57 protein-coding genes, 1 tRNA gene, 2 rRNA genes and 1 pseudogene (1 of these 61 running past the window's edge) are annotated in these 47,413 nt (G+C 45.3%); 24 read left to right on the top strand and 37 right to left on the bottom strand.

All coding sequences use genetic code 11. The features are described from left to right. From TI10_RS22540 to TI10_RS22525, 4 genes are all read left to right on the top strand, one after another. A 23S ribosomal RNA gene (locus TI10_RS22540) occupies nucleotides 1-2,363 on the top strand; the annotation flags it as partial. A 135-nt stretch (nucleotides 2,364-2,498) separates the two neighbouring features. Beyond that, nucleotides 2,499-2,614 (top strand): 5S ribosomal RNA (gene rrf, locus TI10_RS22535). A 199-nt stretch (nucleotides 2,615-2,813) separates the two neighbouring features. After that, a tRNA-Asp gene (locus tag TI10_RS22530) sits at nucleotides 2,814-2,890 on the top strand. 138 nt (nucleotides 2,891-3,028) lie between these two features. Further along, complete coding sequence (locus TI10_RS22525; RefSeq protein WP_049585640.1) at nucleotides 3,029-3,811, top strand: endonuclease/exonuclease/phosphatase family protein; 783 nt, start codon at nucleotides 3,029-3,031, stop codon at nucleotides 3,809-3,811. Between the two features lie 148 nt (nucleotides 3,812-3,959). Here TI10_RS22525 and TI10_RS22520 read toward each other — a convergent pair whose 3' ends face one another. Beyond that, nucleotides 3,960-5,345, bottom strand: coding sequence for an amino acid permease (locus tag TI10_RS22520; RefSeq protein ID WP_049585638.1), 1,386 nt, complete (start codon nucleotides 5,343-5,345; stop codon nucleotides 3,960-3,962). 171 nt (nucleotides 5,346-5,516) lie between these two features. Here TI10_RS22520 and queE point away from each other — a divergent pair, with 171 nt between their 5' ends. Beyond that, a complete protein-coding gene (queE, locus tag TI10_RS22515) occupies nucleotides 5,517-6,188 on the top strand; it encodes a 7-carboxy-7-deazaguanine synthase QueE (protein WP_049585636.1) in 672 nt (223 codons plus the stop codon). A 44-nt stretch (nucleotides 6,189-6,232) separates the two neighbouring features. Here queE and queD read toward each other — a convergent pair whose 3' ends face one another. After that, complete coding sequence (queD, locus tag TI10_RS22510) at nucleotides 6,233-6,595, bottom strand: 6-carboxytetrahydropterin synthase QueD (protein WP_049585634.1); 363 nt, start codon at nucleotides 6,593-6,595, stop codon at nucleotides 6,233-6,235. A 267-nt stretch (nucleotides 6,596-6,862) separates the two neighbouring features. Here queD and cysJ point away from each other — a divergent pair, with 267 nt between their 5' ends. The 4 genes from cysJ (at nucleotide 6,863) to TI10_RS22490 (ending at nucleotide 11,910) form a co-directional block, all read left to right on the top strand. Next, nucleotides 6,863-8,665 (top strand): NADPH-dependent assimilatory sulfite reductase flavoprotein subunit, encoded by a 1,803-nt coding sequence (cysJ, locus tag TI10_RS22505; RefSeq protein WP_049585632.1) that lies wholly within the window; start codon nucleotides 6,863-6,865, stop codon nucleotides 8,663-8,665. Further along, nucleotides 8,665-10,395, top strand: a complete 1,731-nt coding sequence (cysI, locus tag TI10_RS22500; RefSeq protein WP_049585630.1) for an assimilatory sulfite reductase (NADPH) hemoprotein subunit — start codon at nucleotides 8,665-8,667, stop codon at nucleotides 10,393-10,395. The genes cysJ and cysI overlap by 1 nt, the downstream gene beginning before the upstream one ends. Next, a complete protein-coding gene (locus TI10_RS22495; protein ID WP_049585627.1) occupies nucleotides 10,392-11,126 on the top strand; it encodes a phosphoadenylyl-sulfate reductase in 735 nt (244 codons plus the stop codon). Before cysI ends, TI10_RS22495 begins: the two co-directional genes overlap by 4 nt. 382 nt (nucleotides 11,127-11,508) lie before the next feature. Further along, complete coding sequence (locus tag TI10_RS22490) at nucleotides 11,509-11,910, top strand: hypothetical protein (protein WP_049585625.1); 402 nt, start codon at nucleotides 11,509-11,511, stop codon at nucleotides 11,908-11,910. A gap of 60 nt (nucleotides 11,911-11,970) precedes the next feature. On the opposite strand, the gene TI10_RS22485 is transcribed toward TI10_RS22490, so the two are convergent. Together TI10_RS22485 and TI10_RS22480 are read right to left on the bottom strand one after the other, a co-directional pair. Next, the gene (locus TI10_RS22485; RefSeq protein ID WP_049585623.1) at nucleotides 11,971-12,222 is read right to left on the bottom strand and encodes an ogr/Delta-like zinc finger family protein; all 252 of its coding nucleotides are present in this window, start codon (nucleotides 12,220-12,222) and stop codon (nucleotides 11,971-11,973) included. 40 nt (nucleotides 12,223-12,262) lie between these two features. Next, on the bottom strand, nucleotides 12,263-13,405 hold the full coding sequence (locus TI10_RS22480) for a phage late control D family protein (RefSeq protein ID WP_049585621.1): 1,143 nt from the start codon (nucleotides 13,403-13,405) through the stop codon (nucleotides 12,263-12,265). A 144-nt stretch (nucleotides 13,406-13,549) separates the two neighbouring features. Between TI10_RS22480 and TI10_RS22475 the strand changes: the two genes are divergently transcribed. The 6 genes from TI10_RS22475 to TI10_RS22455 all read left to right on the top strand — a co-directional run bounded on the left by TI10_RS22475 (nucleotide 13,550) and on the right by TI10_RS22455 (nucleotide 19,388). Then, on the top strand, nucleotides 13,550-14,743 hold the full coding sequence (locus TI10_RS22475; protein ID WP_387555442.1) for a phage tail sheath subtilisin-like domain-containing protein: 1,194 nt from the start codon (nucleotides 13,550-13,552) through the stop codon (nucleotides 14,741-14,743). 26 nt (nucleotides 14,744-14,769) lie between these two features. Further along, complete coding sequence (locus tag TI10_RS22470) at nucleotides 14,770-15,282, top strand: phage major tail tube protein (protein ID WP_049585618.1); 513 nt, start codon at nucleotides 14,770-14,772, stop codon at nucleotides 15,280-15,282. Nucleotides 15,283-15,339: 57 nt separating this feature from the next. Continuing rightward, nucleotides 15,340-15,645 (top strand): phage tail assembly protein, encoded by a 306-nt coding sequence (locus tag TI10_RS22465; RefSeq protein WP_049585615.1) that lies wholly within the window; start codon nucleotides 15,340-15,342, stop codon nucleotides 15,643-15,645. 83 nt (nucleotides 15,646-15,728) lie between these two features. After that, on the top strand, nucleotides 15,729-15,794 hold the full coding sequence (locus TI10_RS26530) for a GpE family phage tail protein (RefSeq protein ID WP_336431749.1): 66 nt from the start codon (nucleotides 15,729-15,731) through the stop codon (nucleotides 15,792-15,794). Beyond that, nucleotides 15,791-18,949, top strand: coding sequence for a phage tail tape measure protein (locus tag TI10_RS22460; protein ID WP_049585613.1), 3,159 nt, complete (start codon nucleotides 15,791-15,793; stop codon nucleotides 18,947-18,949). The genes TI10_RS26530 and TI10_RS22460 overlap by 4 nt, the downstream gene beginning before the upstream one ends. A 4-nt stretch (nucleotides 18,950-18,953) precedes the next feature. Further along, nucleotides 18,954-19,388: a phage tail protein gene (locus tag TI10_RS22455; protein WP_049585611.1), complete on the top strand. Its 435-nt coding sequence runs from the start codon at nucleotides 18,954-18,956 to the stop codon at nucleotides 19,386-19,388. Here TI10_RS22455 and TI10_RS22450 read toward each other — a convergent pair. From TI10_RS22450 to TI10_RS22370, 17 genes are all read right to left on the bottom strand, one after another. Further along, the gene (locus tag TI10_RS22450; protein WP_049585610.1) at nucleotides 19,368-19,568 is read right to left on the bottom strand and encodes a hypothetical protein; all 201 of its coding nucleotides are present in this window, start codon (nucleotides 19,566-19,568) and stop codon (nucleotides 19,368-19,370) included. The genes TI10_RS22455 and TI10_RS22450 overlap by 21 nt on opposite strands. A gap of 55 nt (nucleotides 19,569-19,623) precedes the next feature. After that, nucleotides 19,624-20,250: a tail fiber assembly protein gene (locus tag TI10_RS22445; RefSeq protein ID WP_049585608.1), complete on the bottom strand. Its 627-nt coding sequence runs from the start codon at nucleotides 20,248-20,250 to the stop codon at nucleotides 19,624-19,626. Continuing rightward, nucleotides 20,250-21,899, bottom strand: a complete 1,650-nt coding sequence (locus TI10_RS22440) for a phage tail-collar fiber domain-containing protein (protein ID WP_049585606.1) — start codon at nucleotides 21,897-21,899, stop codon at nucleotides 20,250-20,252. Before TI10_RS22440 ends, TI10_RS22445 begins: the two co-directional genes overlap by 1 nt. Further along, the gene (locus tag TI10_RS22435; protein ID WP_049585604.1) at nucleotides 21,896-22,504 is read right to left on the bottom strand and encodes a phage tail protein I; all 609 of its coding nucleotides are present in this window, start codon (nucleotides 22,502-22,504) and stop codon (nucleotides 21,896-21,898) included. Before TI10_RS22435 ends, TI10_RS22440 begins: the two co-directional genes overlap by 4 nt. Continuing rightward, a complete protein-coding gene (locus TI10_RS22430; protein WP_049585602.1) occupies nucleotides 22,497-23,405 on the bottom strand; it encodes a baseplate assembly protein in 909 nt (302 codons plus the stop codon). Before TI10_RS22430 ends, TI10_RS22435 begins: the two co-directional genes overlap by 8 nt. A 4-nt stretch (nucleotides 23,406-23,409) precedes the next feature. Further along, nucleotides 23,410-23,748, bottom strand: coding sequence for a GPW/gp25 family protein (locus TI10_RS22425; protein ID WP_049585599.1), 339 nt, complete (start codon nucleotides 23,746-23,748; stop codon nucleotides 23,410-23,412). Next, nucleotides 23,748-24,377, bottom strand: a complete 630-nt coding sequence (locus TI10_RS22420) for a phage baseplate assembly protein V (RefSeq protein WP_049585598.1) — start codon at nucleotides 24,375-24,377, stop codon at nucleotides 23,748-23,750. Before TI10_RS22420 ends, TI10_RS22425 begins: the two co-directional genes overlap by 1 nt. Then, nucleotides 24,374-25,015, bottom strand: coding sequence for a phage virion morphogenesis protein (locus TI10_RS22415; protein ID WP_049585597.1), 642 nt, complete (start codon nucleotides 25,013-25,015; stop codon nucleotides 24,374-24,376). Before TI10_RS22415 ends, TI10_RS22420 begins: the two co-directional genes overlap by 4 nt. Beyond that, entirely contained in the window at nucleotides 25,012-25,473 is a 462-nt protein-coding gene (locus TI10_RS22410) for a phage tail protein (protein WP_049585596.1), read from the bottom strand. Before TI10_RS22410 ends, TI10_RS22415 begins: the two co-directional genes overlap by 4 nt. Before the next feature lie 10 nt (nucleotides 25,474-25,483). After that, nucleotides 25,484-25,933 carry a lysis protein gene (locus tag TI10_RS24690; RefSeq protein WP_049585594.1) on the bottom strand — a complete coding sequence of 150 codons (450 nt, stop codon included), beginning with the start codon at nucleotides 25,931-25,933 and terminating at the stop codon, nucleotides 25,484-25,486. Between the two features lie 9 nt (nucleotides 25,934-25,942). Beyond that, on the bottom strand, nucleotides 25,943-26,344 hold the full coding sequence (locus tag TI10_RS22400; protein ID WP_049585663.1) for a structural protein: 402 nt from the start codon (nucleotides 26,342-26,344) through the stop codon (nucleotides 25,943-25,945). Further along, nucleotides 26,322-26,663 (bottom strand): phage holin, lambda family, encoded by a 342-nt coding sequence (locus TI10_RS22395; protein WP_049585592.1) that lies wholly within the window; start codon nucleotides 26,661-26,663, stop codon nucleotides 26,322-26,324. The genes TI10_RS22400 and TI10_RS22395 overlap by 23 nt, the downstream gene beginning before the upstream one ends. A 64-nt stretch (nucleotides 26,664-26,727) precedes the next feature. Beyond that, on the bottom strand, nucleotides 26,728-26,928 hold the full coding sequence (locus tag TI10_RS22390) for a tail protein X (RefSeq protein ID WP_049585591.1): 201 nt from the start codon (nucleotides 26,926-26,928) through the stop codon (nucleotides 26,728-26,730). Then, the gene (locus TI10_RS22385; protein ID WP_053093497.1) at nucleotides 26,928-27,437 is read right to left on the bottom strand and encodes a head completion/stabilization protein; all 510 of its coding nucleotides are present in this window, start codon (nucleotides 27,435-27,437) and stop codon (nucleotides 26,928-26,930) included. The genes TI10_RS22390 and TI10_RS22385 overlap by 1 nt, the downstream gene beginning before the upstream one ends. Nucleotides 27,438-27,531: 94 nt before the next feature. After that, nucleotides 27,532-28,413, bottom strand: coding sequence for a phage terminase small subunit (gene gpM, locus TI10_RS22380; protein ID WP_074524908.1), 882 nt, complete (start codon nucleotides 28,411-28,413; stop codon nucleotides 27,532-27,534). Nucleotides 28,414-28,443: 30 nt separating this feature from the next. Beyond that, entirely contained in the window at nucleotides 28,444-29,493 is a 1,050-nt protein-coding gene (locus TI10_RS22375; RefSeq protein ID WP_049585589.1) for a phage major capsid protein, P2 family, read from the bottom strand. Nucleotides 29,494-29,523: 30 nt separating this feature from the next. Next, the gene (locus TI10_RS22370; protein WP_049585587.1) at nucleotides 29,524-30,372 is read right to left on the bottom strand and encodes a GPO family capsid scaffolding protein; all 849 of its coding nucleotides are present in this window, start codon (nucleotides 30,370-30,372) and stop codon (nucleotides 29,524-29,526) included. Between the two features lie 149 nt (nucleotides 30,373-30,521). On the opposite strand from TI10_RS22370, the gene TI10_RS22365 reads away from it, so the two are divergent. The 3 genes from TI10_RS22365 to TI10_RS22355 are packed head-to-tail and all read left to right on the top strand — an operon-like array spanning nucleotide 30,522 to nucleotide 34,099. Next, a complete protein-coding gene (locus TI10_RS22365; protein WP_049585658.1) occupies nucleotides 30,522-32,243 on the top strand; it encodes a terminase large subunit domain-containing protein in 1,722 nt (573 codons plus the stop codon). Nucleotides 32,244-32,247: 4 nt separating this feature from the next. Next, complete coding sequence (locus tag TI10_RS22360) at nucleotides 32,248-33,036, top strand: phage terminase large subunit family protein (RefSeq protein ID WP_422615689.1); 789 nt, start codon at nucleotides 32,248-32,250, stop codon at nucleotides 33,034-33,036. Nucleotides 33,037-33,040: 4 nt separating this feature from the next. Further along, entirely contained in the window at nucleotides 33,041-34,099 is a 1,059-nt protein-coding gene (locus TI10_RS22355; RefSeq protein ID WP_049585585.1) for a phage portal protein, read from the top strand. A gap of 382 nt (nucleotides 34,100-34,481) precedes the next feature. Here the strand turns inward: TI10_RS22355 and TI10_RS22345 are convergent, their stop codons facing one another. The 16 genes and pseudogenes from TI10_RS22345 to TI10_RS22270 form a co-directional block, all read right to left on the bottom strand. Further along, entirely contained in the window at nucleotides 34,482-35,300 is an 819-nt protein-coding gene (locus tag TI10_RS22345; protein WP_049585582.1) for a hypothetical protein, read from the bottom strand. After that, nucleotides 35,297-35,485, bottom strand: a complete 189-nt coding sequence (locus tag TI10_RS22340; protein ID WP_049585580.1) for a hypothetical protein — start codon at nucleotides 35,483-35,485, stop codon at nucleotides 35,297-35,299. Before TI10_RS22340 ends, TI10_RS22345 begins: the two co-directional genes overlap by 4 nt. A 182-nt stretch (nucleotides 35,486-35,667) precedes the next feature. Further along, nucleotides 35,668-35,937 carry a MazG-like family protein gene (locus TI10_RS22335; RefSeq protein ID WP_049585578.1) on the bottom strand — a complete coding sequence of 90 codons (270 nt, stop codon included), beginning with the start codon at nucleotides 35,935-35,937 and terminating at the stop codon, nucleotides 35,668-35,670. Next, nucleotides 35,937-36,233 carry a hypothetical protein gene (locus TI10_RS22330; protein ID WP_049585576.1) on the bottom strand — a complete coding sequence of 99 codons (297 nt, stop codon included), beginning with the start codon at nucleotides 36,231-36,233 and terminating at the stop codon, nucleotides 35,937-35,939. The genes TI10_RS22335 and TI10_RS22330 overlap by 1 nt, the downstream gene beginning before the upstream one ends. Then, complete coding sequence (locus TI10_RS22325) at nucleotides 36,230-38,296, bottom strand: replication endonuclease (protein WP_049585655.1); 2,067 nt, start codon at nucleotides 38,294-38,296, stop codon at nucleotides 36,230-36,232. The genes TI10_RS22330 and TI10_RS22325 overlap by 4 nt, the downstream gene beginning before the upstream one ends. A 56-nt stretch (nucleotides 38,297-38,352) precedes the next feature. Continuing rightward, nucleotides 38,353-38,479: pseudogene (locus tag TI10_RS26825) on the bottom strand (phosphoadenosine phosphosulfate reductase family protein); the annotation flags it as partial. A 58-nt stretch (nucleotides 38,480-38,537) separates the two neighbouring features. Then, nucleotides 38,538-39,350: a DNA adenine methylase gene (locus TI10_RS22320; protein WP_049585573.1), complete on the bottom strand. Its 813-nt coding sequence runs from the start codon at nucleotides 39,348-39,350 to the stop codon at nucleotides 38,538-38,540. Further along, on the bottom strand, nucleotides 39,350-39,652 hold the full coding sequence (locus TI10_RS22315; protein WP_049585572.1) for a hypothetical protein: 303 nt from the start codon (nucleotides 39,650-39,652) through the stop codon (nucleotides 39,350-39,352). Before TI10_RS22315 ends, TI10_RS22320 begins: the two co-directional genes overlap by 1 nt. A 1-nt stretch (nucleotide 39,653) precedes the next feature. Further along, complete coding sequence (locus tag TI10_RS22310; RefSeq protein WP_049585571.1) at nucleotides 39,654-39,875, bottom strand: TraR/DksA family transcriptional regulator; 222 nt, start codon at nucleotides 39,873-39,875, stop codon at nucleotides 39,654-39,656. Continuing rightward, a complete protein-coding gene (locus tag TI10_RS22305) occupies nucleotides 39,868-40,113 on the bottom strand; it encodes a DUF2732 family protein (protein WP_049585569.1) in 246 nt (81 codons plus the stop codon). Before TI10_RS22305 ends, TI10_RS22310 begins: the two co-directional genes overlap by 8 nt. Nucleotides 40,114-40,176: 63 nt before the next feature. After that, nucleotides 40,177-40,521: a DUF5347 family protein gene (locus TI10_RS22300; protein WP_049585567.1), complete on the bottom strand. Its 345-nt coding sequence runs from the start codon at nucleotides 40,519-40,521 to the stop codon at nucleotides 40,177-40,179. Between the two features lie 173 nt (nucleotides 40,522-40,694). After that, nucleotides 40,695-41,111: a hypothetical protein gene (locus tag TI10_RS22295; RefSeq protein WP_049585565.1), complete on the bottom strand. Its 417-nt coding sequence runs from the start codon at nucleotides 41,109-41,111 to the stop codon at nucleotides 40,695-40,697. Beyond that, a complete protein-coding gene (locus TI10_RS22290; protein WP_049585563.1) occupies nucleotides 41,098-41,340 on the bottom strand; it encodes a hypothetical protein in 243 nt (80 codons plus the stop codon). The genes TI10_RS22295 and TI10_RS22290 overlap by 14 nt, the downstream gene beginning before the upstream one ends. A 485-nt stretch (nucleotides 41,341-41,825) precedes the next feature. Next, nucleotides 41,826-42,020, bottom strand: a complete 195-nt coding sequence (locus TI10_RS22280; protein ID WP_049585558.1) for a hypothetical protein — start codon at nucleotides 42,018-42,020, stop codon at nucleotides 41,826-41,828. After that, nucleotides 42,017-42,223, bottom strand: coding sequence for a hypothetical protein (locus TI10_RS22275; RefSeq protein WP_049585557.1), 207 nt, complete (start codon nucleotides 42,221-42,223; stop codon nucleotides 42,017-42,019). Before TI10_RS22275 ends, TI10_RS22280 begins: the two co-directional genes overlap by 4 nt. A gap of 17 nt (nucleotides 42,224-42,240) precedes the next feature. Beyond that, nucleotides 42,241-42,474 carry a hypothetical protein gene (locus TI10_RS22270; protein WP_155416501.1) on the bottom strand — a complete coding sequence of 78 codons (234 nt, stop codon included), beginning with the start codon at nucleotides 42,472-42,474 and terminating at the stop codon, nucleotides 42,241-42,243. Between the two features lie 126 nt (nucleotides 42,475-42,600). Here TI10_RS22270 and TI10_RS22265 point away from each other — a divergent pair, with 126 nt between their 5' ends. The 6 genes from TI10_RS22265 to cysN all read left to right on the top strand — a co-directional run. Continuing rightward, a complete protein-coding gene (locus TI10_RS22265) occupies nucleotides 42,601-42,912 on the top strand; it encodes a helix-turn-helix domain-containing protein (protein ID WP_336431748.1) in 312 nt (103 codons plus the stop codon). A 117-nt stretch (nucleotides 42,913-43,029) separates the two neighbouring features. Further along, nucleotides 43,030-43,338, top strand: a complete 309-nt coding sequence (locus TI10_RS22260) for a helix-turn-helix domain-containing protein (protein ID WP_244161696.1) — start codon at nucleotides 43,030-43,032, stop codon at nucleotides 43,336-43,338. Nucleotides 43,339-43,622: 284 nt separating this feature from the next. Beyond that, complete coding sequence (locus tag TI10_RS22255) at nucleotides 43,623-44,603, top strand: phage integrase (protein ID WP_049585553.1); 981 nt, start codon at nucleotides 43,623-43,625, stop codon at nucleotides 44,601-44,603. A 235-nt stretch (nucleotides 44,604-44,838) separates the two neighbouring features. Then, the gene (gene cysG, locus TI10_RS22250) at nucleotides 44,839-46,251 is read left to right on the top strand and encodes a siroheme synthase CysG (RefSeq protein ID WP_049585551.1); all 1,413 of its coding nucleotides are present in this window, start codon (nucleotides 44,839-44,841) and stop codon (nucleotides 46,249-46,251) included. A 9-nt stretch (nucleotides 46,252-46,260) separates the two neighbouring features. After that, nucleotides 46,261-47,169: a sulfate adenylyltransferase subunit CysD gene (cysD, locus tag TI10_RS22245; protein ID WP_049585549.1), complete on the top strand. Its 909-nt coding sequence runs from the start codon at nucleotides 46,261-46,263 to the stop codon at nucleotides 47,167-47,169. Nucleotides 47,170-47,180: 11 nt separating this feature from the next. Then, nucleotides 47,181-47,413: the 5' end (the start) of a sulfate adenylyltransferase subunit CysN gene (gene cysN, locus TI10_RS22240; RefSeq protein WP_049585547.1), read on the top strand. The gene runs 1,210 nt beyond the window's last position; the window shows 233 of its 1,443 coding nt (coding positions 1-233); its start codon is at nucleotides 47,181-47,183; its stop codon lies beyond the right edge, outside the window.

The raw sequence follows: 47,413 nt of genomic DNA, 5'->3' as shown, positions 1-47,413 counted from the left end.
GGCGGGTGCTAACGTCCGTCGTGAAGAGGGAAACAACCCAGACCGCCAGCTAAGGTCCCGAAGTCATGGTTAAGTGGGAAACGATGTGGGAAGGCCCAGACAGCCAGGATGTTGGCTTAGAAGCAGCCATCATTGAAAGAAAGCGTAATAGCTCACTGGTCGAGTCGGCCTGCGCGGAAGATGTAACGGGGCTAAACCATGCGCCGAAGCTGCGGCATTCAGAGGACAGATTTCAGAAGACAGAGGACGGAATGATGTCATATGGATTCGAGCAATTGGACGTGTTTAAGAAAGCTTATCGAATTTCGTTAGAAATTCATCAGGTGAGTTTGACATTTCCTCAGTACGAACAATATGGATTAGCGGACCAGGTCGGGCGGGCAAGTAAGGGCATTTGCGCCAACCTTGCCGAGGGCTTTGGTAAGCAGCATTATTCCAAACCCGAGTTCAGGCGTTTCATTAGTATAGCCTTAGGCAGTGCCGATGAGATGCGTGTATGGTTAAGATATTGTCTGGATTTGGGCTATATCAATCGGGTTCAGTGGCAGGAATGGCGCGATGGCTATGAAGAGATAGCGAAAATGCTGACTGGACTGGGGCGGCGTCTGTAAGCTGTATTCTGACGTCTGTTCTCTGAATGGGTAGGGGAGCGTTCTGTAAGCCGTTGAAGGCGGCGCCGTGAGGCCTGCTGGAGGTATCAGAAGTGCGAATGCTGACATAAGTAACGATAAAGCGGGTGAAAAACCCGCTCGCCGGAAGACCAAGGGTTCCTGTCCAACGTTAATCGGGGCAGGGTGAGTCGACCCCTAAGGCGAGGCCGAACGGCGTAGCTGATGGGAAACAGGTTAATATTCCTGTACTGAATGTGACTGCGAAGGGGGGACGGAGAAGGCTAGGCCATCCGGGCGACGGTCGTCCCGGTTTAAGCGTGTAGGTGGGAGGAGCAGGCAAATCCGCTCTTCTTTTAACACTGAGGCGTGATGACGAGCCGCTACGGCGGTGAAGTGGTTGATGCCCGGCTTCCAGGAAAAGCCTCTAAGCATCAGGTGACATTGAATCGTACCCCAAACCGACACAGGTGGTCAGGTAGAGAATACTCAGGCGCTTGAGAGAACTCGGGTGAAGGAACTAGGCAAAATGGTGCCGTAACTTCGGGAGAAGGCACGCTGGCGTTAGGTGAAGGGGTTTGCCCCCGGAGCCGAAGCCAGTCGCAGAGACCAGCTGGCTGCAACTGTTTATTAAAAACACAGCACTGTGCCAACACGTAAGTGGACGTATACGGTGTGACGCCTGCCCGGTGCTGGAAGGTTAATTGATGGGGTTAGCCGTTAAGGCGACGCTCTTGATCGAAGCCCCAGTAAACGGCGGCCGTAACTATAACGGTCCTAAGGTAGCGAAATTCCTTGTCGGGTAAGTTCCGACCTGCACGAATGGCGTAATGATGGCCAGGCTGTCTCCACCCGAGACTCAGTGAAATTGAACTCGCTGTGAAGATGCAGTGTCCCCGCGGCAAGACGGAAAGACCCCGTGAACCTTTACTATAGCTTGACACTGAACATGGAGCCTTGATGTGTAGGATAGGTGGGAGGCTTGGAAGTGCGGACGCCAGTCTGCATGGAGCCATCCTTGAAATACCACCCTTGAATGCTCGATGTTCTCACTCAGGCCCGTCATCCGGGCTGAGGACAGTGTCTGGCGGGTAGTTTGACTGGGGCGGTCTCCTCCCAAAGCGTAACGGAGGAGCACGAAGGTTGGCTAATCACGGTCGGACATCGTGAGGTTAGTGCAAAGGCATAAGCCAGCTTAACTGCGAGAGTGACGGCTCGAGCAGGTACGAAAGTAGGTCTTAGTGATCCGGTGGTTCTGGATGGAAGGGCCATCGCTCAACGGATAAAAGGTACTCCGGGGATAACAGGCTGATACCGCCCAAGAGTTCATATCGACGGCGGTGTTTGGCACCTCGATGTCGGCTCATCACATCCTGGGGCTGAAGTAGGTCCCAAGGGTATGGCTGTTCGCCATTTAAAGTGGTACGCGAGCTGGGTTTAGAACGTCGTGAGACAGTTCGGTCCCTATCTGCCGTGGGCGCAGGAAGATTGAAAGGGGCTGCTCCTAGTACGAGAGGACCGGAGTGGACGCACCGCTGGTGTACGGGTTGTCATGCCAATGGCATAGCCCGGTAGCTAAGTGCGGGAGAGATAACCGCTGAAAGCATCTAAGCGGGAAACTTGCCTTGAGATGAGTCTTCCCTTGACTTGAGGTCACGGAAGGAACGTTTAAGACGAAGACGTGGATAGGCTGGGTGTGTAAGTGCAGCGATGCATTGAGCTGACCAGTACTAATGAACCGAGAGGCTTAACCTTACAACGCCGAAGGTGTTTTGGTGTCAGAAGACAGCGGACAGCGGTCAGAAGACGGAAGAGAGATGAATTTCAGCTTGTTCAGAGATTGAACCGGGCGGTTGTGGAGAAGCAACGGCCGGGATAAAACGGAATATGCCTGGCGGCGATAGCGCGGCGGTCCCACCTGACCCCATGCCGAACTCAGCAGTGAAACGCCGTAGCGCCGATGGTAGTGTGGGGTCTCCCCATGTGAGAGTAGGGAACTGCCAGGCTTTAATTAAGCGTTGTGTTGCGATAGAAGGCAGCATAAGGCAAAAATAGCAGAGAGTAGGACAACTCCGTCGGGAACGGAGTTGAACGTCGCGAGTCGCGACGGCCCGAAGGGCAAACGGCAGGAAAGCCGTTTGTGAGCTGCTAAAATTGATGTTTGGGTTTTAGTCGCATCAGCGGCGTAACCCAAAAGAATTCGGTGGTGCGGTAGTTCAGTTGGTTAGAATACCGGCCTGTCACGCCGGGGGTCGCGGGTTCGAGCCCCGTCCGCACCGCCACCTTAGTTAGCAGAGAAACCCTGAGAGAAATCTCAGGGTTTTTTGTCGTTTATGAGTATTAAAATCAATAATTACCTTATGATATTTGATAAAATAGGATAGTTTTTATAGTTATTCTGTATTTAAGAGGTTTTTTACGTGGTAAAAAAAACCTATGCGATAAGGTATGTCGCGGGTCAACCTGTTGAACGTGTCTTTCCTATGTCGACTCATCAGCTTGGGAATGCATTACCTGTAGGTACTCCTTTGATCACTGGCACAAATAAACTTAGGGTTGTTGTATGGAATATCTATAAACAGCAGCGTCCTGCATGGCGAAAGGTTCTGAAGGAGCTAACTAAGGAAAGCCAGTTGATTTTATTGCAAGAAGCGCAGACAACTCCTGATTTAGTTGAATTTGCTACCTCAAATTGTCTGATAGCTGATCAAGTTCCTGCATTTCTATTACCACAGCACCCTTCTGGTGTAATGACATTAGCAACTTCTCACCCTGTTTATTGTTGTCCATTGAGAGAGAAAGAGCCTCTTTTGCGTTTATCTAAATCAGCTCTCATCACTGTTTATCTTTTGCAGGATAATCGTCATTTGATGGTTATTAATGTGCATGCGATAAATTTCAGTTTTGGTGTAGATGTTTATAGCCGTCAGTTGAATAATATTGGAGCTCATGTTCGTTTACATAATGGCCCTGTAATTATGGCTGGTGACTTTAATGCATGGAGTAAGCAACGATTAAATGCTTTAAAACGCTTTACTAGATATTTACACCTTGAAGAAGTATCTTTTACTGACGACTATCGAACAATCGCGTTTGGCAGGCCTTTGGATTTTATTTTTTACCGAGAGTTGAATATAGCTAATGCTATTGTAATACCTACTGATGCTTCTGATCATAATCCTCTTGTTGTAAATTTTTATTAACTCTTTATTATAAGAATATATTTTTATTTATAAAATAAGATTTATTTTAAATAATATATAAAAATAACATTGAAATGAATATAAAATATATTTTTTTGAATAAGTTATAATAAATGCCAGAATAATCTGGCATTTATAAGTGTAAATATTATTTATTCAACTGATGAGGTTGAGAAATATTTTTCTTTACGCTTAAGAAATAAGTTATTGATAACAAAATTACCCACACAATTCCTACAATTAATGCAATGCGGGTTTTCTCGAAATAGCCCAGTAATACAATAACAAATACCATAAAGATAATGGTTAATACTGGTGCTATTGGCCACATAGGAACGGGAAATTTCAGGGTTTTAACTTCTTCTTTGCTCATTTTGCGGCGCATAGCAACCTGAGAAAGTAGGATCATCAACCATACCCATACAGTAGCGAATGTTGCGATAGAGGCAATGATAACGAAAATCTCTTCTGGAATCATGTAGTTGAGTATAACCCCAATCAACAGAACTGCTGACATAACGATTACAGTCATCCAGGGGACGCCATTACGGCTCAGCTTGGTGAATGATTTAGGCGCTTGTCCTTCTTGGGCCATGCCATACATCATACGGCCAGCACCAAAAATATCGCTATTAATTGCTGAAATTGCGGCAGTAATCACGACGATATTGAGAATATTAGCAGCAGAATTGATACCCAAGCTGGAAAAAATCTGTACGAATGGGCTACCTTCTTGACCGATCTGATTCCACGGATAGATACACATTAAAATAAACAGAGTCAGTACATAGAACAGCAGAATACGGAAAGGGACAGCGTTGATTGCTTTTGGAATTGTTTTTTCGGGATTTTTGGCTTCACTGGCAGTAATACCAATGACTTCAATACCACCAAAAGCAAACATTACAATGGCGAGTGAAGCTATCACGCCAGTTATGCCATTAGGCATAAAACCGCCATATTCCCACAAACTGGCAATACCGGTTGCATGATCTGTTTCTTGGCCGAACCCATAGATCATGATAGTGATGCCGCCGACAATCATAGCGATAATTGCGGTGACTTTCACAATCGAAAGCCAGAATTCCATTTCACCGAAAATTTTCACATGGCAAAGATTAATTGCGCCGATAAAGCAGACAATGCTTAGCACCCAGATCCACTGTTCCACGTGGGGGAACCAGAGTTTCATATAGAAACCGAATGCAGTAACGTCAGCTAGGCAAACGATCAGCATTTCGAATATATAATTCCATCCGGTTAGAAATCCGGCTAAAGGGCCGAGGTAATGGCTGGCATAGTGTGAAAAAGAACCGGCTACTGGATGGTGAACAGCCATTTCGCCTAATGCACGCATCACCATAAATACGGCAGCACCGCCGATTAAATAGGCGAGTAATACGGCTGGTCCAGCTTGCTGAATAGCAGCTGCGGAGCCATAGAACAGCCCTGTGCCTATTGCGGAGCCTAATGCCATAAAGCGGATGTGCCGCCCGGTTAGACCCCGTTTCAGCTGAGTTTCATTATTCTGCATTATTTATTCCTGTCACTTTTTCAGTGCTAGATATATTTTAAGCACACGATGCCTCGACAAGTTGCACGTTAGCCAAGCGAAGCAAACCCCGTACCTTACCATAAAGATTGATGTTCGCGGGATAGATATCTGTAATAATGCGCCCTTGCCTTAATGAAACCAGAGATTTTTATGTTTTACCCGATTAACGAAATATTCCAGACATTGCAGGGAGAAGGTTTTTTTGCTGGAGTCCCGGCAATTTTTATTCGTCTGCAAGGGTGTCCGGTTGGTTGTAGCTGGTGTGATACTAAACACACTTGGGAGAAAGAAGCGGAAAAGCAACGGACATTGGAAACAATTTTGCTGAAAACGAGTGAAAGCAATGAATGGAGTGAAGCATCTCCTAAGCAAATTGCAGAGCTGTTTGTTCAACAGAAATATACCGCACGTCATGTTGTTATTACTGGTGGTGAGCCTTGCCTTTATGATCTTATACCTCTGATCGAAGAGTTAGAAAGCCTTGGCTACCAATGCCAGATAGAAACCAGTGGTACGTATCATGTTAAGTGTTCTGTTGCTACTTGGGTGACAGTTTCACCAAAAGTTAATATGCGTGGTGGTTACCAGATATTGCAGCAGGCTTTGCAAAGGGCGAATGAAATAAAATATCCGGTTGCTAGGGAAAGAGATATTGAAGCATTGGATGAGTTATTAGCGACATTGGATGACGACTCATCGCGTATTATTGCACTGCAACCTATTAGCCAGAAAGAAGATGCTACTCGTTTATGTATTGAAACCTGTATTGCCCGTAATTGGCGGTTTTCTATGCAAACACATAAATATTTGAATATCGCCTGAGAAAAGCTTACTGCACTGGAGGTTTCCTGGTGCAGTAAGTTATTTCATTTACCGCGGAAAATAGCTCCCGCGTTACAAGTTTCTTTGACCATAACCGCACTGAGTTGCGGAATTATTGGTTTAACTTTATCCCAAATCCAGGTAGCGAGTACTTCGCTGGTTGGATTTTCTAGTCCGGGGATATCATTTAGATAATGGTGATCTAACTGTTCCCAAACGGGTTTGAATAGGGCTTTCAAATCGGCAAAGTCCATAATCCAGCCACTATGAGGATCGACCTCCCCGGTAATTTCCAGTCGTACCATAAATGAGTGCCCATGTAGGCGGCCGCATTTATGGCCTTCTGGGACATGTGGCAGACGGTGGGCGGCTTCAAACTGAAAATCTTTAAAAATTGTTGTGCTCATAGTGGTTCTCCCTGACTTCAAAAAACCCGCTATTCTACCCGATCTTCGGAATTAAACTTGGTTTTTTCATTTTTTTGCCATTGCTCTTATTAACTGTTTTATAGATATATTAAATCTGTAAATATGGTTAGGCGTTTTGGTTATTTGATATTGCGATAGTTTCTTTAAATAGTAACAAGTCGCTGAGATAACCTTACAAACCATCCCTATTTATTTTCTTTACTAAAAATAACGGACATTGGTAATCGTAAAGGGTAGCACAGGACAATGAGCATAAAACCACCTTCAATTTCACTTCTTCCGGTTTCACCTGAACAGCTAGCGCGTTTGCAATCGGCAATTGGGGATTTTTCATCGACGCAATTAGCCTGGCTGTCTGGTTATTTTTGGGGAATGGTAAATCAACAACCACAGGTTCAGGCCGTGGCTCCGGCGGTTCCGGCACAGGAAACGATCACATTAATTTCAGCTTCACAAACTGGTAATGCTCGTCGTTTAGCTGAGCAGCTCCGTGATGATTTGTTGGCAGAGAAATTTAATGTCAATCTGTTCAATGCTGGTGATTACAAGTTCAAACAAATTGCTCAAGAGAAGGTACTGATAATTATTGCTTCTACTCAAGGTGAAGGGGAACCGGCTGAGGAAGCAGTTGCATTGTATAAGTATCTCTATTCTAAAAAGGCGCCGAAACTGAATGATACGGCATTTGCGGTTTTTGGTCTGGGTGATACCTCTTATGAGCGCTTCTGCCAGGCTGGAAAAGATTTCGATAATCGTCTGAATGAATTAGGTGCTCAACAGCTTCTGGAGCGTGTAGATGGTGATGTGGAATATCAGCAAGTTGCGGCTCAGTGGCGTAAACAATTAACTGTGATCTTGAAACAGCGTATTCCGGCTGAGATAGGGACTGTAATTACTTACGCACAAAACGGGCCGGTAAATGAAGTTTTCTCAACTTCTTATACTAAACAGGCGCCATTGACTGCGGCCTTAGCCACCCGCCAGAAAATAACGGGTCGTGGTTCTGATAAAGATGTTCGCCATATTGAAATTGATCTGGGTGATTCAGGTTTTCGTTATCAGCCAGGTGATGCTTTAGGTGTCTGGTTTGAAAATGATCTGGAGTTGGTGGATGAAGTATTAAATTTGCTCTGGTTGAAGGGAACAGAACAGGTTGAGGTTAATGGTCAGAAATTGCCATTAAGGGAAGCACTGATCAGACATGTTGAGTTAACCCAAAATACTAGTGTGATTGTGGAAAAATACGCTGCTCTGGCGAAAGATGAAAAATTGCTTTCTTTGATTGCTGATAAACAAGCATTACAGCAATACGCTCACAATAAACCGATCGCCGATATGATAAGAGAAGCGGCTTCTCAACCGGAGGCACAGCAATTTATTGATTTGCTACGGCCTTTGACACCAAGGCTCTATTCAATTTCTTCTTCTCAGGCAGAAGTGGAAAATGAGGTTCATCTTACAGTTGGTGTGGTTCGTTATGAAATTAACGGACGGGCCCGCACCGGCGGCGCATCCGGCTATCTGGCAGATCGCTTACAGGAAAATGGCGATATTCGTATTTTTATTGAGCATAACGATAATTTTCGTCTGCCTGCTAATCCACGCACGCCTGTCATCATGATTGGGCCGGGAACCGGAATTGCGCCATTTCGGGCATTTATGCAGCAAAGGGAGGCTGATGGCGCTGAAGGGAAAAATTGGTTGTTCTTTGGTAATCCACATTTTACTGAAGATTTTCTCTATCAGGTGGAGTGGCAGCGTTATGTCAAAGATGGCTTGTTGACCCGTATTGATTTGGCATGGTCCCGTGATCAGCAGCATAAAGTTTATGTTCAGGACAAGCTGCGTGAGCAAGGTGAAGAAGTGTGGCGTTGGATAGAGGAAGGAGCACATCTGTATGTGTGTGGTGATGCAAACCGCATGGCGAAAGATGTGGAACATGTGCTATTGGATATTATTTCTGAGCATGGCGGCATGGATAGCGAACAGGCAGATGAATTTTTAAGTGAACTGCGTCTTGAGCGCCGTTATCAGAGGGATGTGTACTAATGAACGATAAACAACATGGTCCTTTGATTGTTGAAGGTAAACTGGCTGACAGTGAGCGTATGAAGCGGGAAAGTAACTTCCTGCGAGGTACGATCAGCGAAGATTTAACTAATGGCTTGACGGGAGGTTTTGAAGGGGACAATTTCCTGTTGATTCGTTTTCATGGCATGTATCAGCAGGATGATCGTGATATCCGTGCTGAACGTACAGAGCAAAAATTGGAGCCACGTCATGCAATGATGTTGCGCTGTCGTCTGCCGGGTGGCGTGATTACGCCACAGCAATGGTTAGGTATTGATAAGTTTGCTGAGGAAAATACCCTTTATGGCAGTATTCGGTTGACTAACCGCCAGACATTTCAATTTCATGGCATTCTGAAAGGGAATGTAAAACCTGCGCATCAATTGTTGAATCAAATTGGATTGGATTCGCTTGCGACGGCAAATGACGTTAACCGCAATGTACTTTGTACCTCGAATCCTATTCAATCAGAATTACATCAACAAGCTTACGAATGGGCGAAAAAAATCTCAGAACATTTACTGCCACGTACTCGTGCTTATGCTGAACTCTGGTTAGATGAAGAAAAAGTTGCAACGACCGATGAAGAGCCGATTCTTGGTTCGACTTATTTGCCGCGTAAGTTCAAAACCACGGTAGTTATTCCTCCACAGAATGATGTTGATCTACACGCCAACGATTTGAACTTTGTCGCCATTGCAGAAGGTGACAAGTTGGTGGGTTTTAACGTGCTGGTGGGTGGTGGTTTGGCGATGACTCATGGCGATAAAAATACCTATCCACGTATGGCGAGTGAGTTTGGCTATATTCCACTTGAACATACATTGGTAATTGCGGAATCTGTGGTAACAACTCAGCGTGACTGGGGTAATCGGACTGAACGCAAAAATGCCAAAACCAAATATACGTTGGAGCGGGTTGGTGTGGACACTTTTAGAGAAGAGGTAGAGAGACGCGCTGGAGTGAAATTTGAGGCAGTTCGGCCTTATGAATTCACGGGTCGTGGTGATCAAATTGGCTGGCTGAAAGGCATCGATGATAAATGGCATTTAACGTTGTTTATTGAAAATGGTCGCCTTTTAGACTACCCCGGCAGGCCGTTGAAAAGCGGCGTTGCTGAAATTGCAAAAATACATAAAGGGGATTTTCGCCTGACGGCCAATCAGAACTTAATCATTGCTGGTATTCCTGAAAGTGATAAACAACGCATTGAAACTATCGCCCGTCAGCATGGATTGATTGACGATAAAACCACAGTTCAGCGTGAAAACTCAATGGCTTGTGTCTCTTTCCCAACATGCCCATTGGCAATGGCTGAGGCTGAACGTTTTTTACCGGAGTTTGTCACCCATGTTGAACAACTGATGAATAAACACGGTATTGGTGATGAACATATTGTTTTGCGGGTGACGGGTTGTCCGAATGGTTGCGGTAGAGCGATGTTGGCGGAGGTAGGGCTAGTTGGCAAAGCGCTTGATCGTTATAACCTTCATCTTGGCGGTAATCGAATTGGCGCCCGTATTCCACGCATGTATAAAGAAAATATCAGCTCACAAGAGATTTTATCCATCATGGATGAACTCATTGGGCGTTGGGCGACGGGGAGGCAGCCAAATGAGGGTTTTGGCGATTTTCTGATCCGCACGGATATTATCAAGCCGGTATTGGATTCAGCCCGCGATTTTTACGATTGGCAGGAGGCGGTATGAGTCAATTCAGTTTATCTCAATTTGTTAGCATGACGGCTGAACAGCAAGAGCAATCACTGGCTGAGATTAATCAGCGGCTTGAAATGATGGATGCTCACCAGAGGATAAACTGGGCATTAGAAAATTTGCCGGGGGAGTTTGTTCTTTCCTCCAGCTTTGGTATTCAGGCGGCGGTATGTCTTCATTTAGTGACACAAGAATATCCTGATATTCCGGTCATCCTTACTGATACCGGTTATCTATTCCCTGAAACTTATCAATTCATAGATAAACTCACAACGCAGTTGAAACTGAATTTGCAAGTATTCAGTGCTGACCATTCTCCGGCCTGGCAGGAAGCTCGCTATGGGAAATTGTGGGAACAAGGCGTGGAGGGAATAGAACGTTACAATCAGATTAATAAAGTTGAACCAATGAATCAGGCTTTAAAAAGTCTAAATGCACAAAGTTGGTTTGCTGGTTTACGCCGTCAGCAATCTGAAAGTCGATCAAAATTACCGGTTCTGGCTGTACAGCGGGGAGTATTTAAGATTTTGCCGATTATCGACTGGGATAACCGGCGTGTGCATCAATATCTGACAAAGCATGGTTTGGAATATCATCCATTATGGGAACAAGGTTATCTTTCTGTTGGTGACATCCATACAACCCAAAAATGGGAACCGGGCATGAGTGAAGAACAAACCCGTTTTTTTGGCTTGAAGCGAGAATGTGGGTTACATGAGAACTAAAAACTCGGTATTTCTTGAGTGGGATCGATGATAAAGCCCTCGCCTTGTTTTAGGGCGTAATATAAATAGTCTGAAAAACAATTAACAGCCGGCTGTCCGGCTATTACCATTGTATTTTGCATTGTCATCTTTATCCTGATGCAATCTACTGAAAAACTATTTTGGCGAGATCGCCTATATTCCATTACAGAACAATTAATTCTTTTATTTTTTATTTAATTAATTGAATTAAAATGATTATTTTTGTTTTATGTCCCAAATTTGACCACACTTCGAGAAATAGCCCCGATTTTCGGGGCTTTTAATATCCAAATTCAGGTAAGATAAAAAGTTCACGGAAACCCGTTTTATGGGCTTCTACTACAAACAGAGGATAGATTTAATGAAAAAATATATCTGCACGCTATTTTTACTTGTACTTGCATCATTCAGCGTTTTTGCACAATCAACCAATTACTCAGTTTTACAAAAATCAATGCGGTCATGGCAACCACTATCAATCAGCGATAGCGGAGATGTCATTACACTAACGATGGATGAAGATCAGGTAACAAGCGACATTTATAAGGCAGTAATTAAGATGGGCGTATGCGCCCCGATCTGGCTGGGTGTCAAAAACTCATACCTAAAAAGTACAAAAGAGATTCATGTGCTGAACAGATATAACTATATTGGCTATGTTTTTGAAAATCCACGTTCATCATGTGATGAAGTCGGCAAAGCAACAGATGATAATGTTAGTCTTATCATTTTATCTCACACTCACGGTCACACTAATAGTTAATCTTAGTAATAGCCGCCAAAACCCCGATTTTCGGGGTTTATTTTCTTGCTTACAATAGAGCTAAAAACCAAACCCTATTTGATCATCACCATAGTGACTTGCCGGAAACGCCATTTTTGGTAATTTAAAATTGGGCGGTAATTCTTGCTGACTGGGTGTACAGAGATAGCGCTCAACTGTTGTAATTGTTGTAAATGTACAGCCACAAAGCAGATTTTGACATTGATGATAACTGCGGCGAGTTTCTTCACTCATCATTTCACTTGTGCGGGTTTTTGCTACAGCATTGCAGCGGGGACATATAAACGCCATGATATCAGCCCTCTATAAGAGTTTGCCTGATATAAGCATATCACGACTTGTGACTATTTTTGCTATTTTCGGTGCCGGCGCTCATTTCTGTATTCTTAATTTTTAATTCAAGTTCCAGTGAAGTTGTATAGCCACTGTCACCGATATTGTGTACCACTCTTGTTATTACCCATTCCGATGAATCAATTACAGTTTTAAAACCAACAACTTGTGCATATAAATCCGGGTAGATATCAGGCCGGCCCCTTGCCAGCGTGATACTAAATTCGGCGGCTCCTCGTTGCAAAGTTGCCCATTTCGCCGCAGCGGCACGGCGGGCTATACGTTCTGTTTTAAATGTCTGACGCATCACATATACATTTCCCTCAGCGCCCTCCAAATAATCGCCCTCTTTTTTACTTGATGCTTGCGCCTTGGTTTTTGGGGATTTGTCAGACTGACTCTTACGCTTCATTGTTGTTGCGGGTTTTTTACCAAAGTTTAAATCCAGCCAGCAAGCCTTAACGCCGGTGTAAGCATCTCGATCAGCCAGGCTAAAATTATGCTTATCGCCAGACTCACGTTTAATAGTAATAACTGGCAGTGGCTTACCGCTGCGTGAAACGCCCTGACCTGGCACGATGAACAACAACATGCCATTTTTAATGGTCGCAATTGCGCCAATCATTTCAGCCATTCGGCTCAAAAAACTAATGTCAGACTCGCTGGTTTGGTCGGCGTGGTCAATTTCAATATTCATTAATTGGCGACTAACGCCGGGCTTTAAATTGTATCTGCCTGCAATGGCACTGACGACTTTTGCAACAGTAATGTCGTGCCAACTGTACTCTCGTTTGACATTGAATTCTTGTCTAAAGTCTGCGGACCTGGCGGTCACAGTTAGCTGGTCCGGTGGCCCGCTATGACTGATTTCATCGACTGTGAAAAAGCCTTTATGTATAAGCGCTTCTCCTTGCCAGCCAATCGCAACAGAAAGCTCGACGCCACGCGGCGGTAATGCGACTTTACCGTCTGAGTCGTCAATCACAAGCTCAAGCGTATCCGCCTCAAAACCCCGATTATCCGTTAGTGATAGTGAAATCAGTCTGTCATTCAGTGTTGTGATTTGCTGACCACCTATCATCAGATCAAAAGCGGGTTGTTTGACGTATTCACTTGCTATTAAATTATCAAGAAAGCTCATTACTCACCTAATGCCGGTTTATTTCAGCCAATCATTGCCGCGCGTGCGCGTGTAGACAATTAGCGAGCGTTGTCGCGGTACCACGACACGCGGCACAACATGATTTTCTGTTGCTGAGCTATCACTATAGCTGCATGTTTAATCATGAGAGTAAAAGCTATGGCTGCTTTCCATCATGGGGTCTCTGTTACGGAGACAACAAAACTCAGTACGCTAATCCGGGATATTGATACATCTATCATCGGTGTCGTTTGCACTGCGGATGATGCTGATACAGAACTGTTTCCGCTTGACACCCCAACACTGGTAACGCGCATTAACAGTGTCATCGGCAAAGCCGGTAAAACCGGAACTCTGTATACCACGTTGAAAGCCATTTCTGATCAGTGCAGTCCGAAAGTGATTGTTATCCGTGTTGCTGACGCAGCGAAACAAAAGTCGGGTGAAGACGCCAAAACACAAGATCAATTGGTAATCGGCGGGGTTGGTACCGATGGGCGTTATACCGGCCTGTACGCGTTGCTGACCGCAGAATCTAACGTGGGTGAACATCCACGGATTCTAGCGGCTCCCGGACTTGATACGCAGGCCGTCGCGGCTCAGCTAGCGATATTTGCGGAGAAGCTGCGGGCGTTCGCATATATCGGCGCGAATGGCAATAAAACGCTTGCTGATGTGAAGAAGTACCGTGAAAACTTCAATCAGCGTGAGTTAATGGTGATTTACCCTGATTTCATTACTTACAACAGTCAATCCGGGAAAAATGAAACCATTCCCGCTACGGCGTTCGCCCTGGGGCTACGTGCTCGTATTGACGCTGATCAAGGCTGGCATAAGTCGTTATCTAACGTTCCCGTTAACGGCGTGCTGGGTATTTCTGCCGATATTTGGTGGACGCTACAAGGTACCGATACTGACGCGAATGACTTAAATAGCAAAGGTGTAACCACTCTAATTAAACGGGACGGTTTCCGTTTTTGGGGTAATCGTACTTGTGACAGTGAAACCTACTTCTTTGAAGTCTATACCCGTACCGCTCAGATATTGGCAGATATGATTGCAGAAGCACATTTCTCTTATATTGATAAAACGCTAACCCCTTCTCTCATCAAAGATGTCATTGATGGTATCAACAGAAAAGGAGTGCAATTAGTCACAGAAGGGAAATTGTTGGGCTTTGAGTGCTGGTATGACCCGGCAGACAATCCGAAAGAAAACTTGCGGGATGGTAAAGCGCATATTCGCTACAAATATACGCCGGTACCGCCGCTGGAAAATTTGCAGCTAACACAGACTTTCACTGATGAATATTTCGCTGTTTTTAATCAGTTAGGTTAATCAGTTAGGCTAGAGGAACTACAATAATGGGTATGCCAAAAAAACTCTTTATGTTTGATACGTACATTAATGGTCAAACTTACTTGGGTCAAGTTGAAGAAGTCACTACGCCTAAGCTGTCACTAAAAACCGAAGATTATCAGGGTGCCGGGATGCCGGGATCGGTTGCCGTACTCGTCGGAATGGACGGCGGCGCGTTAGATATGGACGTCACAATGGGCGGTATTGAAGCTTCATTGCTGAAAACCTGGGGCGGTACACTTGACAGTCTGCAATTGCGCTTCGCGGGTTCTTATTATGATGACGCAACCGGGCAGACTATCGCGTGTGAAATTCAGACGCGAGGACGTTTCACGGAACTTGACTGGGGTTCGGCAAAAGCGGGTGACAACACGCAACATAAATACACGCTGAAAAACACGTATTGCAAAGTCACGATTGATAATAGTGAGGTGTTCGAAGTAGATATGTTGAACCTGGTGTGGAAAGTAGACGGCAAAGATCTACTTGAACAACATCGGGCCAATATCGGCCATTAATCACAACCCTACTTTAATTTAATGGCCGTAATTACGCCAATTGCAGGAGATTTAACCATGTCAAAAACAATTACACTTTCAGAACCCTTGGAACGTCACAACGGGGAAAAAATTACAGAAGTTATTATTACTGACACGATGAAGCAAGTGGGTGCCCTACGTGGGTTAAAACTGTATGACGTCATGACAAGTGATGTGAACTCTCTTATCACTCTGTTACCACGCGTAACCCAACCGCGTTTGACAGAAGCGGAGATTAGTGGGATGGGTATTCAAGATTTCACGCAACTTGCAAGCGGTGTTGCTGATTTTTTAGCGCCGTCCTCGGAAGCCGGTGGGACGCAGGAACAGGAAAAAGAGTAATCCCCTGCCCGTTTGTAGAGACAGATGAAATCATTGCGGATATCGCAACAGTTTTCCATTGGGCACCGTCAGAATATGATGCTATGTCAGTGCCTGAACTACTGAAATGGCATGAACGCGCTGTAGCCCGTACAGGACGTGAATCATGACAGATCGTAATCTCAATATCCGCGTATCACTGAGCGCCGCTAATAAGTTATCCGGTCCCGTTAGTGCTGCAAGTCGTGCGGCAGCGGGGCTGGCTTCTCAAATCAAATCAACGTCAAGCGACATTAAAAGCCTGGCAAGTCATGCAAAAACATTTGACCGCTTAAGCGATTCTATTAAAAAAAACGCGGATGCATACGACAAAGCCAAAGCTAAAGCCAAAGAGTTAGCTGCGCAATTTCCGCGGTTCAGGGAACAAACCGAAGAACAGCGCAAAATCCTGCTTGCAGCACGGCAGGAACGGGATCGCTATGGCCGCACACTGGCTAAAGAAAAGCAGAAATTGCAGGCTGTGGGTGAACAGATGGATAGGCATAACATTTCTATTCGTCAGAGTGATAATGTTACTGCCCAAATAACCCGTCGCACTGAAATTTACAATCAGCAACTAGCCGAGCAGCAACGGCGATTAAATGCGGTCACGCGTGCCCAGAATAGCTATAGCAAAGCCAAGGAAATGCGCGGGAAGCTTGCCACGGCAGGGGCCACTGCGACGGCGGGTAGCGCGGGCTTTCTGTATGCTTCATCTCGTATTATGGCCCCCGGACGAGATTTTGACGAGGGGATGTCTGGCGTTCAAGCGTTGACTCGTCTCGATAAAAATGATCCTCGTCTTAAGATGCTCAGAGAACAAGCCAGAGCGTTAGGGGCCAGTACGGCATTTACTGCGACTGATGCCGCCGCAGGGCAGAAATTCTTAGCAATGGCGAACCTTACCCCAGAATCCATCAAAGCAGCATTACCTGGCGTGCTTAATATGGCATTAGCTGATGATATGGATCTTGGTGAAGCTGCCGACATTGGCTCAAATGTGCTGACTCAGTTCAAACTCAATGCCGATCAGATGGACCGGGTATCTGACGTTCTGACTGCCACTTTTACTCGAAGTAATACTGACTTGCGGCAACTTGGCGAAACCATGACTTACGCCGGGCCAATTGCTGCCAACCTGGGCATTAGCTTAGAAAGCATGGCAGCAATGGCGGCAATGATGGCCGCGAATGGCATGCGCGGCAGCATGGCAGGTACCGCTTTGAGAGGGGGGTTATCCCGCCTTGTTGCTCCGGTCGGCGCGGGCGCGGATGCCATGAAGGCTCTGGATATTAAAGTCAGCGGGGCCAACGGTAAATTGCGGGATATGGGCGATATTCTAAAAGAACTGGATCAAAAACTCCGCAAATATGATCAACCCAGCCAAATCCGCATCAAAAAAGACATCTTCGGTGAAGAAGCGATGGTCGGAATGGGGGCTGTGCTAGAAGGTGCCGCAAACGGTAAATATGACGAACAGAAAAAAGCGAACGAAAATTCAAAAGGTGAAGCCGAAAAAGTTGCAAAAGTCAAAATCGACAACCTAAAAGGCGATCTCAAGCAGTTGAAATCAGCGTGGGAAGATTTGGGGATACAAATGGAAGAGAGTGTTGACTCTCCGTTCCGAAAACTGACGCAGGGACTGACAAGGGTTATCGCTCGTGTCGGCGACTGGATGAAAACCCATCCCAAATTAACATATGCAATCATGGTAGGCACGCTGGTTATCGTGACGCTGGTCGGTGCACTGGGTGCATTGGCGCTGGCTGCCGCTGCCGTTATCGTGCCCTTAGCTGCGATGAAACTCAGTATATTTATGCTGACGGGCGGCGGCGGGATCGGCAAATTAATTCCGTCAGTCGGCAGATTAACGGGGGGCTTAAAAGGTTTATTGCCATCCCTAGGTGGTGTAAGTAAAAGTGTTAAAGGATGGGCGCCGATATTTCAGAGTAGCAGCGCGGCATTGCGCCGTTTTGGTGGTCAGCTTGTAACAAGCGGAGCAAATGGGTTTAAGGCGCTGGGTAGCGGAGCATCGGCGGCAGGACGCGGGATCGTGATGGCTTTTACACAGCCAATGACGGCGTTGTCAGTGCTGGGTAATGGGTTAAGAACTTTGGTTTCTTCTGGATTCGGTTCTCTGCTTAGTATTGGCAGAACTGCAATAATGGCAATCGGCGGAGGGCTATCGTTTCTATTGAGCCCGCTTGGTTTATTAATTGCCGCTGTTGTCGCTGCGGCAGTACTGATCTGGAAATACTGGGAACCCATTAAAGCGTTTTTTAGCGGTTTTTTTTCCGGCTTGATAGAAGGACTGACGCCAATTAAACAGGCATTTAACGCTGCGTTTGCGCCATTTGCGCCTATTTTTGATGGTATTGCGAATGCAGTTAAAAAAGTGTGGGACTGGTTCACAAAACTATTTGAACCCGTCAATACCACATCAGAAGATTTGAAAGCGTGTACAGAAGCCGGAAAAACATTTGGGGAAATTGTCGGAAAAGCAATCGGTGCTGTAGTATCCGTCATTTTGAAAGTAGCCGAGGGCGTTAGCTGGCTGCTTGAAAAACTTGGCGCGATTCCCGATGCCACAAAAGCCGCCGCTGAAGCTGCTCAGGTCATGAATAAGGCTGGTGAGCCTATCAAACCTGCCGAAGTCGGTGATGGGGTTGCCTGGCGATGGGATGATAAATTAAAAAAAATGGTCAAGGAAGAATGGAAACCCGGCGCCGAAGAACCAATCAAACAAGCAGGCAAAAAAGCTGATGAAGTAGCTGGTAATGATAAAAAAACCAATATACCGGCATTCGGTACCGAGGTTTACACCCCTAAAGGAGATAAAAAGAACAATAAGAATCAGACAGGCGGGGGAACCACAAATACATCATTGCAAAATACCGCATCACTCGCTGATGCCAATAAACTGGGTGAGATTGTCTTTAAGAATTATCCCGCCGTGACTGCGATTGACGGCGCATATCGTGAACCTCAATTGAATGTACCGCGTGCGTCATTGTTATCTCGACTAAAAGATTCTGCGATGGGGCTTGCCAGTGCTGTGCTACCTGAACCTCAACCAGCATTTGCCGGTATTCCGGTACCGATTGATCTGAACGGAAATAGAAATGAGCGGCAAAGAGCGAGTGACAATTACACTTTTGAGCTGAATTTTTACGGCGTTGATATGCGTGACAGCAAAGCCCTGGGTGACTTAGTGAAAGAAAAAATACGTGAACTGATGCGAGAAACTAATACGCGTCGGCGTTCTCGTTTAACTGACGGAGATTAATCTTATGATGATGATCTATGGCATGTTTGTTTTTATGTTGAATACCGCACCGTACCAGTCACTGAGCCGCGAAATGGCCTGGCGGCATGTGAAAAATGACCGCGTGGGGAAATCGGCAAAATGGCAGTATATCGGGGCGGGTGAAGATAGCATTACGCTTGATGGAGTGCTCTATCCAGAAGTGACGGGGGGTGATATTTCTCTTGAAGCCCTGCGCACACTGGCGTATGCAGGCAGGGCATGGCCGCTGATTGAAGGTACCGGCATGATCTATGGTATGTTCGTGATTGAAAGCCTGAATGAAACCCGGACCGAGTTTTTCTCAGATGGTAAAGCCCGAAAAATTGAATTTACTTTATCACTGAAAAAAGTCAGTGAAGATATTAGAGAAGGCTTAAGCAATATTACTGCTGATGATCTACTTAATATTGTTAAGTAATGTAGTACGCTTGCTGGCTCTGTTTTTATTTAAAGCGTTAACTGTATCTTGAGATATCGTCGCAATATCATTACGGATTTTCTCATTATCACTTTTCGACGATATAAGCTTTTTGTAATTAGTGGCTGGCATAATATTTATAATACTACTTACAGCAATCAAAAAACGACGTATTGACATATTAATCTCCAAATCTGGGATGACAACAAGGGCCAAACGGCCCTGTTCTTATTTATTACTTCGGCACTTCCGGCCATTCAACATCTGGCGCTTGTGAAACATCTACACGAGTCAGCAATACCCGGTATTTCTTCCACTCCAACAGAGCGGCTTTCTCTGAGTCTGTAGCAACTTCTAAGTCAACAGAGTCTTGTAGCAATGAGAGTGTTTCATTTGCTTGTTGTAACAGTTCAGCTTGCTTCTGTTTTGCTTCATTGATTTGATGAGACTTGAGTAAGTCTTTATCAACTACCCACTCTTTGCCGTTCCACGTATCGAAGTCTGTGGGAGGTTGTTTGAAGGTTAGCGTATCCGGCAGTTCACCGATTTCTGTAACTTCAATCTGTGCTTGTGTTAACGTGTCGTACGCGATTTTTCCGCGATAATCGGGCAAGATTTCCCAACACTTACCGTCTTCACTGCGGCAGACAGCCTTATCGTGAGAATCGGGAAGCTTTGGCGCGTCAGGATAGGCCCCAGCCGATAGACTGACACCGAGCATCACATACTCAATATCAGAGTTTGTGAATTCTCGTGTGATTTGATTCGAGTGATAAACCTTTATCCAGCCGGCTTGAATAGCTAATCCATCTTTACCCAATACGGCTGTTTCATGTTCTAAAGAGTATTTCTGTTCTGTCATTATGCTGCTCTCACTATGTAGTTAAATGCGACGTTGCGGGGGCGGGTTTCGTTTGCAGTACGCGCGACTCGTGATGCGTCGAAATTCCAATCTCCACTGCTGTTGAATGTTCCACCCACGTGACCTGACACCGTTTCATTTCGAAATATCGCTGTAAAAGCCCCGCTTGCACGCGGAACTTCAACACCTTTATACATACCGAGTGACCCGGTAATATTTTGAAGTGCGTCACCCTGCCACGACCCGCACACTCGCCCCGGATCTACCCCTCGGCTATCATCCCATCCCCGGATAAACTCGCCTCTTAAATCAGGTACTTTGCCATCAGGATAAGCTTCTGCTAGCTTTGGATATAAAGACTTATCGAATGATTGACCGTTGCACGTAAGATAACCGGCTGGCGTGTATCGATGGGGGTACGGAACGGGGACGCCGACAGGGACTGCAATATCACTTGTATAGGCGCATTCACCGCCCAGGATTTCTTTACTCGTTGAATTTGAAAATCGGCCATACAGCCGCCCAGAGCTATCAACCCAGATTTGCCCGTAGTCATTATCGCCGACGCTAATCCCGCGCGCGTAGTCCACTGTGCGGCTCCCTCTAAAAGGGCCGTTATATCCCCAGTCAGGTATCTTGTCGATAGACTTAAGCGCTGGCAAAGCCCCCACATCCCCCGCACTCAAACTGATATCCCCGGTCAGCGCCTTGCCGTTCACTTTCCGGCTGCTCGGTACGGCATTTCGAGCTTGTGCCACGGTTTCCGACAAGCCGAGGTTTTTCACAAACGCATTTTTATCGGGAATGTCTGCGCCGTTTTGGGATTTTGCGAGTTTGCTGTTGGCGTTGTCGTTGACATCAGAAACAAGCTTCTGAGTTGCCGCGAGGGTATTACTGTTGCCTGTTTTGTCTGTTAACTGAGTGATGCCTTTTTGGGTTAATGAGGCGTCGGGCACGCTTGCAAGCTTACTTGCTGCAAGATCATAAGCTGCTTTTACGGCTTTTGGCGTAGCAGCCAGGGTTTCACTTACGCTATTTGTTGCGCTACTCAGTTGTACAACCCCCTTTTGAGTCAATAAAGCATCAGGTAAAGGCGGTAAATTCTCTTTTAACAAATATTGTTGGTGCGGATCATTGGCTGCGAGATGGGCTTTAAACGCATTATCACAGTAAGATTTAACTTCAATCGTGTTTTTATCAACATATTCACGTGTTGCCAGCACTACAGACGGATCAACTTTTAACGTGACTGACTCAGTATTGTTAACAATTAAAATCATTCTCACCGTTTGTGTTCTGCCTGAACCTTCCTGTAGCTGTGGTTTATAGGTTTCCGGGCAATTTGCTACTGCTATCAGACTATCCTCGCTATCAAATAAGCCAATTTCACGCATCCACCAACCCCCCTCGTTTTCAGGGATAATCTGCTCAGCAATAATTTGGTTAGTGTTTACCGGATCGACGCTTAATGTATTAATCGCGGCACGTCGCCTTTCATTGACTAATTGTGTTTGATTAGCGTCAGGCTCTGGTAATTTGCCGCCACCGTCGCCCACCGCCATATGAGTAATACTAATTTTGGTACCCAGTGCGGCAGCGTTCGCCAGCTTTGCAGCACCCAACTTAGTTAAAATGGCAAAGTATTTCATGATAAAATCCTCATCGTATCAATCAAATGAACCGCTGATCCCGCGTAAGCGGTACCTTTAGTTTCAATCATTTCTGGCAAATAGGGGTAAACTGTCAGCATATCGCCGATGCAGCTTGTTGCTGCGCAGTGAATTACTCCCGATATATCTAAACTGACAGCCAGGCCGATTAGATGGCGGCTCACAGGTTTGGCATCAGAGATTAAACGCTCAAGCTCTGAAAATATTTCCGCAGTAATCCCGCTTTCACGAACACCAACTTCAAGTCGGAAAGTACCGGGTGCATCATTGGTTTGCCACCATTCCTTTATTTGAATGAAATAGCCCAATGGCTCTACCACACGGCGGATAGCACCAATAGTGCCCTTATGTTTGTGCAAAAATAGTGAGTTTTTTATTACATCCCGCTTAGTCGTTACTGGCCAGTTTTCATCCCAACGATCAACTGACCATGCCCACGCCAGATAAGGTAATAACTCTACCGGGCAAGTATCAGGATTCCAGAGTTGGCGAAGCGGTACCGGAACATTTTGCAATTGCGAGCATGCATTAGCCGCCGCCACCTCCAAAACCGTAGAACCTGTTGGCAATAAGCGGTCATTCATCAGAACCTCCGACTTTCAAATTTGCGCTAGTGCAAAATGACACATGGGTTTTATCTAACACAACGTCATTGGTGGGTGATTTCAATTCCACACGTTGCACACCTTCAACATGCAACGCGGCATAAATCGCAGATAACCGAATATCACGCCCAAGCCTATGTTGCGTTTCTGTATAACGTTTCATTTGTTGCTCAGCGGCAATACGAATCGGTTCGGACTCCGGCGTCGGATAGAGATAAAGCACGGCGTCAATCTGATATTCAACGACTTTAGCTGACTGAACGACTACCCTGTCAGCAACGGGCCTGACATTTTCGTCATTAAGAGCTATAACCACTTTATCCAGCAAATCTTGTGATGCTATGCCATTGTTTTCCCGTGACATAATAGTCACAGTGACATTTGCCGGCGCCGGACTGATGGCCGATGCATCAGCAACACGGCCATCGGCACTACGAGCATGATATTCATAAGCTCCCACCGGCCCGGCAACACTTAGCCCTTCAAAAGCTTGTGGGATACGAACACGAAAATCGTTATCAGATTCCATGATAGCCGCAATAGGCGGAACCGTGTCGTTATCAGCTTGTTGCAGCATGAGACGCGTAATATTGTTATTTGCGCCCAACTGATCTAAATCGCTACCCGCTGCATAGGCCACCATCACCGCGCGAGCCGCTTCATTCACGCGCTGGCGCAGCAATAACTCCCGATAAGCATTCTCTTGTAATAATTTCACAATGGGTTCAGATTCCAACTCAAGCGTGCGAGTGATTGCAGCTCGTTGCTCTTCGGGATAAAGAGATATCAACCTGGCTTTACGTTCAGCCAACAGGCTTTCATAATCCAGTGGCTCGACGACATCAGGTGGCGGCAACTGGCTTAAATCAATGGTCGGCATAGTTTCACCTCACGGGGATAGCTATTGTTAAGTCATTTCCGTTGATATAAACGCCAGTTATTTCAACGTGCATTTCTCCCGCTTCTGCTCGCTGAAATGTAATTGTTGTGAGTCGTACGCGAGGTTCCCATCTCAAGATCGCCATATAACACGCGCTCATAATTTTTAGACGTAACGCCGGATTCTGCGGCTGATCAATCAGCGCGGGCAGCAATGAACCGTACTCACGGCGCATAACACGAGCACCGATAGCCGTCATCAAAATATCAGTAATGCTCTGGCGAACGTGTTCAATATCAGTCATGTTGCGGCCCGTTTGCTTATTCATACCCAAAAATTTCATTATGCAGGGCCTCCTGATGTGTCACCGCCTGATCTGACGCCGGTGTGTTTATGGGAATCCACGATCACCCCGTTTGAGCTGAATTGCCCGTCGTTATGCTCAATATTTCCAGTCATTTTTCCGCCTTTTTGCACTACCAAGCTGGCTGTTGTCAGTAAATTGGTACAAATGACGTGAGGCGTATCAAGCGTAATTTGACTGCTTGCGGTACAAGTCATTTCTGGCGCAGTGACATGAACAGAACCGGAGGCATTCACCGTTGCGGTTTTAATACCCGTTACTTTTAAGGCACTGACCGCTGGCTCATATTCCATCACTGCCCCATCAGGAAAAGCAATATGAACAGCCTCGGCAGAAACTGACGGCGCCGGAAACTGATCAGAATAAACAGCCGGTAAGACAAAAGCAGTAGTCAACTCTCCACCAATGGCAAGCAATAAAACCTGTTCGCCAACACTGGGCGGCCAGAAGGTACGGGAATGACCTGCTCGCAGTGTCAGCCAGGGTATCCAATCCGTTTTTAAGTCACCTGTCCTTACCCGGCAACGATGACCAACGAGATCAACATCCGTGACCAAGCCGACGCGGATAATATTTGTTAATAGTCGATGCAATTCTGGCAGTGTCATAGTTCACTCACGAGGTCATGATAAATTAATTCAATCAGTTGCAGTCGCTCATGCGGCGTGATGCCTAACAATTGACGTTGCGGATACTTCGTTTCTGCCAACGCGTTAATACTGCCTTCCAAACCGTATTGATGCTGACGAGCAATTGCTGCGGCCCGGCCTTGAAAACCAACAACAGCGGCGGCTGATGAGGCACTGGACTTAAGGAAATGCGCGGTTCTCAATCGCCGGAACATCGGATCGCGGCGATTTGACGTTTTTTTCACTTCACTGTGATTGATTTCCAGATAACGCTCTATATTACTGCGATAAAATGAACGTACTGCGTTACGTTCTTCGTCAAAGCCAGTAATCATACGCCCCCGGCGTCCGCGCGTTGCGCGCCAATTTTTCAGCGTACGCACATCTCCTTGGTACAAAAATTTAATACCCTTCTGCGAGCGTAATACGCGACGGCGGCGCGGCTCATAAGCGGTACCATCCACATTTTTTTGGCTGCGAATGCGCTTCTGTTGGTCAGCGCGGATCGCCTTTGACAGCTTATTAGCCAGTCGGCGACGGTATGCCGGTTTTGTGGTACTGATTAATTTTTGCAATTCATTATCAAGGGCAACGAACAGTGAATTATTTTCCGTCATTTCTGCACGTTCCCGTCAGTCAATACACCCCAGGGATCTTTACCAGGACTGGCAGAGGGATAAGGGGGCTCATCAAGGTGTTGGGCTGTCAATTGTCCATTTTCTGCTTGAACAATGACACGTTCAGTTGCTCGTAATACAAATAAAATATCTGCGGTACCATCACTCAGAATATCCGCGTCAAATTTAATGCCGTCTGTACGCTGATCAGAATTAAACAATAAATCAGGTTGATGCCGACGCGCATATTCAAGCACCGGAACACTGAGACTGTCGAGCGAGTGTGGATAATCGAGTGCCAACACATGCAACTTATACTGATACAAAAATGACGGTGAAGTCGTCCCGGTTGCCACTAGATTCCCCTCGGTAACATACACTTCTAGTCTGTCTGGGTTTTGAACAAAAAAGGGATTGTGTTTTGTGATGATGTCTCTCATCAGTTTTGTTTTCAGCATAATTCCCCCGCTACTGACACTGGGTTTTAATATATTCCTGCAAATATTTTATTTGCTGTTCGTTACCAATAATCATTCTTCGGAGATCGAAATAATCTTGTTCAGCTGCCGGGTTAAGTCGTGGGGGGATTGCATAGCCCACGCTGCCGGAGGAACCGGCTTCGCCTTGATGACAGGTGGCCGCGATACGCAACCGGCGACGACCAGCGGCAACATCATCGTGAAGAGCATCAATTTCAGATTTGGCATGAGCAAGCTCCTTTATATGCTGATTATCCAACTCAGACAGGCGCTTTATTTTCTCCTGCTGATTAACGATTTCATTCTGCTGCTCTAGTAATGCATTCTGTAGCTTAATGCTCTTATCAAGCTGGTCTGTATATTTACTCCGATAGTGATAAGCAATAAGACAGACAAGCGCTAATGCAATAACCGTATAACCATGAGAGTTAAACTTCATAATATCGCTCTACAAAAGTGAAAAGGCTTCATCAATAACCGAATCGCTATAAGGTTGATTACCATTTTCCATGGTAATAACCGACTTAATCAGCTTTGTCATAAATACTTTATTAAATACATCAACAACTTGATCACCAGTCACCTCCGTGTCTTTACATACGTGGTTAATATAGGCATCAGTATTATTTTCATTATGGGGAGCCCATCGTGAAATAATGCCGCTTATTGTATTGATTCCATATTTGCGCTTGTAATTCTGAATCACTTTAATCATGGCCCGAATACCATATTCAGGGCTGACAAACTGGCAAAAAGATTTATCGGAATGTTGTGATTCCGGCACTAAACCTTGCCAGTCGTCCCCCCAACGGATATTGCCAGGGTTATTATTTCGGATGCCTCGGCTCATATTCATTCTTTATCCCCGCTTTATTATTTAACGTTCCGCGAAGTAACTGACCAAAAAAATCCGTTCCTAGATAACCAATAATGACGCTGCCGATGTAAGCCAAATCTGTGCTCATACCAAAAAAATCCAGCACATCACGGATAAACCAGGCAATCATGGCACACATAATGGCGTCTATAATTGTTGTCCAGAATTTACCGCCGTTATAGCGCCCTCTGAGATAAGCCATTGCGGCGGCCAGTGCGGCACCTATACCTTGTTCTCTAACTGATAGCAGCCACTCCCATAACTGAAAAAAGATGTCAGGCTGATTTTTCATGTATCATCCTTTCCTTCACAGGCTCCCTAGTTGTACAGCCTAGTGTCTTAATTTATGTCTTAATTTAATCCCACAATTGAACAATGTTATCCAGCACCAGCGGCTCAAAATCGGGTAAGATGATAAACTGACCGGCGCACAATAGCGTCGTGTGACAAATATCGTTATTAGCATTCAACACAGCTTCAACAACGCCTTGAGTACGTCCATAGTAACGTTGGCAAATCATGTCAATGGTGTCCCCCTGGAGTGCTTTCACTTCCATCAGACTAGTTCCGCCAATCCGCGTTCTTCACCCATGACATCACGAATAGCCCATCGTGCATCACGCCAAAGATCGGCTATCTGGGTGCTCAACGCTTCCGCGTGCTTTTCACCCTCGCGAGTTGTGTCAATATCACGGTATGCCTCGGTTAATAGCGCTTTTGTTACTGAATAGACCGCGCGACGATATCGCCAAACCTTAACCGACACGCTATTCACTTTTAGCGCTGGTTGCACATCCTCCAACCGGGAAAACCCAGAGGCTTCTTGAACAACACGCCAGTTTTCTAGCTGATCGTTAACATGGGCAACCGCTTCAATGGTCTTATCGGTTAAACGTTCGGTTGTCACTCGACCATTTAGCCGCATTGCACAACGCAGCTCTGACAAATTAATTTCTGGGAAAAAGTCACATGACATCACCACGGCGTTATAATCATTAATATTTTCTTCGTCACTGCCTTCGGTGATACTTTTCGCAATGCCTTTAGAAGCAACTAAGCCGTTCATTGCATTTCTCCTCATAATCAGGCGGTGGACGGTATAGACGAAATTTGAATGTTCCGACAATACCGTGCCGCCTGGTGCGCGGGGGCACGTTCTGTTATTGCACCGTAGTTTTACTAGTGTGGGCCTTGGTTTTGGCGTTCGTCTTCGTTTTGTTCTTGTTGGTCTTCGTTGTGTTCTTGCCAGCCAACCGTGACTTACGCGCAGACGTGTTTTCTTTAACACTCACATCGTCGCTCGCAATATCTGCCAAAGCTGAAATGATTGCTTCTTGTTGTTCATGTTCGATAGCGGCGACTTCAGCATGTGTAGCTTCTTTGGGTTCTGCATTTCTAATAGTGCGTTGCAATAGTTCAATGTCGCGTTTAACACCGATGCTACCGAACAAAGTAATTGCCTGTTGCAGATAAGCTAAAGCAGATTCTAGCGACTGATTATTAAGTCTCAGACTGTAGCCAATAGCTTTAAACAGTTTGGCCCGAACCTGATCTGGCATATCTTCCTCAGTGGTCATTGTGTCGAGACGTAGCAGTAAGGATACGTCAATCGGCGCAATACTCGGATCTCGATTAAATGCAACTAACACAGGGTCGCAAATTTCATCAACCAGTGCGGTTGCTGTGGTGCGTTTGTAATCATCTGGCATGCTCAACTTATGATGCAAAACATACTCAGCAATGCGCAGTGCTTCATCAATGTTGCCAGCATCGACGTTCCAGATCATCAAAGTAGTGATAACATCATCAGCTTGGCCCGTGTTTGCACTCAATACACCATCTATCCAACCCTGATAATTAGCAATTAAGCTCTGTTTTACTGAGGCTTTTACTATCTTCGACTGGATGCTTTCTAGCTTCACTTTGTCTAAACGTAACCGGTACAACATTTGTTCATAAGCCGTAAAATCACCAGTCTCAGTTTGCATACCGCGTCGCTGTGCCATGACGTTTTGAAAATGTCGCTGAGCGGGGGTTAACATAATATTTCTCCACCAAATGACTGATATTAGCTATGCACTGGCACCAGGTGCCTTGGCGAAAGTGATACCTTCTATCAGACAGCCAAAGCCATAATCTTCTACAACATAAGCATCGTTTGAAGATTCGTAAGTTGCGACGCGGTTCAGTTCTGGCTCTTCTTTGATCGTGCGCCGATGCTTTGCTTCTTGCCAGTAAATTGACAAGTTTTTAAATGGTGTAATAAACATTGTGCCATCGGGGAAAAATGGGGCGATATATGACGGCATATTTCCGACTGTTTTGTTAGCAACCAGCAGGCTTCCAGCTAATGCTTCTGAATTCGGATTGCTCGCGCTGATGGCGTTGATAATCGCAAAATCTTTGCTGGTGATAATATTTCGGCCACAAATAACAACAAGCTCAAGAGACCCCTTATTCCACTCATCGAGTAAATTACTGGTCGCATCAAAAGCGAGTGAATCCAAATTGCCATAGTCGCCCTTTGCTATGATTTTGTTTTCATCGTCGCGGCTGGTAATAGTGACATTCTTCATAACTCGCTGCGGGGCATACAGCCGGTATTTTTCACACCAGCCAATACCAACGTCTTGTAGCAACGGGTTTGCTGTTAAATCCGATTTTGCGACGCGGTGGGTACCGTTAAAACCAATGGTAATACGATCAAGTGCGCGGCGCCGAATAATTTGATTAGTGATACGTGTCTGGAAATCCTTAAATTTCCCCCACATGTCAAGCTGAGGATAGCTAATAAATGTATCAGTATTGGTTTTTTCACAGCGATAGCCATTATCCTCAAGCGTATGCACAGAGCGCGGGTTGCGGCGATCTGTTGTTGAATCGTTTGTTGAGGCAAGCGGGCCATTGATGCCCAGACCAATTTTCTCACCTTCCTGTTCTGGTACCCCGACGATATTGATTTTCTGCAAGAAATCACTCGATTGTTGCGTCTTGTCTTCCAGCGTCTGTGCCACAGACGGTGCAACGTTGAAATTCTTGGTAACGGCAGCCGGTGAAATACCATTCAATTCCGCTTGGCGTTCAATATACTGATCCCATTTTTCACGAGTTTCATTTCTCATGTTCATTTCCTGCTGTTGATTGTGAGCCTGTTAGCAGTCTGTTAACTCGGCGGTATTAGCGGTGTTGTTATCATGGCCGCGTGCGACAGGCCGCTGGCTGTAATGATTAGGTTGCGCTTCAAGCAGTGTTTTTAACGCGACGAAATCACCTTGCAACTGACCAAGATCCTGTTGTAATTTTTTGTACTGTTTTTCCAGTGGGCTGTATTTTTCTAGCTGATTCAGCGTATCGCGCTGAGTCTCAGCAATCAGCGTCACTGCGTCGCGCAGCTCTCCGGCTTCCTGACTAAAACGCTTACTGCTGCCCGTTAACATCTCAGTGATACGCGAGAAAAAGGCTTTACCGTTCTCACTTTGCTGCGCCGTTTGCTCCTCAAATTCGATAAGGGTTTCTTCTACGGCAGAGAAAAGCGCTTCCGGGAAATTCTTGCGTTGAGCATAAGGATTAACCGGCTGCTGGCCGCAAAATTTCAACATTTCAGTGCCCAGGCTGGCCGGATTATCTGTGACGGCCAAGCCGCAAAGATATGCGCGGCCCGTAGCCGGCAGGGCCGGATGCATTTCGATAGAAGAGTAAACTTTTTGTCGGGCGCGGTTAGTGTCAACAAGCTCGGCAGTCGGATCGATTTGGACCTCTAACGCCAGTTTTCCTTTGAGTGCGCCGTCTGTTATCTCGCTGTAACGCGCGTCGGCTACATCACCCTGAATTTTAAACGGGCCGTCCGGCAGTATGGATTTAATGTGCTCAATGTTAACGCGAGCACCGAAAACGGTAGGATCGTAAGTTTCTGCCATGTCAATAATATCCTGGCGTTTTATCTCTCGTCCGTCTGTCGTGCCGCCCTCAACGGCAACCCGAAAGAATTTTGATTTTGGCATTTCAGTGCTCCAGTCGGTCAGTAAGGTATTTACTTGATATTGCTATCATCGACGTTGATGCGCTGACTGGCAAAACCTTCTCTCTGTCGCGCACTTGCGACAATCCTCTCAGATATTCTGATACGCGCGGGCGCGGTAGCCTTATTGCCATGAAACCGATGACTGATCCCCGCGACGAAGCAAAAAGCCTGTACTGGCAAGCCTATAGCATTCCCCAGATTGCCTGTCGTCTGGGGGTGAGTGCGAACACGATTTATTCATGGCGCCGGCGCGACGCATGGGACAAAGCCCCGCCGTTGCAACGCATAAAAGAGCGCCTTGACGTACAGTATTTGCGCATTATTGAGAAAGGGACTGATATTACCGCTCATGATGCCAAAGTGATTGATATCCTTGGCCGCCAGCTTGATCGTTTTTCGCATGATGAAAAAAAAGCGCAGGAAAAAGCGGCGCGGCAGAAAGTACCGAAGAACCACTTCACCCCAGAACAGATTACGGAACTGCGGGGACTGGTGCTCAATTCACTGTATGAACATCAACAACGCTGGTATCAACAGCGCAGACAGCGTAACCGTTTTATTCTGAAAAGCCGCCAGATTGGTGCAAGCTGGTACTTTGCGCGGGAAGCTTTGCTTGATGCACTTGAAACCGGTACCAATCAAATATTTTTATCCGCGAGCCGCGCTCAAGCACTCAACTTCAAGCGGTTTATTCAATTCCTGGCAAGACAAATAGGGGTTGAACTGAAAGGCGGCGATACGATTGTTTTAAGCAACGGCGCAGTGTTGTACTTCTTGGGTACATCGGCAGCGACAGCCCAGTCTTACACCGGCAACTTATATTTTGATGAAGCCTTTTGGGTATCTAATTTCCTGAATTTACGTAAAGTGGCGGCGGGGATGGCGTCGCATATTGGACTACGCCGAACTTATTTTTCCACACCAAGCAGTGAAGAGCACGAGGCCTACCCGTTCTGGACGGGAGATTTTTACAATAAATCACGACAGAAAGATCAGCGCATTGAATTTGATACCACGCACGAAGCACTGAAAGATGGCAAATTGTGTGGTGACAGAATGTGGCGGCAAATTGTCACGATTGATGATGCTATCGCACAAGGCTTTGATCTCATTGATATTGATGAAATTAGAGATGAAAACAGCCCAGAAGACTATGAAAACTTGTACCGTTGCCAGTTTGTGGCAAAGGGTGAGCGTGCTTTCAACTATAACACGCTGATTAGTTGTGGCGTGGATGGATATAACCGTGATGTATGGTCGGACTGGAACCCTTACGCACCACGACCTTTAGGTAATCGCCCGGTATGGATTGGTTATGACCCTAACGGCGGCGGCGGCAAAGGTGATAGTGCAGGGTTAACCGTTGTTGCACCGCCTGCGGTGCCAGGCGGTAAATTTCGGGTGGTTGAAACTATTCAACTGCGTGGTATGGAGTTTGAAGAACAAGCTGACGTAATCAAAGCGCTAACTACACGTTACAACGTGCAGCATATCGGCATTGATGCAACCGGGGTGGGTGACGCAGTTCATCAGTTAGTTATCAAGTTTTTCCCCGCCGCCGAGAAACACATCTACACCCCGACACTTAAACGGGCACTGGTCATGAAAGCACAAATGGTAATTCGCGCTGGGCGTCTTGAATACGATGCCGGATTCGGCCTTGAGCTAGTGCGCTCATTTATGACGGTACGTAAATTTATCACCCCAAGCGGTCAAGTTTCTTATGAATCTGACCGCACCAACGGCAGCAACCACGGCGATCTCGCCTGGGCCTGTATGCACGCCCTGTTTAACGAGCCGATCGGCAGCGACGCTGGCGGCATTGATGATAGCTTTGTCGAGGAGTATTAATTTAATGAGTCGCAAGCGCAATAATCACCGCACTCAACCCACTGCGGCGCAGATGACCGCCGAGCCAGAAGCGACGAGCGCACCCATTGAGGGGGTAGAATCGTTCTCGTACCGTTGCCGGTTTGTGGCAAAGGGTGAGCGTGCTTTCAACTATAACACGCTGATTAGTTGTGGCGTGGATGGATATAACCGTGATGTATGGTCGGACTGGAACCCTTACGCACCACGACCTTTAGGTAATCGCCCGGTATGGATTGGTTATGGCCCTAACGGCGGCGGCAAAGGTGATAGTGCAGGGTTAACCGTTGTTGCACCGCCTGCGGTGCCAGGCGGTAAATTTCGGGTGGTTGAAACTATTCAACTGCGTGGTATGGAGTTTGAAGAACAAGCTGACGTAATCAAAGCGCTAACTACACGTTACAACGTGCAGCATATCGGCATTGATGCAACCGGGGTGGGTGACGCAGTTCATCAGTTAGTTATCAAGTTTTTCCCCGCCGCCGAGAAACACATCTACACCCCGACACTTAAACGGGCACTGGTCATGAAAGCACAAATGGTAATTCGCGCTGGGCGTCTTGAATACGATGCCGGATTCGGCCTTGAGCTAGTGCGCTCATTTATGACGGTACGTAAATTTATCACCCCAAGCGGTCAAGTTTCTTATGAATCTGACCGCACCAACGGCAGCAACCACGGCGATCTCACCTGGGCCTGTATGCACGCCCTGTTTAACGAGCCGATCGGCAGCGACGCTGGCGGCATTGATGATAGCTTTGTCGAGGAGTATTAATTTAATGAGTCGCAAGCGCAATAATCACCGCACTCAACCCACTGCGGCGCAGATGACCGCCGAGCCAGAAGCGACGAGCGCACCCATTGAGGGGGTAGAATCGTTCTCGTTTGGCGATGCTTCTCCCGTCACCAGTCAGCGCGACCTGCTGGATTGCATGGAGTGTGCAAAAAATGGCCGCTACTATGAACCCCCGATCGACCCCTACGGGCTGGCACGTATGTTTGATATTGCCGTACATCATCAGTCCCCAATCATGTTTAAACGTAATGTGATCATGGGCTGCGTTGAGCCTCACCCGTTGTTGAAAAGGGAAGACACCGAAGCGTTTATTTTCGATTTTTTAGTTTTTGGCAATGCTTACTTAGAGCTGATAAAAAACCGGCTCGGCCAGCCGCTGGCGCTCAAACATTCGCTGGCTAAATACACGCGCCGCGGTGAAGACCTGGATCAATACTGGTTTGTCACGTACTACGCGGAAGATCATGCTTTTCAGCCAGGTTCCGTGTTTCATCTCCGATCATGCAGCATTCATCAAGAGATTTATGGCACCCCGGAATACATGGCTGTATTGCATTCTGCGATGCTGAACGGAGAAGCCACCTTGTTTCGCCGCAACTATTACATTAACGGGAGTCACGCGGGTGTCATTGTCTATTTGACAGACCCAATCGCAAACAACAACGATGTTGAAAAATTAAAACAATCATTAAGAAACGCACGTGGCGGTGGCGCGTTCAAAAACTTGTTTGTATACGCCGCAGGCGGGAAAAAAGACGGATTACAAATTTTACCATTTAGCCAGATTGCCGCGAAAGATGAGTTTACTGGTATCAAGGATGTTACGCGCGGTGACATGCTTGATGCGCACCGCGTTCCTTACCAGCTAATGGGGGGTAAACCTGATAATGTCGGGGGCTTCGGCGATATTGAAAAAGTCGCAAAGGTCTTTGCTATCAACGAACTGTATCCAATTATGGAAAGAATGAAACAGCTTAACGACTGGTTAGGAATCGAAGTGCTTCGCTTCAAACCTTACGCCCTGGCCCAGACAGACAGCTAAGTCTCCCCTCAGCGCCCCTTCATGGGGCGTTTTGCTTTTGCATGCATCTGCATTACCTATCATGAAATCAACGCTCAACATGTCAACCCGGCGTAAAGCGGCAATATTACCAAGTATCTCTCTGGCACCCCTCAGCGCGCGAGCTGTCCCCCGCCTCGCCCGCACGCAAAAAGGGGGCGTTTTTGTGCAATTGTGCAGAGGGGGTGAAGTCTTGCCGGGTCTGGCATGGGAGGGAATCGCTGGAGTGGTGGTTATTGTGCAAAATTATGCAGATTTGTGCAAGGAATTTGTGAGGTAAGCTTAAGAATATCAAAAGGTAATCAATAAAATAAAAGGCTGCGATTGCAACCCAATTTATTCATCTATTTTTTGTAAACGGTTATTACTTTCGCGGCTGAAAGTTGGTATCAAGCGATTTACACGCTTGCTTGTCGCCTTCTTCGTGCTGCTTAAAAATAGTGTAAGTGGAGGGATCGAAGAAAGATATTGATTCTACTACCCTTTTATCAACAAGTGTACGGAAATCACTTAGCGAAAGTCCGCCGATTTTCCTATCACAAATGCCTGCCTCTATATAATGCTGCCGATAATTAGTCGTTATGTTAATCGTCAAGGTGTCTTTATCGCGATAACCACTTAATAAAGGCAATAATTCTATATGATGACAATCTCCATGCTCAAAGGCAGGACATGAGACAAGCCCAACATAGAACTTTCTTGAACTCAATGTGACAATAACAGGAAATTGCCGAACAGAAGCCTCCATTAACATACTCTCAAAAGGGTTATTTCCCACCGCACGCGCTAACGCGTCAAATCGACGATCACCTTTTTCTGTTTTACGTTTTCTTTGATACCCCACCAGTCCTGCAAGTGCAATCGACACCACCCCCCAAGCAGCAACTTTTAGTTCTTTATAACTACTACTTTTTTCGAAAGAAATCGGTAAAAGTCGCTGAAAAACATCCGCTTTCAAATCAAAACAATACAGTATTGAATTGACTAGCCAGCGAAACACCCCGGTTACACTCAGCAACGAACAAACAAGCCAGGCGCCACAAACAAAAACTGCGCCCCAAGCAGCAACAAAAAAATAAGCGTCCCAACCCTCAGAACGCTTATACCTATATCTTGTTGATAATGATAAATTGACGTAAATATAACCACTTATCAGTATTACCGCGATGAGTATCGTGTTCATTTATCTCTCTGTACAAAACCGAGTTCCAATTTTTCCAACTTTTCAAACTGTTTCTCTATCTCGGAAATAACGTCATTGTTATTCAAATCTATAGAGATATAGCCATCCTTGTTTACCGCAAATTTTTTCTTATTTTCCTTCAGGACACGGGCGAGGCGTTCTGTCGGATCTAATGCAAATGACATAAATTACCTCCTATTTTAAAATAAATCATACATCTATGCACACAACCCAATAGAGCTTATATGACGTTAGACAACAACAAAACAGTTAAGTTCACTTTAGCTGGTTAACGTCTTTGCTTCTTTAAGCATAACTTATTCGTCATTTAATGCAAAAAACAGCCCGTTTGCACGGGCTAATTTGGTCAATTTCTATGGTCGTAATACTCAATAATTTGCAGTGCGAGGGCGGCAATCTGCACCGCTTCATCTCTTGCCGTTCCTGCGTGACTGCCGCCAAATTGATCATGAAGAATGGCCTGGTTAAACTCGCCGACTTCCTCACCCAAAATCGAAGCCCATATGAACGGGCTGTGATCACGGTCAGCGCCCCAGAGCTTATCTTGCCTTGTCATTTCTGACAGAACGCTATTTACTGCGCATGTACGCGCAGTTGTAGTTGAGTGGTCAGTCATTATTCACTTTCCTCGCGACAACGGTCACACATATCAGACTGAGTGAGCGGATACAATTCTGCAAAACAGTTGTGGCAGTGCACAGATTGATTTGTCAACGGGTATTTACCAGAGTATGTTGTGGCCTGAACAATCAAACCGCTGTACTCCGGTGAGCAGTCAATCGGGTCCTCTGCGATTGTACCTTCGCAAATCACATATTCCTCATAACAATCTTTACCGTCACGTCCAGTCACAGAAAAACCGACAAACTCGGCTAAATCTTTAATTTGCTTTGCACTTAATACTAAATTCATAAATCACCTTGGTTAATTAATGGGTTAAGTTGGTTAATGCGCTGCAATAGCGCATTATGACATGCTTGTTTCTGGCGTTCTGTCACTGTCAGACGTAACGAACCGTCAGAACATAATTGATAACATTTCTCATCTACATGGATTTTTCCTCCAATAATCAACGATCGAGCCTCAGCTTTGCCGAAATTCAAGCCAATTGAATCTGCGTAGTCGATAATTTTTTCCGCTCGTTCATTTTCATCTGACCGTACTCGGTACCCCCGCGTACAGTTATTGACAGAACTCCAAGGGGCGCCAAAGGCGCCAGAAAAAGCCAAACCCTCGCCTTTAACATCAGCGTTAGATTTGGGAACAATGCGCCATTTAACCGTGCGAGTAATAAAAGAAGAAGAATCACCCAAACGAGGCGAGTAAACCCCAAAAATACGCTGTACATCCTCACCGTAGGCATTGCCCTGTTCGGTAATTTCATAGGACAGCCGCACGGTCAAATCTTTCCGTGCCACCAATGGCCCACCCTGAAATTCGGTGTAAGCGAACCAGTTCCCCACATCCGCCGCAAAACGGACATTATCCATGTCAGCGTCAGGTAAAATTTGCTCATCACCTGGCAACCGGCGCAGTTCACGCCAAACTGTGACGGGCGCCCCGCCGACTTGTTGAAATTGACGAATGCGCCAACGACTCGCCCACGCAGATACAGCCTTCACCATATCTTTAATTTTCTCGCCCGTCTCATCATCAATATCATCATCAAGCGCGTAACCATCTATATTCTTGGAAATATATTTAGCGATATAACCCGTTGCGCTGCCCCTTTTTTTATCAATGGGTTCAACATGAAAACGCGCTTTTAGTGCCTCTTGACTTTGTAATTCCTCGGAATCTTCAATACGGGCGTAATAGCAAAAAATATCTCGCAATTCGTCAACATGTTCGGGACGAACGAACAATAGCAAATGCCAGTGCGGGGTACCGTCATGATGGGGTTCGACAACCCGAAAACCAAAAACATTAATACCCGCCCGCGAATAGGCTGCACGAATCTTTGCCCAAACCTTACAAAGATATTGTTGGGTATCTCTGGGACTTGAGCCATTCCAGTTAGACACAAAACCCCCACCGCTATGAACCGCGTGATATTTAGAGGGGGCTGTGATGGTATAAAATTCGCCTACGCAGCCTAATTCATCCGCCAAATCCTCAAAACCACGCATACGTACCATTAACTCACACCGGCGAACAGATGGATTCGCGACACTGGCAAGCACCATCTCTTCTAAAGAAACTCGTTCACCTTGATCATTTTCTAAATCAAATTCTTTAATAAACTCCCAATTACGGCGCTTTTGTTCATTCCATTCACGCAATGCAGAGCGTGAAACGTAAGACGATGCGGCTTTTTGAACTTGCCCCACCGCAATAGCTAAATGCTCGGCGCGAATGTCACGCATTCGTTTTAAACGGCTGTACCACCATTTATCAGACATCATACGTAACAAACCGGCACACAACTGATCGACTGTAACGCCTCTCCTGCCTTTAGTGAATTGCTGCCAGTAAGGGGCTGTTGTACCGGCTTGTTGAGTCAGTTTCGCCAGTAACTTATAAATACGGATCAGGCGCTGCTCAGCTTCCTTTTCATTTGCCGGTTGCTTGTCAACATACTGTGCAGACGCATTTTCATAACTTTCGGCAATAAAATGTGAAATTTCCCAAGCAAGCTGTTTAATCTCAGCTCGCTCAAGTGCAGGCAAGTTATTCAACTGTTCAATGAAAGGCCACGGCGCAATACCAGATGCAATATGTTTGAAAGCATAACGAGACATAACCCTGTCAAATCGGGGTAATACATTCTCACCAATTGTCTTACGCAAGAATGTATTAGCCCGACGACGACCTGATTCTTTATAGATTTTCGTATAGCGAACAGAAAAGTATTTCGCCAGAAAATCGGGCATCCGCCCGATATACTGGTGGCGCCAATCATGATCATCAGGATTGATATCCCATAAAACGCGCTCCGCCAGAGTTGCGCCGCGTGGCAACCCTGGTTTAAACATTTCGGCCTGTCGGCGTCTTACTGCGTGGCAATCACCGTTGTGCTCTTCAATCTGCGTCACTCACACACTCCAGCATAAACAGAACTACATGCCTGATATGAATTTTCTTCGGCCAATAAATCAAACTGACGCCCCCCTAGCCGTCAACGCCCAATCGCGGTATGTCTCGATGCCGTGAGACTCCAAAGTCACACAGTCATAACATTAATGGTATTATCTGCATGACACCGGATATCAATCATTAGCTCACCTCCATCAATAGACTGGCAATAATTTCTGTCGCGGGTTTCCGGCTATTGCCTGACGCTGCAATAGAACGATGAGCTGTAATTTCTGTAATATCAAAAACATCAAAACCTTTATAAATGCTTTTGGCATCTATGCTATTTGATACAACAATAGAATTACCCGATTCGTCATGCAATATGATTAACGCGATGGTCAGCTCATACTGTTCACTAACGCTGAAATTGTTATCGTAGTAACTGGTGAATTTATTAAGATAGGGCGGATCGCAATATATAACATCATCAGCTTTGACAAGCTGCAATGTCTCTCTCCAATCAGCGCAAATAAACGCCGCTCGCTGCGCTTTTTCAGCAAATGCACGGATCTCATTTTCCGGGAAATACACAGATTTATATTTACCAAACGGCACATTGAAATGACCACTTTTGTTATATCGGCACAAGCCATTAAAGCAATGACGATTCAGATATAAAAACCAAACGGCGCGAATGAGCGGCGAATGATATTCTGGAGACTCTGAATTAAATTTGTCTCTTAGCAGATAAAAGCCATGCTCATTATTATAGAACTTAAAAAAATCTCGTGAGAGTTCCAGAAATAACTCAACATTATTTTTAATTTGCTGATACATATTAATCAGGTCTGAGTTAATATCAGCAATTAAATATTCATCATAATCTGTATTCATCATGACAGCACATGAGCCGGCGAACGGTTCTACCAGCCGTCTCCCGGCTGGTAAATGTAATTTATCCATGACGCGAGCTTTACTGCCCGCCCATTTCAGAATAGTTTTATTTACCATTATATCCCCCCCTCATTGAAGAAATAAGAGGGGGTCAATAATGAGTATTGATAAACACGTGTTTCATAGCCCTGTGTGTAACAATGAATCACTTCATCAACTCTTATTGTGTACCGGCGTGAAAGTACAAGCGAATATTCCTCACTTTCTTTAGAAAGACAGACAATAATAAAATCGCCGGAATCCGCGTGAGGAAACGCATCACCCGTGAGGATGTTAGCCACACAAAGAATATCATTATGCTTATTTTTGATTGCAGTAAAAGTTTCTTCATTGACTGCAACCATATGAATTTTAGCCATCTCATACACTCCGATAATGTTTATTTTTAAGTTCAATGATTGACTGGCATGTAATACAACAAGTAACGCCTATGACAGCTTTTCTGCGTTCTTCTGGAATGGAATTACCGCAGCATTCACACTCAAAAGCTGAAACACTAATGCCACGGTCAGTAACCGCTTTGATTTGGCGTTCTAAAGTTGCAGCAATATGTTCTGCGGCAATATCAACAGAATCAGACATAATGCCATTCCTCCGCTTGACGCTCGATTTCCCGCGCTTCGTCGGTTAACAATAGAGAAGCATTGGCATAATCAAGCTTATGCTGAAGAATGCGTGTTGAGAGCTTGACAAGACGCGCAGAGAAGCGAGCCGCGCAGCACTGCATCTCATCTGCGCGTGCGGCGTTGAGCAATTCCAGCAAAGTATTTTCTTCAACTTTGCCTCCAATTTTTATATTTCTCTTTTCGATATTTCTCATTTTCACTTTCCTTTAGGTAATAAAAGGTCGGGCGGGTTTACGCTATTAAGAATCAATCATCAATTAACGTGGCATAGATAATCGTTCTGGAAATATGCTAGCTACCACTTTTAAATGATTAATTGTCCGTACTAATGATTTCTTCTCATCATGAGTGAATTCATTAAAGTTAATATCATGTCGGGATTCATGAATATCAGCGAGATTGAAAATAGCCGTCAGAACGCGCTTGTTAAATGCGAAGCTATCCGGCCATTCCCACTTATCCCGCATGAGTGAAATAAACTCGCTCAGTTCTTTTTGATTCTCTCCGAAATGTTGATATCGTATTGCCGATAACTGATTAAGTGCATCGGCCCGGTTTCCCATCGCTATTTCAGCAAAGCGGAATGCTTCTGTATTTGCCATGCTTCCCCCCCCCTTTTTTTTCAAATATAGGGAAGTTTATTTCAGTAAGAAAATAATAGCGGACGCAACATACAACATGACGAGCGGATATAATAAGCCGTCAGTCGGTTTTGGTGACTTAAAGTCTTCGCCAGTTAATTTATATTTATGAGCCATTTTTTCAAGTGAGTTCATCAGAATTCACCTTTATTGATTTTAATTAATGTATCAAAATGTTGCTGAGCGGCTTCTTTTGTTAAATGAATAAATCCATTCTGCAAGTATTCGTGGTCGAAATCACTATCGCCCCATAAACGCGTGGCAATATTTCCTTGGGGGGACGATAAAATACCCATGACATGATATCGTTGGCCTCGCTCTAACTCATAATCAACGGGCTTTGGAAAACTGACTTTACCGACAGCGATCATTTCAGGCTTGCGGCGATATTTAAATTCTGTGCTCCACGCCGGACTATATAGACATTGTTCCCAGCTAACTGCTTCAATATGAAGCCGTTCCCACATTTTCCAAGGCTCGTCTGTCTTCAAAGCATCTCGTGCATATTGCATCATTAATTCAGCGTGTACGTGTTTTTTATTTTGTGACATTGCTTAATCCTCTATTTAACAATCTCAGTTCGTAATTTTCACCGGTGCTAATCTTCATGAATGATTCAAAGATTGCTATCACGTCAGAAAGAGACAGCGGGGTTTCGTCTCCCGCATATTGCAGGACATCTGTTATTCGACGCACGATTGTTAAATGAAGATCGGCGCGTTCAATATGTGATAATAATTTTAAATTTGGTAATCCAGAATCAGTTGTTAGACGTTGCATGTTCTCTACTCCTATATAATTACCTGACTTTGTTGATAACATTGTTCTGTTAACAAGAGTTCGCCATTAATGTTTTCAAGGGATACCGATACAACATTGGTAGCGTTATATTTCTTTCCATTATTCATGACTATACATAAACAACTTAATGATGAAACCGGATAACTGTAAGCAATATCACTTTCAATCACTAAAATAGTTTTTTTGTTATGCTGAAACATTAAACATTCCATTTTTCACCTCATACAATCAAACTATTCTCAAGTATTGATCAAATGTTGCTTGGTTTTATCCATATCTGGCACATGGTATTCTGGTGCGTCCATACGACCAAAAAGGTAAGCAAAATGTCTAAAAAAGAAGTACCTATTTATATCCCCGCCGAACTGGAATACATCGAAGCAAATCATCTGGCTTGCCTCCGGTTCCACATCGCCTCAAACCACCACATAAACTACCTAAAGACGGTCAGCTATTTACCGGGCTTACTCTTGAGCAAGCAAAAGACACGGTGAAGTTTCTTCAAGGCTATATTCAACGCGCCGAACTGTTGCAGGGAGCTGCTCAAGAAAATCATACGCATTGATATTAACTATTTGACCGTAAGCCGAGTAAGCAAGGCGGGTACCATGAATAACGGTATCCCCTACTTTATATTTTGTTTTATATACGCTATTCACTGTCTGCTCCTATATAACTGTCTGACCTGACTCATTGCTTGTTCTTTTGAATCAAACTTGCCATATGAATACTCGCCGTCGCTGATCTGGTAGCGAGTGGTTGTATTGATTTTGTTTCTCGGCAACCGGCGAATTGCAAAAGCGCCGTAGGTTTCTGTATGATTGCTGACTGGTTTTAGAATGAGATTGGTGTGATTTATCATTATCACCTCAGCTATTTTTAAAACTTCATGCGGAGCGCTTCCTGAGCTTCTTCATAAGCTTCAAGGAACTCATAAACCATATTTACTTCACGTTCTCTGCCTTTCTTTTTCTTTGTCAATATCAATTTTTGCTCATTGGCTTGTTGCTGGACGGTTCTGACCGTTTGACCTGTGACCTCTGCATATGCTGAAAGCGTTAGCTTTGGGTATGGCAGACAGAAAACAACAGGGCAATCGGGCATTTTTATCACGAGAGGCTTGGGCCTTTTAACTGACATGGTTTATTCTTCCCAAATCTTTATCTGAATTTCGTTCGGATTTAACCGGATTCAAAGGACTTCAATTGAAGTCCTCAATAATGTGAGGATAGTCTTCAAGTGCAAACCTTGTCAAGCAGTTATGCAAAAAAACTTAAACTCATCAGAAAAGCAGAGGGGCTAACGCAAGTCGCATTTGCAAAAGAACTGGGAGTGGGTTTGAGTACTGTAAAAAATTATGAAACGGGGCGTAGAGAGGCTGGTTTATCAATTATTGATAAAATCACGAATCACCCCAGATTTGAAAAATACACAATGTGGCTAATGAGTAATAAAACTTTAGAAATGGCGGGGCAGATATCCCCCGCTCTCTCCCCTGATGGGCCCGACGACGACACATACAACAGCCGAAGCGGCCAGAAGGTTGGTTAACTATATATAACATATACATACGTTGGGGGCGTGGTGGGATTTGCGCTGAACGTTTCCCTTAGCTTATAACTTAAGGAGTTCATTAATGAAAATATTTGTGATGGTGATTATCAGTCAATGAATCAAGTGGAAACCTTGTCAAGCAGTTATGCAGAAAAACTTAGACTTATCAGAAAAGCAGAGGGGCTAACGCAAGTCGCATTTGCAAAAGAACTGGGGGTGGGTTTGAGTACTGTAAAAAATTATGAAACGGGACATAAAGAGGCTGGTTTATCAACTATTGGTAAAGTCACTCATCATCCCAGATTTGAAAAATACACGATGTGGCTAATGAGTAATAAAACTTTAGAAATGTCAGGGCAAATATCCCCCGTTCTTTCCCCTAATGGTTTTGAATCAAAGCAATTAGGGTTGCAGAGGGGTTAAGCCAAGCTAAATTTTGAACCCGGAGCAAATGCATTGGCGAAAATTACGCAAAATCCACAATTTGAAAAGTACACATTGTGGTTAATGACAGATAAGACGTCGAAAGCGGCGGGACAGATATCTCCAGCCCTCTCCCATGATAGGTGCGACGACATATCCGACAACCAAAGCGGCCAGAAAGTTGGTTAGCCGTATATAAAATATACACGCATTAAGGGTGCGCCATATAAACTTAGCTGTGCCCTCATTAGTTGGTACTGATTATCTTGTAGGTGTTGCTGATTGTGAGTGTATCAAAATTAGATAGCGGGCAGTACCTTGTTGATGTTCGCCCGCAAGGGCGTAAAGGCAAGCGTATTCGCAAGCGCTTTAGTACAAAGTCCGAAGCGCAGCAGTATGAACGATGGGTAATCGCTACCCAAAACGATAAAGACTGGTTAAATAAACCAACGGATCGCCGGACTCTCATTGAGTTAATTGATCTGTGGTGGAAGTACAAGGGGCAATCTTTAAAAACAGGTAAGGAATCCAAACAGAATTTGTTGAATATGGCGCGTGATATGGAAAATCCGCCAGTACTGAAAATGACGAAAAGTACATTTGCAGATTACAGGGCAGAGAAGCTACTAGCAGGTATAAAACCAGCAACGATTAACAAAAAGCAAATGTTGCTCAGTGGGGTTTTCACGACGTTAATCAAATTGGATAAATATCATGGTATTCATCCATTAAAAGGAATTGAGCAGCTAAAGAAAAGCCAAGCTGAGATGGCTTTTCTCAGTCTGGAACAGATTGCAGATTTTCTGTCCGCGCTGGCTGGTGACAACTTAAAAGTTGCAAGATTGTGCTTAGCTACTGGGGCCCGATGGAATGAAGCGGCATATTTGACTAGGGAAGGGGTAATAAAGCACAAAGTTACTTTCGTAGATACAAAAAACGGCAAGAACAGAACGGTTCCTATCTCTAAATCACTTTATGATGAAATTTCGCAACATAAGAACCGACAATTATTTCCCGATGTGAATTACTCATATGTTCGGCTCTTACTTAAGTCAATGATTCCAAATCTACCAAAAGGACAAGCAACGCATGTACTACGTCACACATTCGCAAGCCACTTTATGATGAATGGGGGAAACATACTAACTTTACAAAAAATACTCGGACACGCTTCAATTGTGCAAACTATGATTTACGCGCATTTTTCCCCCGATTATTTGAATGATGCGGTACGCTTGAATCCATTAGAAAACTCATTTAACTAGCGGTAAGTGATCCACATTTTGCCCAAAATACTCGGATTTATTAAGATTATTAAGGATCTGTAATTCGTGTTTACTTTCGCTAGCCCGCGTGAGCACTGATGCGGAGTGGCTGGCTATATTCCATTACAGAACAATTAATTCCATTTTGTCATTTTATAACTTTACCACCGACTCATATATTCATTCGAAACAGTTTCAGTACTTATAAATATTTCACTGGATATCAAGGGCAATTGTGGATTACTTACCGATATTTGTTGAGCTGAAAGGGCGGCTTGTATTACTTGTCGGTGGTGGAGAGGTGGCCGCGCGTAAGGCGACTCTACTACTACGGGCAGGTGCATTATTACGGGTTATAGCGCCTGAATTGCGCTCTGAATTACAACAGCGTTATCAAGCTGGCGAGCTGGAATGGTATAAGGGAGAATTCCAGCCTGAATATCTTGATGGCATCTTTTTGGTCATTGCTGCGACTGATGATCGCATTCTAAACCATCAGGTTTTTTCTGAGGCTGATAAGCGCGGTATTTTGGTCAATGTAGTTGATGATCAAGCCCATTGTTCATTTATTTTTCCATCAATTATTGACCGTTCTCCGGTTTTGGTGGCGATTTCATCAGCGGGGAAAGCACCGGTATTAGCGCGTTTAATCCGCGAGAAATTGGAAGCGTTACTGCCTTCCAGCCTTGGCATGATGGCGAACATCGCCGGGAAGTGGCGTGAACGAGTAAAACAGCGATTAACTTCCATGCGCCAGCGTCGTTCTTTTTGGGAACAGGCTTTCAATGGTCGTTTCGCTATGTTAGTTACAAACGGTCAGATTCAACAGGCGGAAAAGCAGCTTGAGCAACAACTGGAACAGTCTGATTCGCAGGGAGAATTGGCTTTGGTTGGGGCAGGGCCTGGTGATCCGGGATTGCTGACATTAAAGGGATTGCAAGTTATTCAGCAGGCTGATGTAGTGCTTTACGATCATTTGGTCAGCAGCGATGTACTGGATCTGGTTCGCCGTGATGCAGATAAAATTTGCGTTGGCAAAAGAGCGGGTAATCACTCTGTTTCTCAGGAGGAAACTAACCGATTGATTGTGAAATTTGCCAGACGGGGGGAAAAAGTGGTTCGCCTTAAAGGCGGTGATCCCTTTATCTTTGGCCGCGGTGGTGAGGAATTACAGGTTGCAGCGTCAGCAGGCATTCCTTTTCAGGTTGTACCGGGAATTACTGCCGCCATCGGAGCGACGGCTTACGCGGGAATTCCTCTGACTCACCGGGAACACTCACAGAGTATCACTTTTATTACCGGTCATTGTCGAGAAAAGGGTAATGAGCTGGATTGGCCGGCTTTAGCCAGAGGTTATCAGACTCTGGTGATTTATATGGGGACGGTCAAAGCCGCCTTAATAAGTCATCAATTAATTTTACATGGGCGAGCGGAAGATACACCAGTGGCCGTCATTGGTTGTGGTACTCGTCTAGAGCAGCAAGTGTTAACCGGCACTTTGCTTGAACTGGAACAGTTAGCACAACAGGCACCGTCGCCGGCCTTATTGGTGGTGGGAGAGGTGGCTCAACTTCACCATCAGATAGCTTGGTTTGGTCAGCAATCTATTGCCAAGATAAGCCGTCCGGCAGTAGTCGATTTTGCATAAGGAGTTGTAATGGATGAGAAAAGATTGACACACTTGCAGCAACTTGAAGCTGAAAGTATTCATATTATACGGGAAGTGGCCGCCGAGTTTGAAAACCCGGTGATGCTTTACTCTATCGGTAAAGACTCTTCGGTCATGCTTCATCTTGCACGCAAGGCGTTCTATCCGGGAACATTGCCATTTCCTTTGCTGCATGTGGACACGGGATGGAAATTTCGCGAAATGTACGAGTTTCGTGATCGTACTGCGAAGAATTACGGCTTTGAACTATTGGTGTATCGCAACCCGCAAGGGGAAGCAATGGGAATCAATCCATTTGTGCATGGTAGCGCCAAACACACTGACATCATGAAAACGGAAGGGTTAAAACAGGCGCTGGATAAATATGGTTTTGATGCTGCTTTCGGCGGCGCCCGTCGTGATGAAGAAAAATCACGGGCCAAGGAGCGGATCTATTCTTTCCGAGATCGCTCACATCGTTGGGACCCTAAAAACCAGCGTCCTGAATTGTGGCGTAATTACAACGGTCAGATTAACAAAGGTGAAAGCATTCGCGTATTCCCACTGTCTAATTGGACTGAATTGGATGTTTGGCAATATATCTATTTGGAGCAAATTGATATTGTTCCTCTTTATTTTGCCAAATTACGCCCGGTATTGGAGCGTGAGGGTACGCTGATTATGGTTGATGATGATCGGATCGATCTGCAACCGGGTGAGGTTATCAGCCAGCGTAAAGTTCGTTTCCGTACTCTCGGTTGTTGGCCGCTGACGGGAGCAGTGAAATCTGATGCTGAAACATTGCCGGAAATTATTGAAGAGATGCTGATATCGACGACAAGTGAGCGGCAAGGGCGGCTGATTGATAGTGATCAATCGGCTTCTATGGAACTGAAAAAACGTCAAGGTTATTTCTAAGGAGAGCAACCATGTCAGCACTTGCACAGAATGAAGCCATTGCTCATCAAATTAAACAACAGGGCGGAGTGGAAGCTTATCTGCGTGCTCAACAAGAGAAAGGATTACTGCGTTTCCTGACATGCGGCAGTGTGGATGATGGCAAAAGTACTCTGATTGGACGCTTGTTACATGATACCCGTCAGATCTACGAAGATCAGCTTTCAACATTGCAGAATGACAGTAAACGTATTGGTACTCAGGG

It is taken from the genome of Photorhabdus luminescens subsp. luminescens (assembly GCF_001083805.1).
GTDB classification, from domain to species: Bacteria; Pseudomonadota; Gammaproteobacteria; order Enterobacterales; family Enterobacteriaceae; genus Photorhabdus; species Photorhabdus luminescens.
This window is presented reverse-complemented; position numbering and strand designations above follow the sequence as displayed.

Excerpts from the sequence above, each read along its gene's own strand:
- TI10_RS22275 (WP_049585557.1), bottom strand. The coding sequence starts at position 42,223 with ATGATAAATCACACCAATCTCATTCTAAAACCAGTCAGCAATCATACA.
- TI10_RS22445 (WP_049585608.1), bottom strand. The coding sequence starts at position 20,250 with ATGACAGAACAGAAATACTCTTTAGAACATGAAACAGCCGTATTGGGT.
- queE (WP_049585636.1), top strand. The coding sequence starts at position 5,517 with ATGTTTTACCCGATTAACGAAATATTCCAGACATTGCAGGGAGAAGGT.
- TI10_RS22485 (WP_049585623.1), bottom strand. The coding sequence starts at position 12,222 with ATGGCGTTTATATGTCCCCGCTGCAATGCTGTAGCAAAAACCCGCACA.
- TI10_RS22360 (WP_422615689.1), top strand. The coding sequence starts at position 32,248 with ATGAGTCGCAAGCGCAATAATCACCGCACTCAACCCACTGCGGCGCAG.
- TI10_RS22440 (WP_049585606.1), bottom strand. The coding sequence starts at position 21,899 with ATGAAATACTTTGCCATTTTAACTAAGTTGGGTGCTGCAAAGCTGGCG.
- TI10_RS22410 (WP_049585596.1), bottom strand. The coding sequence starts at position 25,473 with ATGCTGAAAACAAAACTGATGAGAGACATCATCACAAAACACAATCCC.
- TI10_RS22495 (WP_049585627.1), top strand. The coding sequence starts at position 10,392 with ATGAGTCAATTCAGTTTATCTCAATTTGTTAGCATGACGGCTGAACAG.
- TI10_RS22375 (WP_049585589.1), bottom strand. The coding sequence starts at position 29,493 with ATGAGAAATGAAACTCGTGAAAAATGGGATCAGTATATTGAACGCCAA.
- TI10_RS22390 (WP_049585591.1), bottom strand. The coding sequence starts at position 26,928 with ATGGAAGTGAAAGCACTCCAGGGGGACACCATTGACATGATTTGCCAA.
- TI10_RS22450 (WP_049585610.1), bottom strand. The coding sequence starts at position 19,568 with ATGTCAATACGTCGTTTTTTGATTGCTGTAAGTAGTATTATAAATATT.
- TI10_RS22425 (WP_049585599.1), bottom strand. The coding sequence starts at position 23,748 with ATGAAATTTTTGGGTATGAATAAGCAAACGGGCCGCAACATGACTGAT.
- TI10_RS22365 (WP_049585658.1), top strand. The coding sequence starts at position 30,522 with ATGAAACCGATGACTGATCCCCGCGACGAAGCAAAAAGCCTGTACTGG.
- TI10_RS22305 (WP_049585569.1), bottom strand. The coding sequence starts at position 40,113 with ATGAGAAATATCGAAAAGAGAAATATAAAAATTGGAGGCAAAGTTGAA.
- TI10_RS22345 (WP_049585582.1), bottom strand. The coding sequence starts at position 35,300 with ATGAACACGATACTCATCGCGGTAATACTGATAAGTGGTTATATTTAC.
- TI10_RS22330 (WP_049585576.1), bottom strand. The coding sequence starts at position 36,233 with ATGAATTTAGTATTAAGTGCAAAGCAAATTAAAGATTTAGCCGAGTTT.
- TI10_RS22340 (WP_049585580.1), bottom strand. The coding sequence starts at position 35,485 with ATGTCATTTGCATTAGATCCGACAGAACGCCTCGCCCGTGTCCTGAAG.
- TI10_RS22395 (WP_049585592.1), bottom strand. The coding sequence starts at position 26,663 with ATGAAAAATCAGCCTGACATCTTTTTTCAGTTATGGGAGTGGCTGCTA.
- TI10_RS22355 (WP_049585585.1), top strand. The coding sequence starts at position 33,041 with ATGAGTCGCAAGCGCAATAATCACCGCACTCAACCCACTGCGGCGCAG.
- TI10_RS22430 (WP_049585602.1), bottom strand. The coding sequence starts at position 23,405 with ATGCCGACCATTGATTTAAGCCAGTTGCCGCCACCTGATGTCGTCGAG.
- gpM (WP_074524908.1), bottom strand. The coding sequence starts at position 28,413 with ATGTTAACCCCCGCTCAGCGACATTTTCAAAACGTCATGGCACAGCGA.
- TI10_RS22490 (WP_049585625.1), top strand. The coding sequence starts at position 11,509 with ATGAAAAAATATATCTGCACGCTATTTTTACTTGTACTTGCATCATTC.
- cysI (WP_049585630.1), top strand. The coding sequence starts at position 8,665 with ATGAACGATAAACAACATGGTCCTTTGATTGTTGAAGGTAAACTGGCT.
- cysJ (WP_049585632.1), top strand. The coding sequence starts at position 6,863 with ATGAGCATAAAACCACCTTCAATTTCACTTCTTCCGGTTTCACCTGAA.
- cysD (WP_049585549.1), top strand. The coding sequence starts at position 46,261 with ATGGATGAGAAAAGATTGACACACTTGCAGCAACTTGAAGCTGAAAGT.
- TI10_RS22290 (WP_049585563.1), bottom strand. The coding sequence starts at position 41,340 with ATGCAACGTCTAACAACTGATTCTGGATTACCAAATTTAAAATTATTA.
- TI10_RS22320 (WP_049585573.1), bottom strand. The coding sequence starts at position 39,350 with ATGGTAAATAAAACTATTCTGAAATGGGCGGGCAGTAAAGCTCGCGTC.
- TI10_RS22310 (WP_049585571.1), bottom strand. The coding sequence starts at position 39,875 with ATGTCTGATTCTGTTGATATTGCCGCAGAACATATTGCTGCAACTTTA.
- TI10_RS22295 (WP_049585565.1), bottom strand. The coding sequence starts at position 41,111 with ATGTCACAAAATAAAAAACACGTACACGCTGAATTAATGATGCAATAT.
- TI10_RS22520 (WP_049585638.1), bottom strand. The coding sequence starts at position 5,345 with ATGCAGAATAATGAAACTCAGCTGAAACGGGGTCTAACCGGGCGGCAC.
- TI10_RS22300 (WP_049585567.1), bottom strand. The coding sequence starts at position 40,521 with ATGGCAAATACAGAAGCATTCCGCTTTGCTGAAATAGCGATGGGAAAC.
- TI10_RS22480 (WP_049585621.1), bottom strand. The coding sequence starts at position 13,405 with ATGAGCTTTCTTGATAATTTAATAGCAAGTGAATACGTCAAACAACCC.
- TI10_RS22385 (WP_053093497.1), bottom strand. The coding sequence starts at position 27,437 with ATGAACGGCTTAGTTGCTTCTAAAGGCATTGCGAAAAGTATCACCGAA.
- TI10_RS22400 (WP_049585663.1), bottom strand. The coding sequence starts at position 26,344 with ATGAGCCGAGGCATCCGAAATAATAACCCTGGCAATATCCGTTGGGGG.
- TI10_RS24690 (WP_049585594.1), bottom strand. The coding sequence starts at position 25,933 with ATGAAGTTTAACTCTCATGGTTATACGGTTATTGCATTAGCGCTTGTC.
- TI10_RS22470 (WP_049585618.1), top strand. The coding sequence starts at position 14,770 with ATGGGTATGCCAAAAAAACTCTTTATGTTTGATACGTACATTAATGGT.
- TI10_RS22370 (WP_049585587.1), bottom strand. The coding sequence starts at position 30,372 with ATGCCAAAATCAAAATTCTTTCGGGTTGCCGTTGAGGGCGGCACGACA.
- TI10_RS22455 (WP_049585611.1), top strand. The coding sequence starts at position 18,954 with ATGATGATGATCTATGGCATGTTTGTTTTTATGTTGAATACCGCACCG.
- TI10_RS22325 (WP_049585655.1), bottom strand. The coding sequence starts at position 38,296 with ATGTTTAAACCAGGGTTGCCACGCGGCGCAACTCTGGCGGAGCGCGTT.
- TI10_RS22260 (WP_244161696.1), top strand. The coding sequence starts at position 43,030 with ATGAATCAAGTGGAAACCTTGTCAAGCAGTTATGCAGAAAAACTTAGA.
- TI10_RS22315 (WP_049585572.1), bottom strand. The coding sequence starts at position 39,652 with ATGGCTAAAATTCATATGGTTGCAGTCAATGAAGAAACTTTTACTGCA.
- queD (WP_049585634.1), bottom strand. The coding sequence starts at position 6,595 with ATGAGCACAACAATTTTTAAAGATTTTCAGTTTGAAGCCGCCCACCGT.
- TI10_RS22335 (WP_049585578.1), bottom strand. The coding sequence starts at position 35,937 with ATGACTGACCACTCAACTACAACTGCGCGTACATGCGCAGTAAATAGC.
- TI10_RS22420 (WP_049585598.1), bottom strand. The coding sequence starts at position 24,377 with ATGACACTGCCAGAATTGCATCGACTATTAACAAATATTATCCGCGTC.
- TI10_RS22415 (WP_049585597.1), bottom strand. The coding sequence starts at position 25,015 with ATGACGGAAAATAATTCACTGTTCGTTGCCCTTGATAATGAATTGCAA.
- TI10_RS22475 (WP_387555442.1), top strand. The coding sequence starts at position 13,550 with ATGAGAGTAAAAGCTATGGCTGCTTTCCATCATGGGGTCTCTGTTACG.
- TI10_RS22460 (WP_049585613.1), top strand. The coding sequence starts at position 15,791 with ATGACAGATCGTAATCTCAATATCCGCGTATCACTGAGCGCCGCTAAT.
- TI10_RS22435 (WP_049585604.1), bottom strand. The coding sequence starts at position 22,504 with ATGAATGACCGCTTATTGCCAACAGGTTCTACGGTTTTGGAGGTGGCG.
- TI10_RS22465 (WP_049585615.1), top strand. The coding sequence starts at position 15,340 with ATGTCAAAAACAATTACACTTTCAGAACCCTTGGAACGTCACAACGGG.